53 protein-coding genes and 4 pseudogenes (1 of these 57 cut by a window edge) are annotated in these 56047 nt (G+C 61.3%); 21 read left to right on the forward strand and 36 right to left on the reverse strand.

What is annotated here, in order from left to right:
• Window positions 1-1298: the 3' portion of an exopolyphosphatase gene (gene ppx, locus PCOSP_RS27935; protein ID WP_139641038.1), read on the forward strand. 205 nt of this gene lie to the left of the window's left edge; 1298 of the gene's 1503 nt are visible here — the last part of the coding sequence; the start codon falls outside the window, past its left edge; its stop codon occupies window positions 1296-1298.
• A 73-nt stretch (window positions 1299-1371) separates the two neighbouring features.
• Here the strand turns inward: ppx and ppk1 are convergent, their stop codons facing one another.
• Complete coding sequence (gene ppk1, locus PCOSP_RS27940; RefSeq protein WP_175362787.1) at window positions 1372-3591, reverse strand: polyphosphate kinase 1; 2220 nt, start codon at window positions 3589-3591, stop codon at window positions 1372-1374.
• 17 nt (window positions 3592-3608) lie between these two features.
• The gene (gene hemB / locus PCOSP_RS27945; RefSeq protein WP_139641042.1) at window positions 3609-4622 is read right to left on the reverse strand and encodes a porphobilinogen synthase; all 1014 of its coding nucleotides are present in this window, start codon (window positions 4620-4622) and stop codon (window positions 3609-3611) included.
• 203 nt (window positions 4623-4825) lie between these two features.
• Between hemB and PCOSP_RS27950 the strand changes: the two genes are divergently transcribed.
• Entirely contained in the window at window positions 4826-5479 is a 654-nt protein-coding gene (locus tag PCOSP_RS27950) for a DedA family protein (RefSeq protein ID WP_139641045.1), read from the forward strand.
• On the opposite strand, the gene PCOSP_RS27955 is transcribed toward PCOSP_RS27950, so the two are convergent.
• On the reverse strand, window positions 5430-6665 hold the full coding sequence (locus PCOSP_RS27955; RefSeq protein ID WP_464709935.1) for a sterol desaturase family protein: 1236 nt from the start codon (window positions 6663-6665) through the stop codon (window positions 5430-5432). The genes PCOSP_RS27950 and PCOSP_RS27955 overlap by 50 nt on opposite strands.
• Window positions 6666-6778: 113 nt before the next feature.
• On the opposite strand from PCOSP_RS27955, the gene elbB reads away from it, so the two are divergent.
• Window positions 6779-7447, forward strand: coding sequence for an isoprenoid biosynthesis glyoxalase ElbB (gene elbB, locus PCOSP_RS27960; RefSeq protein WP_139641049.1), 669 nt, complete (start codon window positions 6779-6781; stop codon window positions 7445-7447).
• Between the two features lie 116 nt (window positions 7448-7563).
• Here elbB and PCOSP_RS27965 read toward each other — a convergent pair whose 3' ends face one another.
• Together PCOSP_RS27965 and PCOSP_RS27970 are read right to left on the reverse strand one after the other, a co-directional pair.
• Window positions 7564-8025 carry a YaiI/YqxD family protein gene (locus PCOSP_RS27965; protein ID WP_464709936.1) on the reverse strand — a complete coding sequence of 154 codons (462 nt, stop codon included), beginning with the start codon at window positions 8023-8025 and terminating at the stop codon, window positions 7564-7566.
• A complete protein-coding gene (locus PCOSP_RS27970; protein ID WP_139641053.1) occupies window positions 8025-9923 on the reverse strand; it encodes an FTR1 family protein in 1899 nt (632 codons plus the stop codon). The genes PCOSP_RS27965 and PCOSP_RS27970 overlap by 1 nt, the downstream gene beginning before the upstream one ends.
• Before the next feature lie 312 nt (window positions 9924-10235).
• Between PCOSP_RS27970 and PCOSP_RS27975 the strand changes: the two genes are divergently transcribed.
• The 4 genes and pseudogenes from PCOSP_RS27975 to PCOSP_RS27990 all read left to right on the forward strand — a co-directional run bounded on the left by PCOSP_RS27975 (window position 10236) and on the right by PCOSP_RS27990 (window position 13411).
• Window positions 10236-11633, forward strand: a complete 1398-nt coding sequence (locus PCOSP_RS27975) for a COG3014 family protein (protein WP_464709937.1) — start codon at window positions 10236-10238, stop codon at window positions 11631-11633.
• Window positions 11634-11651: 18 nt separating this feature from the next.
• Window positions 11652-12022, forward strand: a pseudogene (locus tag PCOSP_RS27980) (YcfL family putative periplasmic lipoprotein).
• A 54-nt stretch (window positions 12023-12076) separates the two neighbouring features.
• Entirely contained in the window at window positions 12077-12664 is a 588-nt protein-coding gene (gene lpoB, locus PCOSP_RS27985) for a penicillin-binding protein activator LpoB (RefSeq protein ID WP_139641058.1), read from the forward strand.
• A gap of 3 nt (window positions 12665-12667) precedes the next feature.
• Window positions 12668-13411, forward strand: a complete 744-nt coding sequence (locus PCOSP_RS27990; RefSeq protein ID WP_041021879.1) for a hypothetical protein — start codon at window positions 12668-12670, stop codon at window positions 13409-13411.
• Here PCOSP_RS27990 and PCOSP_RS27995 read toward each other — a convergent pair.
• From PCOSP_RS27995 to PCOSP_RS28040, 10 genes are all read right to left on the reverse strand, one after another.
• Window positions 13408-15888 carry a T6SS phospholipase effector Tle1-like catalytic domain-containing protein gene (locus PCOSP_RS27995; protein ID WP_464709939.1) on the reverse strand — a complete coding sequence of 827 codons (2481 nt, stop codon included), beginning with the start codon at window positions 15886-15888 and terminating at the stop codon, window positions 13408-13410. The two genes, PCOSP_RS27990 and PCOSP_RS27995, sit on opposite strands and share 4 nt — an antisense overlap.
• Window positions 15873-16340, reverse strand: a complete 468-nt coding sequence (locus PCOSP_RS28000) for a DUF3304 domain-containing protein (RefSeq protein ID WP_257225555.1) — start codon at window positions 16338-16340, stop codon at window positions 15873-15875. Before PCOSP_RS28000 ends, PCOSP_RS27995 begins: the two co-directional genes overlap by 16 nt.
• Window positions 16341-16390: 50 nt before the next feature.
• Window positions 16391-17203, reverse strand: a complete 813-nt coding sequence (locus tag PCOSP_RS28005) for a DUF4123 domain-containing protein (RefSeq protein WP_176562969.1) — start codon at window positions 17201-17203, stop codon at window positions 16391-16393.
• Window positions 17204-17227: 24 nt separating this feature from the next.
• Window positions 17228-19324, reverse strand: a complete 2097-nt coding sequence (tssI, locus tag PCOSP_RS28010; protein WP_464709940.1) for a type VI secretion system tip protein TssI/VgrG — start codon at window positions 19322-19324, stop codon at window positions 17228-17230.
• A 220-nt stretch (window positions 19325-19544) separates the two neighbouring features.
• Window positions 19545-20177, reverse strand: a complete 633-nt coding sequence (gene rhtB / locus PCOSP_RS28015; RefSeq protein ID WP_139641065.1) for a homoserine/homoserine lactone efflux protein — start codon at window positions 20175-20177, stop codon at window positions 19545-19547.
• A 70-nt stretch (window positions 20178-20247) separates the two neighbouring features.
• Window positions 20248-20739 (reverse strand): DUF4276 family protein, encoded by a 492-nt coding sequence (locus tag PCOSP_RS28020; protein ID WP_464709941.1) that lies wholly within the window; start codon window positions 20737-20739, stop codon window positions 20248-20250.
• Window positions 20736-20906 carry a DUF4276 family protein gene (locus PCOSP_RS28025; protein WP_464709942.1) on the reverse strand — a complete coding sequence of 57 codons (171 nt, stop codon included), beginning with the start codon at window positions 20904-20906 and terminating at the stop codon, window positions 20736-20738. The genes PCOSP_RS28020 and PCOSP_RS28025 overlap by 4 nt, the downstream gene beginning before the upstream one ends.
• Window positions 20903-22003, reverse strand: coding sequence for an AAA family ATPase (locus tag PCOSP_RS28030; protein WP_464709943.1), 1101 nt, complete (start codon window positions 22001-22003; stop codon window positions 20903-20905). The genes PCOSP_RS28025 and PCOSP_RS28030 overlap by 4 nt, the downstream gene beginning before the upstream one ends.
• Before the next feature lie 135 nt (window positions 22004-22138).
• Window positions 22139-22720, reverse strand: a complete 582-nt coding sequence (locus tag PCOSP_RS28035; protein ID WP_024780536.1) for a mechanosensitive ion channel family protein — start codon at window positions 22718-22720, stop codon at window positions 22139-22141.
• Window positions 22720-24630, reverse strand: a complete 1911-nt coding sequence (locus tag PCOSP_RS28040) for an ATP-binding cassette domain-containing protein (RefSeq protein WP_139641067.1) — start codon at window positions 24628-24630, stop codon at window positions 22720-22722. The genes PCOSP_RS28035 and PCOSP_RS28040 overlap by 1 nt, the downstream gene beginning before the upstream one ends.
• Window positions 24631-24680: 50 nt before the next feature.
• On the opposite strand from PCOSP_RS28040, the gene PCOSP_RS28045 reads away from it, so the two are divergent.
• Complete coding sequence (locus PCOSP_RS28045; protein WP_139641070.1) at window positions 24681-25145, forward strand: TIGR02444 family protein; 465 nt, start codon at window positions 24681-24683, stop codon at window positions 25143-25145.
• Here the strand turns inward: PCOSP_RS28045 and PCOSP_RS28050 are convergent.
• Entirely contained in the window at window positions 25142-26338 is a 1197-nt protein-coding gene (locus PCOSP_RS28050; RefSeq protein WP_139641072.1) for an AlgP family protein, read from the reverse strand. The two genes, PCOSP_RS28045 and PCOSP_RS28050, sit on opposite strands and share 4 nt — an antisense overlap.
• A gap of 191 nt (window positions 26339-26529) precedes the next feature.
• Between PCOSP_RS28050 and PCOSP_RS28055 the strand changes: the two genes are divergently transcribed.
• On the forward strand, window positions 26530-27195 hold the full coding sequence (locus PCOSP_RS28055; protein ID WP_139641074.1) for an FKBP-type peptidyl-prolyl cis-trans isomerase: 666 nt from the start codon (window positions 26530-26532) through the stop codon (window positions 27193-27195).
• 57 nt (window positions 27196-27252) lie between these two features.
• On the opposite strand, the gene PCOSP_RS28060 is transcribed toward PCOSP_RS28055, so the two are convergent.
• The 8 genes and pseudogenes from PCOSP_RS28060 to PCOSP_RS28095 form a co-directional block, all read right to left on the reverse strand.
• Window positions 27253-27711 carry an Rsd/AlgQ family anti-sigma factor gene (locus tag PCOSP_RS28060; RefSeq protein WP_041022643.1) on the reverse strand — a complete coding sequence of 153 codons (459 nt, stop codon included), beginning with the start codon at window positions 27709-27711 and terminating at the stop codon, window positions 27253-27255.
• Between the two features lie 175 nt (window positions 27712-27886).
• Window positions 27887-28429: a disulfide bond formation protein B gene (locus tag PCOSP_RS28065; protein WP_139641076.1), complete on the reverse strand. Its 543-nt coding sequence runs from the start codon at window positions 28427-28429 to the stop codon at window positions 27887-27889.
• A 241-nt stretch (window positions 28430-28670) separates the two neighbouring features.
• A complete protein-coding gene (locus tag PCOSP_RS28070) occupies window positions 28671-29918 on the reverse strand; it encodes a heme biosynthesis HemY N-terminal domain-containing protein (RefSeq protein WP_139641078.1) in 1248 nt (415 codons plus the stop codon).
• A complete protein-coding gene (locus PCOSP_RS28075) occupies window positions 29915-31045 on the reverse strand; it encodes a uroporphyrinogen-III C-methyltransferase (protein ID WP_257225577.1) in 1131 nt (376 codons plus the stop codon). The genes PCOSP_RS28070 and PCOSP_RS28075 overlap by 4 nt, the downstream gene beginning before the upstream one ends.
• A 36-nt stretch (window positions 31046-31081) precedes the next feature.
• Window positions 31082-31825 (reverse strand): annotated as a pseudogene (locus PCOSP_RS28080) (uroporphyrinogen-III synthase); the annotation flags it as partial.
• The gene (hemC, locus tag PCOSP_RS28085; RefSeq protein ID WP_464709944.1) at window positions 31825-32766 is read right to left on the reverse strand and encodes a hydroxymethylbilane synthase; all 942 of its coding nucleotides are present in this window, start codon (window positions 32764-32766) and stop codon (window positions 31825-31827) included. The gene hemC and the pseudogene PCOSP_RS28080, both read right to left, overlap by 1 nt.
• Before the next feature lie 138 nt (window positions 32767-32904).
• Window positions 32905-33651, reverse strand: a complete 747-nt coding sequence (locus PCOSP_RS28090) for a LytR/AlgR family response regulator transcription factor (protein ID WP_139641084.1) — start codon at window positions 33649-33651, stop codon at window positions 32905-32907.
• A pseudogene (locus PCOSP_RS28095) lies at window positions 33648-33797 on the reverse strand (sensor histidine kinase); the annotation flags it as partial. The pseudogene PCOSP_RS28095 and the gene PCOSP_RS28090, both read right to left, overlap by 4 nt.
• A gap of 315 nt (window positions 33798-34112) precedes the next feature.
• On the opposite strand from PCOSP_RS28095, the gene argH reads away from it, so the two are divergent.
• Complete coding sequence (gene argH / locus PCOSP_RS28100; protein ID WP_139641086.1) at window positions 34113-35507, forward strand: argininosuccinate lyase; 1395 nt, start codon at window positions 34113-34115, stop codon at window positions 35505-35507.
• A gap of 128 nt (window positions 35508-35635) precedes the next feature.
• Here the strand turns inward: argH and PCOSP_RS28105 are convergent, their stop codons facing one another.
• A complete protein-coding gene (locus tag PCOSP_RS28105) occupies window positions 35636-36295 on the reverse strand; it encodes a glutathione S-transferase family protein (RefSeq protein WP_139641087.1) in 660 nt (219 codons plus the stop codon).
• 124 nt (window positions 36296-36419) lie between these two features.
• On the opposite strand from PCOSP_RS28105, the gene PCOSP_RS28110 reads away from it, so the two are divergent.
• The 3 genes from PCOSP_RS28110 (at window position 36420) to PCOSP_RS28120 (ending at window position 40202) form a co-directional block, all read left to right on the forward strand.
• Window positions 36420-36704 (forward strand): hypothetical protein, encoded by a 285-nt coding sequence (locus PCOSP_RS28110; protein WP_175385229.1) that lies wholly within the window; start codon window positions 36420-36422, stop codon window positions 36702-36704.
• Window positions 36705-36936: 232 nt separating this feature from the next.
• Window positions 36937-37182, forward strand: a complete 246-nt coding sequence (locus PCOSP_RS28115; RefSeq protein WP_024780550.1) for a TIGR02647 family protein — start codon at window positions 36937-36939, stop codon at window positions 37180-37182.
• Between the two features lie 176 nt (window positions 37183-37358).
• Window positions 37359-40202 carry a class I adenylate cyclase gene (locus PCOSP_RS28120; protein ID WP_464709945.1) on the forward strand — a complete coding sequence of 948 codons (2844 nt, stop codon included), beginning with the start codon at window positions 37359-37361 and terminating at the stop codon, window positions 40200-40202.
• Between the two features lie 4 nt (window positions 40203-40206).
• Here PCOSP_RS28120 and rnk read toward each other — a convergent pair whose 3' ends face one another.
• The 3 genes from rnk to cyaY form a co-directional block, all read right to left on the reverse strand.
• Window positions 40207-40617: a nucleoside diphosphate kinase regulator gene (gene rnk, locus PCOSP_RS28125; RefSeq protein ID WP_139641094.1), complete on the reverse strand. Its 411-nt coding sequence runs from the start codon at window positions 40615-40617 to the stop codon at window positions 40207-40209.
• A gap of 267 nt (window positions 40618-40884) precedes the next feature.
• The gene (locus tag PCOSP_RS28130) at window positions 40885-41103 is read right to left on the reverse strand and encodes a DUF1289 domain-containing protein (RefSeq protein ID WP_139641095.1); all 219 of its coding nucleotides are present in this window, start codon (window positions 41101-41103) and stop codon (window positions 40885-40887) included.
• Between the two features lie 4 nt (window positions 41104-41107).
• Window positions 41108-41440, reverse strand: coding sequence for an iron donor protein CyaY (cyaY, locus tag PCOSP_RS28135; RefSeq protein ID WP_139641097.1), 333 nt, complete (start codon window positions 41438-41440; stop codon window positions 41108-41110).
• A 226-nt stretch (window positions 41441-41666) separates the two neighbouring features.
• Between cyaY and lptM the strand changes: the two genes are divergently transcribed.
• From lptM to PCOSP_RS28165, 6 genes are read left to right on the forward strand one after another with little or no spacing between them, the layout of a single operon-like run.
• Window positions 41667-41837 (forward strand): LPS translocon maturation chaperone LptM, encoded by a 171-nt coding sequence (lptM, locus tag PCOSP_RS28140; RefSeq protein ID WP_139641099.1) that lies wholly within the window; start codon window positions 41667-41669, stop codon window positions 41835-41837.
• Window positions 41838-41846: 9 nt separating this feature from the next.
• Window positions 41847-43094, forward strand: a complete 1248-nt coding sequence (gene lysA / locus PCOSP_RS28145; RefSeq protein WP_139641100.1) for a diaminopimelate decarboxylase — start codon at window positions 41847-41849, stop codon at window positions 43092-43094.
• Between the two features lie 4 nt (window positions 43095-43098).
• On the forward strand, window positions 43099-43929 hold the full coding sequence (gene dapF / locus PCOSP_RS28150; protein WP_139641102.1) for a diaminopimelate epimerase: 831 nt from the start codon (window positions 43099-43101) through the stop codon (window positions 43927-43929).
• A 13-nt stretch (window positions 43930-43942) separates the two neighbouring features.
• Entirely contained in the window at window positions 43943-44668 is a 726-nt protein-coding gene (locus PCOSP_RS28155) for a DUF484 family protein (protein WP_041024542.1), read from the forward strand.
• Window positions 44669-44670: 2 nt separating this feature from the next.
• On the forward strand, window positions 44671-45570 hold the full coding sequence (gene xerC, locus PCOSP_RS28160) for a tyrosine recombinase XerC (protein ID WP_055127496.1): 900 nt from the start codon (window positions 44671-44673) through the stop codon (window positions 45568-45570).
• The gene (locus PCOSP_RS28165; RefSeq protein ID WP_464709946.1) at window positions 45567-46271 is read left to right on the forward strand and encodes an HAD family hydrolase; all 705 of its coding nucleotides are present in this window, start codon (window positions 45567-45569) and stop codon (window positions 46269-46271) included. Before xerC ends, PCOSP_RS28165 begins: the two co-directional genes overlap by 4 nt.
• A gap of 195 nt (window positions 46272-46466) precedes the next feature.
• On the opposite strand, the gene sutA is transcribed toward PCOSP_RS28165, so the two are convergent.
• The 4 genes from sutA to glnK all read right to left on the reverse strand — a co-directional run bounded on the left by sutA (window position 46467) and on the right by glnK (window position 49236).
• Entirely contained in the window at window positions 46467-46790 is a 324-nt protein-coding gene (gene sutA / locus PCOSP_RS28170; RefSeq protein WP_024780560.1) for a transcriptional regulator SutA, read from the reverse strand.
• Between the two features lie 101 nt (window positions 46791-46891).
• Window positions 46892-47317 carry a secondary thiamine-phosphate synthase enzyme YjbQ gene (locus tag PCOSP_RS28175; protein WP_024780561.1) on the reverse strand — a complete coding sequence of 142 codons (426 nt, stop codon included), beginning with the start codon at window positions 47315-47317 and terminating at the stop codon, window positions 46892-46894.
• A gap of 212 nt (window positions 47318-47529) precedes the next feature.
• Window positions 47530-48864: an ammonium transporter gene (locus PCOSP_RS28180; RefSeq protein WP_139641108.1), complete on the reverse strand. Its 1335-nt coding sequence runs from the start codon at window positions 48862-48864 to the stop codon at window positions 47530-47532.
• A gap of 33 nt (window positions 48865-48897) precedes the next feature.
• Window positions 48898-49236 carry a P-II family nitrogen regulator gene (gene glnK / locus PCOSP_RS28185; RefSeq protein ID WP_002555808.1) on the reverse strand — a complete coding sequence of 113 codons (339 nt, stop codon included), beginning with the start codon at window positions 49234-49236 and terminating at the stop codon, window positions 48898-48900.
• A 413-nt stretch (window positions 49237-49649) separates the two neighbouring features.
• On the opposite strand from glnK, the gene PCOSP_RS28190 reads away from it, so the two are divergent.
• The gene (locus PCOSP_RS28190; RefSeq protein ID WP_053148583.1) at window positions 49650-49910 is read left to right on the forward strand and encodes an accessory factor UbiK family protein; all 261 of its coding nucleotides are present in this window, start codon (window positions 49650-49652) and stop codon (window positions 49908-49910) included.
• Between the two features lie 51 nt (window positions 49911-49961).
• Here the strand turns inward: PCOSP_RS28190 and PCOSP_RS28195 are convergent, their stop codons facing one another.
• The 3 genes and pseudogenes from PCOSP_RS28195 to PCOSP_RS28205 form a co-directional block, all read right to left on the reverse strand.
• Window positions 49962-50825 carry a methyl-accepting chemotaxis protein gene (locus tag PCOSP_RS28195; RefSeq protein WP_464712009.1) on the reverse strand — a complete coding sequence of 288 codons (864 nt, stop codon included), beginning with the start codon at window positions 50823-50825 and terminating at the stop codon, window positions 49962-49964.
• Window positions 50820-51602: pseudogene (locus PCOSP_RS28200) on the reverse strand (MCP four helix bundle domain-containing protein); the annotation flags it as partial. The gene PCOSP_RS28195 and the pseudogene PCOSP_RS28200, both read right to left, overlap by 6 nt.
• 136 nt (window positions 51603-51738) lie before the next feature.
• Window positions 51739-53016, reverse strand: coding sequence for a sensor histidine kinase (locus PCOSP_RS28205; protein ID WP_175385226.1), 1278 nt, complete (start codon window positions 53014-53016; stop codon window positions 51739-51741).
• A gap of 200 nt (window positions 53017-53216) precedes the next feature.
• Between PCOSP_RS28205 and PCOSP_RS28210 the strand changes: the two genes are divergently transcribed.
• Window positions 53217-54710 (forward strand): YifB family Mg chelatase-like AAA ATPase, encoded by a 1494-nt coding sequence (locus tag PCOSP_RS28210; protein WP_139641115.1) that lies wholly within the window; start codon window positions 53217-53219, stop codon window positions 54708-54710.
• Between the two features lie 6 nt (window positions 54711-54716).
• Here PCOSP_RS28210 and PCOSP_RS28215 read toward each other — a convergent pair whose 3' ends face one another.
• Window positions 54717-55931 carry an aldose 1-epimerase family protein gene (locus PCOSP_RS28215; RefSeq protein WP_175362810.1) on the reverse strand — a complete coding sequence of 405 codons (1215 nt, stop codon included), beginning with the start codon at window positions 55929-55931 and terminating at the stop codon, window positions 54717-54719.
• Window positions 55932-56047 lie beyond the last annotated feature (116 nt).

Here is a 56047-nt window from a genome sequence, read left to right on the forward strand (position 1 = left end):
AGCGATTCGCCCAACTGATCAACGGCATGCCTCTGGGCGCCGTACGGATTGTCGGCACCAACGCCCTGCGCGAGGCGCGCAACCGTGGCGAGTTCATCCGCCGCGCCGAAGAGATCCTCGGCCATCCGGTGGAAGTCATCTCCGGCCGGGAAGAGGCCCGCCTGATCTATCTCGGCGTCTCCCACACCCTGGCCGATACACCCGGCAAGCGGCTGGTGGCGGACATCGGCGGCGGCAGTACCGAATTCATCATCGGCCAGCGCTTCGAGCCGCTGTTGCGCGAAAGCCTGCAGATGGGCTGCGTCAGCTACACCCAGCGCTATTTCCGCGACGGCAAGATCACGCCGGCCCGCTACGCCCAGGCCTATACCGCGGCGCGGCTGGAAATCATGAGCATCGAGCATGCCTTGCACCGCCTGACCTGGGATGAAGCCATCGGCTCCTCAGGCACCATTCGCGCCATCGGCCTGGCCCTCAAGGCCGGCGGCTATGGCAGTGGCGAGGTCAACGCCGAGGGCCTGGCCTGGCTCAAGCGCAAGGTGTTCAAACTCGGCGAATCGGACAAGATCGATTTCGAAGGCATCAAACCTGACCGTCGGGCGATTTTCCCGGCGGGCCTGGCGATTCTCGAAGCCATTTTCGACGCCCTCGAGCTGCAACGCATGGATCACTGCGAAGGCGCCCTGCGCGAAGGTGTGCTGTACGACCTGCTGGGGCGCCATCATCACGAAGACGTTCGCGAACGCACCCTGGGCTCGCTCATGGAGCGCTATCACGTCGATCAGGAACAGGCCGTGCGGGTCGAGCGCAAGGCGCTGCATGCCTTCGACCAGGTGGCCGACGACTGGGACCTCAACGACGGGGTCTGGCGCGAGTTGCTCGGCTGGGCCGCCAAGGTCCATGAAGTGGGCCTGGACATCGCCCACTATCACTACCACAAGCACGGCGCCTACCTGATCGAGCATTCGGACCTGGCGGGCTTCTCCCGGGAAGACCAGCAGATGCTCGCGCTGTTGGTGCGCGGCCACCGACGCAACATCCCCAAGGATAAGTTTGCCGAATTCGGCGACGAAGGCATCAAGCTGATTCGCCTGTGCGTGCTGCTACGGTTCGCGATCCTGTTCCACCACATCCGCGGCACCCAGCAAATGCCCCAGGTGGCCTTGCACGCCGACGGCGATCAACTTGACGTGATATTTCCCGACGGCTGGCTGGAAGAAAACCAACTGACCCAGGCCGACTTTGCCCAGGAAGCGGAATGGCTGACCCGAGTCGGGATTGTGCTGAACATCCACTGATCGGACAGCAACAGAGATCTTTTGTGGTGAGGGGATTTATCCCCTCGCCACAAAAAGCTGAGCTCGCCGTTCCTTAATTGACCGCCAACACCGGGCTGCTCAGGCGATCCAGCAACGTCGCCTGGGCGCTGCGCGGGTTCTGGTTGCCGGTCGGCGTGTTGCGGATGTAACGGCCGTCCGACTGCAAGCTCCAGCTGTGAGTGTTGTCGGTCAGATAGCTTTCCAACTCCTTCTTCACCCGCAGGATCAGCTTCTTGCCCTCCACCGGGAAGCAGGTCTCGACGCGCTTGTCGAGGTTGCGCTCCATCCAGTCGGCGCTGGACAGGAACATCTGCTCTTCGCCGCCGTTGAGGAAGTAGAACACCCGAGTGTGCTCCAGGAAGCGTCCGATGATCGAACGCACGTGGATGTTATGGGAAACCCCCGGGATACCTGGCCGCAGGCAGCACATGCCCCGGACCACCAGGTCGATGCGCACGCCTGATTGGCTGGCCTTGTACAGCGCGCGGATGATCTTCGGATCGGTCAGCGAGTTGAATTTGGCAATGATGTGCGCCGGTTTGCCATCCAGGGCGAACTGGGTCTCCCGGGTGATCATGTCGAGCATGCCCTTTTTCAGGGTGAACGGCGCATGCAACAGTTTCTTCATGCGCAGCGTCTTGCCCATGCCGATCAACTGGCTGAACAGCTTGCCGACGTCTTCGCACAAGGCATCGTCGGAAGTCAGGAGACTGTAGTCGGTATACAGGCGGGCGTTGGCAGCGTGGTAGTTGCCCGTGCCCAGGTGAGCATAACGTACGATCTCGCCTGCCTCACGCCGCAGGATGAGCATCATCTTGGCGTGGGTCTTGAAGCCGACCACACCATAGATCACCACCGCACCGGCCGCTTGCAGACGGCTTGCCAGTTGCAGGTTGGACTCCTCATCGAAACGCGCGCGCAACTCGATCACCGCCGTGACTTCCTTGCCGTTTCGCGCCGCATCCACCAGGGCGTCGACGATTTCCGAGTTGGCGCCGCTGCGGTACAGGGTCTGGCGCACCGCCAGGACGTGAGGGTCCTTGGCGGCCTGGCGCAGCAGGTCGACCACCGGCGTGAACGACTCGAACGGGTGCAGCAACAGGATGTCCTGCTTGCTGATTACGTTGAAAATGTTCTCGCTGTTCTGGAGCAGCTTCGGGATCTGCGGCGTGAACGGCGAATATTGCAGCTCCGGATGACTGTCCAGGCCGGTAATGCTGAAGAGCCGGGTCAGGTTGACCGGACCATTGACCTGATACAGCTCGGTCTCATGCAGGTTGAACTGCTTGAGCAGGTAATCGGACAGGTGTTTCGGGCAAGTGTCGGCCACTTCCAGGCGCACCGCGTCGCCGTAGCGACGGGAGAACAGCTCGCCGCGAAGGGCGCGGGCCAGGTCTTCAACGTCCTCGGTGTCCACCGACAAATCGGCGTTACGCGTCAGGCGGAACTGGTAGCACCCCTTCACCTTCATGCCCTGGAACAGGTCATCGGCGTGAGCGTGGATCATCGACGACAGGAACACATAGTTGTCGCCAGGGCCGCCAACGTCTTCCGGCACACGGATGATGCGCGGCAACAGGCGTGGCGCGGGGATGATCGCCAGGCCGGAATCGCGGCCGAAGGCGTCGATGCCTTCCAGCTCGACGATGAAGTTCAGGCTCTTGTTGACCAGCAGCGGGAACGGGTGCGTCGGGTCGAGGCCGATCGGCGTGATGATCGGCGCGATCTCGTCGCGGAAATAGCGGCGCACCCAGGTCTTGAGTTTGGTGGTCCAGTAGCGGCGACGGATGAAGCGGACCTGATGCTTTTCCAGTTCCGGCAACAGGATGTCGTTGAGGATCGCGTATTGGCGGTCGACGTGACCGTGGACCAGCTCGCTGATGCGCGCCAGGGCCTGGTGGGGTTGCAGGCCATCGGCACCGGCTTGTTCACGGGCGAAGGTGATCTGTTTCTTCAGGCCGGCGACGCGAATTTCGAAGAACTCATCCAGGTTGCTGGAGAAGATCAGCAGGAACTTCAACCGCTCCAACAAAGGGTAGGACTCATCCAGCGCCTGCTCCAGCACGCGGATATTGAACTGCAGTTGCGACAACTCGCGATGGATGTACAGGCTGCTGTCATCCAGGTTGGGAATCGCAATCGCCGGGGCCGGGGCGGGCTCGGCGGCAGCCACCGGGGGAGCGGGCTCCAGCTCCGGTGGTGTTTCAGCGATTTGCTCGACCACGGGTTGAGCGTCTTTTACGGCAACTTCAGAGAGTCCTTCGGTATTCATCGCAAGTTCCTGGGAGGCTATTTCTGCTCTCGTAACAATTGGGCGGCGCGCACGGCAAAGTAAGTCAGGATCCCATCAGCGCCCGCGCGCTTGAAAGCGGTGAGGGACTCGAGAATGACCCCTTCGCTCAACCAGCCGTTCTGGATCGCCGCCATGTGCATGGCGTACTCGCCGCTGACCTGATAAACAAAGGTCGGCACTTTGAATTCGTCTTTGACCCGGCAAAGGATGTCGAGATAAGGCATGCCCGGCTTGACCATGACCATATCTGCCCCTTCTGACAAGTCGGCCGCCACTTCGTGCAAGGCTTCCTGACTGTTGGCAGGGTCCATCTGATAAGAGGCCTTGTTGGCCTTGCCCAGGTTCAGGGCCGAGCCGACCGCATCGCGGAACGGGCCGTAATAGGCACTGGCGTATTTTGCCGAGTAGGCCATGATCCGTACGTTGACGTGTCCGGCCACCTCGAGGGCTTCGCGGATCGCCTGGATACGACCGTCCATCATGTCCGACGGCGCCACTACCTGGGCACCGGCCTCGGCATGGGACAGCGCTTGCTTGACCAAGGCGTCGACGGTGATGTCGTTCTGCACATAGCCGTCTTCGTCGAGGATGCCATCCTGCCCGTGGGTGGTGAACGGATCCAGCGCCACGTCGGTGATCACCCCCAAATCCGGGAAGCGTGCCCGCAGGGCGCGGGTCGCGCGCTGGGCAATGCCATCCGGGTTCCAGGCTTCGGCAGCGTCCAGGGACTTGAGCCCCGGCGGCGTCACCGGGAACAGCGCCAGCGCCGGAATGCCCAGTTCCACCCATTGGGCGGCTTCTTCGAGCAGCAGGTCGATGGTCAGGCGTTCCACCCCGGGCATCGATGCCACCGCTTCGCGCCGGTTCTCACCGTCGAGCACGAACACCGGCAGGATCAGGTCGTCGGTGGTCAACACGTTCTCACGCACTAGCCGACGAGAGAACTCATCACGGCGATTGCGACGCAGACGGGTAGCAGGGAACAGACGATTGGCGGGGGTAAAGCTCACGGCAGACTCCTGAGCCCACTAACGGGCGAGCGTGACAGTTATAAGCGGCCATTATGACCAACATATGACAGTTATGTGCACCTGTGACCTGTCGTCGCAGTTATTGTGGTTGTAGGAAATGTTCACGTCGAGACACATTTCGACACTTTCCTGAATGTGCCCGAAGGGTTAGGCTGCGCGTTCATTTCGCCAGCACCCAGACAATGCTCCAGCAATTTCTACATGACTTCGGCTATCTGGCCCTTTTTATCGGCACGTTCTTCGAAGGCGAAACCATCCTCGTGCTCGCAGGTTTCCTGGCGTTCCGTGGCTACATGGACATCAATCTCGTAGTGGTCGTGGCATTCTGCGGCAGCTACGCAGGTGATCAGCTGTGGTATTTCCTGGGACGCAAGCACGGGCGCAAGCTGCTGGCGCGCAAGCCTCGCTGGCAACTGATGGGCGATCGCGCGCTGGAGCACATCCGCAAGCATCCGGACATCTGGGTCCTGAGCTTTCGCTTCGTCTATGGCTTGCGTACGGTGATGCCGGTGGCGATCGGCCTGTCAGGCTATCCGCCGGGGCGTTACCTGCTGCTCAACGGCATTGGCGCGGCGATCTGGGCGACCGCACTGGCCGCCGCCGCCTATCACTTCGGCGCCGTGCTCGAAGGCATGCTGGGCAGTATCAAGAAATATGAATTGTGGGTACTCGGCGCGTTGCTGTTGCTGGGCTTGTGCCTGTGGTTGCGTCGACGCATCAAGAATGCGCGACTGGCGAAAAAAGTCCTCGAAGCCGAACGGCTTGAGCGCGCCACCGCTGGCAAACCTACGACACCAACCGAGCAAACCGGTTGCGACAGTAATAGAGTCCCATGAGGCTGAGCAGGCTGTAGCTGAGCAAGCCGACCCAGGCCACGGGGCCGTCCGGCCACAATCCGGCCAGCGGCGCCAGCCATACCAGCGGCAGGTTCGAGGCCAGCCGCAACAGCTCCAGCCTCCGCGCCCACGGGCGATTCTCCAGGGCCACGCCCAATACGAACAGACCGAACGCCACCGCGCCCCATCCCAGCAACAAGGCGGCGATGGGCAGGCTGTTCTCCAGGTTCATCAAATAACTGCCCAACGCGATGTAGAAGCAGAACTGCAGCGCCACGTAGCCCTGCTGGCGTCCGTCCAGCGGCACTTCGAATTTGCGGAAACGGCTCAGGTCCGGTTTGTTCAGTGGGTATCTCACCGCCACGTCTGCCGGTCGCCACCCCGTGGGCATGAACCAGATCCGCACCTTGTCCCACCAGTGTCCGGCCCGTCGGGCATCCGTCCACAACTGCACATAGAACTGCACGTTGGCCCACAACGGATTCCAACTCGCCAGCGGCGTGGTGACGCCAAAAATCACCGGCTCGCGGTCGTCTTCCTCCTGGAAGGTGCCGAACAGACGGTCCCAAATAATGAACACCCCGCCATAGTTGCGATCCATGTAGAGAGGGTTCTGCGCATGGTGAGCACGATGATTGGACGGCGTGACGAAGCACCACTCCAGCCAGCCCAGCTTGGGAATGTGCTGGGTGTGTACCCAGAACTGGTACAGCAGGTTCAGCGCCGCAATGCTGACGAACACCGTCAGCGGCACGCCCAGCACCGCCAGCGGCAGGTAGAACACCCAACTCAACAGGAACCCGGTACTGGTCTGGCGCAGCGCCGTGGAGAGGTTGTAGTCCTCGCTCTGGTGATGCACCGAATGAGCCGCCCAGAGGATGTTGCGCTCATGGCCCATGCGATGCAGCCAGTAGTAGCAGAAGTCATAGAACACGAAGGCAAACGCCCAGACCCAGGCCTGGTCGGCAGGCAACCGGACAAGAGCAAGGTGTTCCAAGGCAAAGGCGTAACTCACCAGCCCCACACCCTTGGTCAGCAGGCCCGTGGTGGTCGACAACACACCAGTGCTCAGGCTGTTGATCGCATCGGCCAGGCGGTAATGACTCTCACCGCGCCGGCGATCGGCCAGCAGCTCGACAGCGATCAGCACGAAGAAGAACGGCACGGCATACAAAATGAAATTCATGCTGCGATCCGGGCAGGAGATAGTCGGCAGATTAGGTTTAGCCGCCGGATAACCCTATGGCAACGAGTGACAAATTAGTGGACATTTAACGCCATGAATCTGGAGAAAAACCCATGAGCAAAAAAGTTGCAGTGATCCTTTCCGGCTGTGGCGTGTACGACGGCGCCGAGATCCACGAAAGCGTGATCACCCTGCTGCGCCTGGACCAACGCGGCGCGCAGGTCCAGTGCTTCGCCCCCAACATTGCCCAACTGCATGTGATCAATCACCTGACCGGTGAAGAAATGCCCGAAAGCCGCAACGTGCTGGTGGAGTCGGCGCGGATCGCCCGCGGTAACGTGAAGGACTTGCGCGACGCCAGGGTCGAGGATTTCGACGCCCTGATCGTACCTGGCGGTTTCGGTTCGGCGAAGAACCTCTCCAACTTCGCCGTCGAAGGCGCGGATTGCACCGTCCAACCCGAACTCCTGGCGCTGACCGAAGCCTTCGCCGAGGCCGGCAAGCCGGTGGGCCTGATCTGTATTTCCCCGGCCCTGGCGGCGAAAATCTATGGCCCTGGCGTGACCTGCACCATCGGCACGGATGTCGATACCGCTGCCGCCGTGACCAAAATGGGCGGCACTCACGAAGATTGCGCCGTCACCGACATCGTTGAAGACCGCGCGCGCAGGTTGGTCAGCACCCCGGCCTACATGCTGGCGCAGAACATCAGCGAAGCGGCCTCGGGGATCAACAAACTGGTGGATCGGATACTCGAGCTCACCCACGAAAACGATGCCTGAGCAACACCCAGCCAATGTGGGAGCGAGCCTGCTCGCGATAGCGTCGGTTCAGTTGATACTTTGGTTAGCTGACACACCGCCATCGCGAGCAGGCTCGCTCCCACAAATGAACAGTGTCAGGCTCCAGACATCCGGCTCAAGCGCGTGAGGATCCGATCCAACGCATTGGCGAACCCTTGCTTGTCCCGCTCGCTATAGGCCGCAGGACCGCCACCCATCTGGCCCTGCTCACGCAAATCGGTGAACAGGTTGCGCACCGCCAGCCGGTCCCCCATGTTCTGCGCGTTGAACTCCTTGCCGCGCGGGTCCAGGGCGACGACCCCCTTCTTCACCAACCGGTCGGCCAGGGGGACGTCGCTGCAGATCACCAGCTCACCCGGGCCCGCGTGCTCCACCAGATAGTCGTCCGCCGCGTCAGGGCCGCTGGGGACCACGATCAACTTGACGCAGGCCAGGCTTGGCTTGATCTGCGGTTGCCCGGCTACCAGCACCACCTCGAACTGGCGCTTCAAGGCGAACTTGACCACCAGCTCCTTCGCTGCCTTGGGACAGGCGTCGGCGTCGATCCAGACACGCATCAGGACACCTGCACCCTGCGCTTCTCCGCCACCCAACTGCGACCATACAGCACGACAATCGCCAGGATCGCGATCACTTGAGCGGTCAGCGAATAAGCATCGGCGTGAATACCCAGCCAATCGAAATCGAAGAACGCCACCGGACGGGTGCCAAAGATCCCGGCTTCCTGCAGGGCCTTCACGCCATGTCCGGCGAAGACCACCGACAGCGCGCACAACAACGCGGCGTTGATGCTGAAGAACAGCGCCAATGGCAGTCGTGCCGAACCGCGCAGAATCACCCAGGCCAGTCCTACCAGCAGCACCAGCGCTGTAGCGCCACCGGCCAGCACGGCGTTATGCCCGGCGGGACCGGCTTGCAGCCACAGGGTTTCGTAGAACAGGATCACTTCGAACAGTTCGCGATAGACCGAGAAGAACGCCAGGACGGCGAAGCCGAAACGGCCACCACCACCGACCAAGCTGCTCTTGATGTAATCCTGCCAGGCCGCCGCGTGACGGCGGTCGTGCATCCACACCCCCAACCACAACACCATCACACTGGCGAACAACGCTGTCGCACCTTCAAGCAATTCTCGCTGGGAACCGCTCACGTCGATCACATAGGCAGCCAGACCCCAGGTCGCCAGACCGGCCAGCAGCGCCAGGCCCCAACCCGCGTTGACGCTGCGAACCGCCGACTCCTGGCCGGTGTTGCGCAGGAAGGCCAGGATCGCCGCCAGCACCAGGATCGCTTCCAGTCCTTCGCGCAACAGGATCAGTAACCCCGAGATGTAACTCAGCGACCAGCTCAGACCATCCCCGCCCAGCAGCCCCGCCGACGCCTTCAGCTTGGCCTTGGCCGCATTCAGACGCTGTTCGGCCTGCTCCACCGGCAAGCCGTCCTGCAGGGACTGACGGTAAGCCATCAGGGCCTTTTCAGTGTCCTTGCGCACAACGGCATCGACGTTATCCAACGAGCTTTCCACCAGCTCGAAGCCTTCCAGGTAAGCCGCTACCGACAAGTCATAGGCCTGGTCGTGATCACCGGCACGATAGGCCGCGATGCTCTTGTCCAGGGTGGCGGCGGTGTAGTCGAGCAACTGCGCCGGGCCACGCTGTACCTGCGGCGGCTGGGCACGCTGGGCGCGGAACGTTGCGGCCGTAGCGGGGCCTTGGGCCGCCAGTACTTCAGCCGGGGTCTGGCGGGCCAGATCGGCAAGGTTGAAGGTCTGTTCGCTTTTGGCCGCTGCCGGGTCGACACTGAAACCGGCGATGTAGGTGGCCAGGTCCCACCGCTGACGCTCATCGAGCTGATCGGCGAAGGCCGGCATGTCGGTCCCTTCGATGCCCATGCCGAGGGTGTTGTAGATCGCGTAGAGGCTCAGGTGATCGAGACGTTGACCGTCGCGCAGATTGGAAGGCGCCGGCACCAGACCGACACCGGCAGGACCGTCGCCGGCGCCGCTGTCACCGTGGCACACCGAACAGTTCTGGGCATACAGCGGCGCACCGCGGGTCGGGTCCGGAGTAATGACCGGCGCCTGGCTGACTTCATAGGCCACCGCCAGCTTCGCCCCCAATTGGCGCGCCAGGCGGGCGACATCACCGCCGTCCTGATGCTGGGTGATCGCTTGGCGCAAGGCAGCGATGCCCTGTGTGAGCTCAGCCTTTTCCGGCTTGGCCGGCAGCGCAACGATCAGCCCTTCCAGCACCTGGGTGAATTCCAACTGCTCGCGATACTCGGACTCGTCGATGACCTTGCCCGCTTCGACGGTCTCCGGGTAATCCGCCCCGATGTAATCCAGCAAGTGCAGCGCCTGGGGAGCGCCTTCAACGGTGTTGGCCAGCAATGGATTGCTGCACAGGGCAAGCAGCGGCAGTGCAAGCCAGGCCAGAAAACGAAGCGAGGCAATCATGAATGACTCTCAATTGGAAATAAGAAGTAACACATTGTTCACTTACACGGACTTTGGCTCAAGAGCGAATGTGCTGTGGTCGCGCATTTTCATCGGATTTTCATGCTTTGGAAGTGATGTCACAAAAACAGCGCTTCGAGATTAAAAAGCCATTACATAGCGAACGGCCATGTCTATAATCGCGCCGCCTTCTTATAAGAACTTGGCATAAAAGCTCCTCCGGTTATGAGGAACCGATAGCGTCCCGACGCCGTCCGTGGATCGACCCAGCCCGACCCGCTCACCTGGCTGTTACTCAGGGAAGAAATGTTCATGGCCTCCCGTGCCGTTTTTTCGATCGCCCTCGGTGCGATCACCTTGCTGTCCGGCTGCTCGGTTTTTCGCAACTACGACAGTGAACTGACCCAGACCAATCAACAGCTGGCGTCCGGCAACGTCGACGCTGCATTGACCCTGCTGGACAAGAACAACACCAGTCAAGACCGGGATCTGCTGTATTACTTTGAAAAAGGTGAGCTGCTACGGGCCAAAGGCGATCTGTCCGGCAGCCAGGCGGCCTGGACCAGCGCCGACCGGCAAGTCGGCCAGTGGGAAGATGCGGTCAAGCTCGATACCGCCAAGTACGTGGCGCAGTTCGGCAGTTTCCTGGTCAACGATAAGGTCCGGCGCTACGAGGGCTACGATTACGAAAAGGTCATGCTGACCACGCAGATGGCCCTGAATCTGCTGGCCGTAAATGACTTCGACGGTGCCCGGACCCAGATCAAGAAGACCCACGAGCGCGAAGCGGTGATTGCCGATCTGCGGGACAAGGAATACCTCAAGCGCGAGGAAGAGGCTGAGCAGCAAGGGGTCAAGACCGAGTACAAAGACCTCCAGGGTTACCCGGTGGCCAGCCTCGACGCTCCGGAAGTGGTGGGTCTGAAAAACAGCTACCAGAGCGCGTTCAGCCACTATCTGGCCGGTTTCGTCTACGAAGCCCTGGGGGAAAAAGACCTGGCCGCACCGGGTTATCGCAAGGCTGCCGAGCTGCGTCCCAACACCCCCTTGTTGGAACAGGCACTGCTCAACCTGGACAAGCCTGCCGCCAAGGGCGATGACAGCGACATCCTGATCGTGGTGCAAAGCGGCCTGGCGCCATCCCGTGACTCGATCCGCATCCCCCTGCCCTTGCCTATCAGCGGCCACCTCGTGATCACGCCGCTGTCGTTCCCGGTGATCAAGCCCGACACCTCCACCGCCACCTTCGCCCAGATCGGCGTCGATGGCCGCCAGATGGATCTGACTCAGCTCAACAGCATCACTGCCATGTCCCGCCGCGCCCTTCGCGACGACATGCCCGGCATCATCCTGCGCACCACCGTGCGAGCCGTCACCCGTGGCGTGGCGCAAAAGCAGATCAACGATACCAATCCGTTGGCCGGCCTGGCCGTGGGCCTCACCTCGGCCGTGCTCGAAGGCGCCGATACCCGGACCTGGCGCACCCTGCCGGATTACACCCAGGTGGTGCGCCTGCGCCTGAAGAAAGGTGAGCACCAGGTCACCCTGCCCAACGCGGTAGGCGGCTCGGTGGTCAAGGTGGTCGTCGACCAGCGCTACCAGGTGGTGACTCTGCGGGCAGTGGGCAATCAGGTCTTTACCGGTGGCCTGGCCGCCCGAGTGACGCCGAATGCCAATCCGACCGCCGTCGCCAGCCTCAAACAACCTTAAGAACGGAGTCTTGTTCACATGCGTTTAAAACTGATCGCCGTCGGCGCCCTGGCCTTGCTGGCCGGCTGCGCCACCCCGCCCCCCCTGCGCCGGGCAGCGCCGCGAGCAAGGTTGTGGCGATGGGCAAGACAAAGAATATCGTGGTCGGTGCCATGCGCGTGGCCCGGGAAAACGGCTACATGACCGTCAATGTGCAGTTGAGCAACACCAGCTACAACAACAAGACGATGTACTACCGCTTTGCCTGGCTGGGGCCTGAAGGCTTTCCGATTGCCGAAGAGGAAACCTGGAAAAGCCTGACACTGTATGGCGAACAAACCAGCTTCCTGCCGGCCATCGCGCCGACACCCAAGGCCGTGGACTTCCGGTTGGAAATCAATACGCCTTGAGCCTGATGACCGACATCTCGCGTTAACCCTTTTTCAGCTTTAGAGAGCGCTTCCATGTTCACACGCGTTGCATTCATCACCCTCGCCGTCCTGCTGGTCAGCGGCTGCGCCAACAACTCCCCGGTACTGGGCAACAAGAACATTACCTACGGCGACACCAAGGCCGTGGAAACCGTGACCAACGAGTTCGGCTCAACCGACCTGCAGATGATCGCCGAGTCCATGACCCGCTCCCTGGCCCAGTCCGGCATCCTGCACGGTCGCCCGGTGGTTCAGGTCTACGACGTGAAGAACAAGACCAGCGAGTACATCGACACCCGCGAAATCACCACCAGCATCAAGACCCAACTGATGAAAACCGGCGCGGCACGTTTTGCCAGCGACAACAATGCCATGGACAGCCAGGTCGACCAGCTCAAGCTGCAGAACCAGAGCGGCCTGTACAAGAAGAGCACCGTGGCCAAGACCGGCAACATGATCGCCGCCAAATACCGCCTCGAGGGCTCTATCAGCTCGATCGTCAAGCGCAGCAGCGACTATAAGGACGTCTTCTACAAATTCAGCTTGCAATTGATCGACGTCGAAAGCGGTCTGGCCGAGTGGATGGACGAAAAAGAAATCCGCAAGACCACGGAGCGCTAAGCCATGCGCACATGGATAGGCATCATGGCCCTGGCCTGCGCGTTCGGTGCGCAGGCGGCCCCGAAAGTCGCCGTTACCGACCTGGCTTACCAGCAACGGGTGGAGGAATACATCCACACCGTTTCGGCCCAGAGCAACTTCCAGGCAAACACCTACAGCGCCAGCGCGTCGTCGAGCTACGACGAGATGGAAGCCACCAGCAGCTACATCGAGCAGGGCGAACTGCGCAAGTTCACCGGAGACATCAAGGGTGAAATCCTGCGCAGCGGCATGTTCCAGCTGGTACAGGGCACGCCTCACACCGAGTCCTCCACCGGCGACGTCTACGATGTGATCAAGCGCATCAAGGCCGGACGTTTCAAGGGCGCCGACTACGTGTTGTTCGGTACGGTATCGGACATCGACTTCACCCGCGACATCAATGAGCTGGCCAACACCGACAGCTACTCGGCAGTGCTTGGGCTGACCCTGGTGGCCGACTTCAGCCTGATCAATACCCGCACCTTCGAAATCACTTCGGCGTTCACCGCCATGGGTGAAGGCCAGGACACCAAATTGCTGAACCACCGAGACGCGCGCATCAGCCTCAACCGCCCCCGTGTGGTACGCGACGTGTCCAAGGCGCTGGGTGAAGACGTGGCTCGACAACTGAGCGAACAGCTCGGCGGTCCAAGCCATGAGTTACCCGGCGAGCCCGTACCGCGCAATAACCTGCCACGGGACACCGCGCCGGTGATCCTGCGCTAAGCATCAGGGCCCCTGTTCTCCAGATCGGGAACAGGGGCCCTGATGGCGTCATCAAGCGTTTGCCTGAGCCGCCCCAACCAGCCACTCTCAGGCTTTCTCGCCGATTGTTCGTGCAACGATGCTGACGACGACCAGGCCTGTGCCAGCTTCAAGACATTTGCGACTTGCCGCGTGTAGGCACGAACCTCATCGAGCCCTTCGACCAACGGCAGGGCGATGCCGGTGGCGCTATCAAAGGCCTCGATCGTCGGAGCGACGCCGAGCTTGCCACGGAACAACGGGATACCGAGCCCCGGCATCAACAGGCCCACCAACAGCCGTGGATCGCGGCGGCTGACACTCAGGCCAACACTGGCGAGCGCCACGGCCACGCCAATGACCTGGCCGGCCGTTGCCAACAGCGACAGGCGTTTATTGGACTCGTCATCGAAAAAAATCGCCCGATATCGAAAGTAATCACTGAACACTTCCCGCTCGTCCAGCGCCGCATTCATGAACCAGGCGCGAGAGTCGTGGACATGTTCATCGAACAACCGCACCAGCTCCCTCGCGTCTTCATCGCGAGGCGCCAGATCTTCACCGAACCAGCGCATGACCTCCCGATTGCCGGCCCGGCGCAGGTCACGGTATTCCTCGGCCTCATCCTGCTCGTTGAGCAGGTATACCAAGCCGCCTACCGAGGCATTGATGAGGTGACCTTGGCTCAGGCCCGAACCGAAGGGACTCAGGCTCCACTCAGGTATGTAGTCGCGGCGAAAATCCAGCATGGCGTCGTGTAGCTGTCGCTGATCCAGGCTCGGCTCGAACGTCTTTGCCGGATTGAGCGCGATCTCGTGCGCACCAGTCCGTTGTTCATAAGCACGCTTCAGGGCCAAGTGTCTTTCATGCTCAACGGAGGCAGCGGGCGGCTCCTTACCGGCACGCAGGGCAGTATCTTCCTCCCGTTGTCGCAGGTGCAGCGCGGTGAAGGCCGAACGTTCCTCTTCGCTCATGTCCTTGCCCTGCACATGGGCCCAGGCCGAAGTCGTGCGAAAGAGAAAATTGGCATAGCGACTGATGCGCCAACCAGTGATCAATCCGGCTTCCCGGGCCATCACCTCTTCGAGCGGCCCATTGTCCTGGGCATCGAGCCAGATGTTGAAGCGACGGGTCAGTGTTGGGGAGATGTCGAAAGCCTCGTACGTCGCGCCATCCATGACCAACCACGGCCAGCGCTCTTTCTGCTCATCGCTGAGGGCATCGGCAGGGGCCTGCAAGGGGGCACCGACCTGATAGGCCTCATGAAACATGTGTTGCAGGGGCAATTGGGACAGCAGCTCGTGATTCCCTGCCAACGCCTTGCCCTGATCTCCCGGCGGATACCCCCCGCCAACATCCGAATGTACACCCGGATAGAGGTATTCAAACGTACCCGCGCGATAGGTGGAGGGACAATCGGGATCGTCGGGGTTGGCTTTTCGACGGATCGAATCCAGGGGAAAACTACCCCGCTGCTCATGGGCTGCGACCAGGTGCACACAACGCTCCAGAAATACCGGCGACTCGGGCAAGCGTAGCGAACCGTCCGCCCAGCCCATGTGACCGCTGACAAAGGGCGCCAGATACGCCATGCCCACCGATGCCACCGTGTCGAACAGACCGAGGAAACCGACGCTGATGGGCACACCGGCGAACAGGTAGCAGGTTTCGCCGTTCGCCTCGACTTCGGTCAGTTGTTGTAACCACTGGGTAAACGTCCGGGCCTGGGCGGCGCCACGGGAGAAGCCATAGACATACAGGCGCAGAGCCTTGATCCGGGGGATCGAGCGACTGGCGTGCAAGCGCTCGACAGTCTCGCCCAAGACGGTCAATGGCTCTTGCAGCACGGCCCGCCGGCGCTGTTGTCCGCGGTCGAGTACATCGCCGAAGCCACTGCTCATCTGCCGGACCCAGGCAACGGCTTGCATCGGTTCCAGGTGTGACTCGCCACAGTGTCGACGCAAAGCATCGATCAGCCGCGTCAGGCCCCAGTTGATACGATTTTCTCCACCGCGAGCCGCCACCAGCCCCATGGCGTCAGGTTCAGACTCGCCGATTTCCGGGAACTCGGTGCCGACACCCTGCATGTAGTAGGCATAGAAACCAGCCTCATTGGCCCGGCTTTGCCCCGGACCGCCCCCCCTACCCAGGCTGGCGTGATACAGCCGCGCCACGTTGCTGGTGGTCGGCGGGTGGTTCCGTTTGTCTGTGGGTTCGTGGTTATTGGTGCCGTCAAAACACACCGTGATATGCAACACGTCCATGCAGGGTGGGCCGGAATAGGGAACATTCGCCTCTCTGCAAGCCGCCCTGGAAATGTCTGCAGCTTCAATCAGGGTTCTCTGCTGTTCGACCTGATTGCGCGCCACGTCTTCAGGCGTTCGCGGCAACATGCCCTCACTCGTGAAGAATGGCGTGGCGGCCAGGGCCTGCGCCCCGCTTTTCAATGTACCGGGCATGGCGACGGCGCCTCCATTCTGGAGGGGAAACCGAAGGGATAACCGGGCTTGCCCGGCAACATCACCCCCGCGGACACGGCGACTTGATCGCAAGGCAGGAAGTGCACATCGACCACACCGAGCCGCTCGTAGGACGCCACTTCTGCCCAGACCCTGTGCCGGCTGTAGCCGGCCCGATGTGCGTTCATCCGTGCCCGCCATTCATCGGTGTGCCGTTGCTCCGGCCAACGGCCATAAGCGTGGGGCGCCGGATCCTTCTCCCACTCCACCAACACCTTCAGCCCCGGACGCCATTGGGCAGGCATTGCGACGCAACAGTTCTGCTTGCCTCCGCCGCCATAAGGCCCGATGTCCGGCCCACCGTTGCGGTTGACGCTGAAGTGATGGATGGCCGCCGCCGTGTGGTTATAGCCTTCGATGGGTGTACCGATCAGGGTAGTTTGCGCAGGCATGCAACCGCAAAGAACACCGAAGACCGACAGCCCCCATGTCCTCATGCACGTCATGGGTCGATACCTCGCTCACCCTTCGCTTGCGCGGCGCATTTCGCGAGCCAGCCCTGGAGAAACTGCTCACGCGCCATGCCTATCAGTTGCTGGCGGTCTGCATCGACATGAACGCGAAAGGCCTGGTAGGTGAACATCTCGAACGAATCGAAACCGTATGTACTCGGAAGGATTTCCTGACGAATACACCATTGTTGCGTATCGCTGAGGGCGCCCACCTCAGTGACTTGCGCATCGCTCAATCGCAACGCCAACGCGCCCCGCCCTGCCGCCCTCTGCCGGACATCGAACCCCGCCATCTGGCAGGCCTTGCCATCGCGGTCGATCCATTGCCAATTGATAACACCCTCATGGAGCATCTTGAGCTGGTCGGGATCGAGCAGTTCACACACGAGCCTGAACAAGCGGGTGTCGTAGTAGCGCAGCACACCGCTTTTGTGGCCCTGCTCCCATTCGGCCTGGGTGCACCACCCCAGACGTTCGCCAAGGGCATCGAACGACCAGCGGCTGAACAGCGCCAGCACCCGCGAACGGCGGTAGCACACCTGGAGAAAGCCCGACAGCCAGTCCCGCTGCGCGGTATTGAACAGCAGAACCCGCACCAGCACGGGCCCCTGGTCGGCGAAGGCACGCTCGGGGGAGTCCTGAAACAGAAGCCGGTAGCGCGGCGACGGTGCGAGTTGGTTCAACCGTCGCAACAGCGGATAGTCGAACAGCGCGCAGTCGATCAGCAGATCCACATGAGCGAGGCCGCAGGCCTTGGCCTGGGCGCATAGATGTTGCAGCCATTGCAGGGCAGTTGGAGACATGATCATCCTTGAAAGTTGAACCGCTCAGAGGCGGGGGGCCAGGCCTTTGGCCTGAGCTTGGGCCTGTTGAAAGCAGCGCTTGCACAGCACGCCGATCGACAAGGGCGAGCGACCTGCCGGCGGCCCGGTCGCGGCTTCGCTTATCGCGACGACACCCGTCGAAGCGCCTGCGTGTCCAGCCTCAGGCTCGTCGGTTTCGCCCGGTCGGCGGGCCGGTTTGTACCGCAGAGCCGCTCCAGGACCCGGACCACCTCCCTGCTCGACGGCAATGCTGCTGAAAATGCCGTCAGCACCAATGCGCAGGAAATGCCCACCGCCCTCCAGGGTCAGCTGCGATCCGGACTTGACTGTCAGGGCACCTGCGCATTCGAGCTGCAGGACCTGCCCGGCGCGGATTACCAGGGTCTCGCCAGCCTGTGCATGGAAGCTGCCGTTGATGTTGAGAAAGTCGTCGGCATCCAGTTGCGTCACGCGATGCCCTCCGACGGTGTGGTGCTCCTCGCCCCGCACTTCGCTGTAACGCTGACCGGCCAGGGTAATGCGCTGGTCACGGCCGATCTCCAGCGTGTGGTCATTGCGCACGTTGGCGAACAGGTCGCGTTCGGCCCGCAAATAGATCCGTTCAGTTCCCTTTCGGTCTTCGATGTGCAATTCGTTGCTGCCACCCCCTCCCGGTGAACTCCGGCTCTTGAAGACACTGCGGGTGTCGTTGAGGGGTAACCCATGGGGAACCGGGTTGGCCTGGTTCGGCACGCAACCGGTGATCAGCGGTTGATCGGGGTCGCCTGCAAGGAAGGTGACCACGACTTCCATGCCGACCCGGGGGATCAACTGGGTGCCGAAGCCATCCCCTGCCCACCCCGTGGCAACCCGCACCCAACAACTGCTCCGTTCCGGGTTACCTTCGGCGCGATCCCAATGGAATCGGACCTTGACCCGGCCATACTCGTCGCAATGAATCTCGCTGCCTTGCGGGCCGCTGACCGTGGCCGTCTCACTGACCAGCAGCGGTCGCCGATGCCTCACGGACGGGCGATAGAACACGTCCCACGGAATCGCCTTGAACCGGTTGCCATAGCCCTGCTCCGGATTCCCCTCCCCCACATCGCCAATGGCATCTTCAAGGACTTGGGGTTGCGAACCTTCATGCCTGAGCCAGGTGAGCAACCAACGCTGGTTCCAGCAAGCCCGGCCGTGGTTCTCCAGCCTCATGAAATGCCCGCTCACCAGGGCTGGCTGGTTGCTGCCACCTTCGGCAACGCAGGTGTCTCTTTGCCGGCGTTGCAGGGCCCGCAGGGCCGCCTGTCGGCCTTGGGCCAATGTCAGGAAACGCCCTGGCGCGTAGGCATAGTCCTCGCGATCCGGCTGCGCGCCCTCTTCGCCAAACGGCTTGTGTCGAGAGGCACCTTCCAGGGTCAGGCGAGGCTTTTCGAAATCATGGTCACGCCGGGTGACCCGGCTGGTGGCGCCTCGTACCCGAACGGAGAAGGTCCTGATCGTGGGTTCGTCGGCGACCATCGCGCTGTCAGGCACGAACGGTGTAGGTGGAAGACTCCTGAACCGGGACTGGTCATCACCAAATACCAGGATATGCCGCTGCGGCCCATGCTCGAAGTGGTAATGCCAACCTTCTTCTTCGCACAGACGCTGGATAAAGGCCAGGTCGCTTTCTTCGTACTGGGTGCAATAGTCCCGGGGCGGATATTCCGTGGGGCCCAGTTGAAAACGAAAGGCATCTTCCAGCAGACCCTGCAGCTTGAGCACCTCGGTGATGATCTGGCGAACGGTCTGCCGCTGGAAGATTCGCCGATTGAAAGCCAGGTCGAGACTGCTCAGGCGCGGCACCAGCGTCGCGTGATAATGGGTCAGCCGCTGCCCGGACTCACCCACGGCGAAATCCGCGATTTGCCCATGGATGCCATTGCCCAGGGTATCGAAAGCCAGGAAGGCGGGACGATGCAGAAACCGCTCAAGCGCCAGGCCGGCGAGCTCGCTGACGAGCCTGATCCTGAATTGAAAAGGTCGACTGATGGCCTCCGTGCCCTCGAAGGCGAGCACACCGAACTCATGGGGCACGCTGTCGATCGTGAACCTGAACTGCGCTGTGGAGGGAGCGGGCATTGGCGGTCACCGGATGAACGAGAGAGCCCCCATGATCGAAAAATCGACGCGGGCCGTATGCCGCCTCAATCCGAACACCGCATAAGTAAATTCCCCGCTTACCCCCAGTTCGGTCTGTCAGAAAAGGTGGATTTGTAGGCTGATACCTACCCGCAAGACAAAAAAAATGTGGGAGCGAGTCTGCTCGCTCCCACAGGTTTCAAGCCGTAGCAAAAAAGCTTTACACGGCGGCTTTGCGAATCGTCGCCAGTAGACCCGCCGCGCCAATGAACAACCCGGCGAAGGTCCGGTTCATCCGCCTTTGCTGCGTGGGAGTGCGCAACAGGCGCAGGACTTTGGAGGCCAGCCCGGTGTAGCCGGCCATGACGATGAGGTCGACGCCAATCATGGTCACGCCCAGGATCAGGTACTGTTTGAGCAGAGGGGCATGGGGATCGATGAACTGCGGCAGTACCGCCAGCATGAACACCAATGCCTTGGGGTTGCTGATGTTCACCAGAAAGCCACGGAACATCAGCGCCAAGGGCTTGCCGATGGGCCGTGGAGTGGCGTCATCGCTGATCTCGCCGGGGATGGCTCGCCACTGCTTGATGCCCAGGAACACCAGGTAGGCAACCCCGAACCATTTGATTGCATAGAACGCCGTGGCTGAGGTGGAGAGGATCGCGCCGACGCCCGCTGCGACAATCACGATCTGCAATGCCAGGCCCAATTGCAGGCCCAGGGCATTCCAGTAGCCACGCCAGAAACCGTACTGCAGACCGCTGGACATCGATGCGATGGCACCCGCGCCCGGCGAAAGACTGATCACCCAACAAGCGGCGAAAAACGCCAGCCATGTTTCCAGCACCATTGCACACCTCGGCTCGGACTCGTCGAATTAACTACGCTAATGCGACTATCGGATAAACGCCATGAATTTTTTACGTCGCCGCCAAAGCGTCAAGCTTGAACAACCACTCATGGAAATGCGGGCAGTTCAGACGCATGGCATCTAACCCGATCTCACAAGCGATCAAGGGGCCATGAAATGTTTTTTGGTATTCAGGCATCGCCTTGGATATACGCTTGGAGGGTGCAGTCTGCGGGCTGTTGTTGATATCTTCCGGTGTCTGATAGCCACTGGCGATCGTTTTAAGGGCAGGTACAACCGTTGAGTCATCCGTCCATTCTGCAAACTTATCAGTGTCTGCGAAGAGAAGTGCTTCGAACTCATGCACCATCAAGTTGGGAATGAAGTTCTTTTCCCCAATATCGATCGCCAGTTGGGCTTCCAGAAAACAAGCCTTTTGGCGCCCTGTACCCGCAATCGGGAAATCGGCAGACGCCAAGCCGGGGAAATCACCGGGCAATGCATAGAGATCAAACATTGTGGTGACCTGCGCAGCATGATGCTCCCGACATAGGCGAGTCACTTGATGTTTGACTTTTCCATAGCTGACAACGCCCCCTTATTGCCGGGGCTTGTGCTGATGATGATCGGCGTAAGAAAAACACCAAATGCCCAATAATGAGGAGCCAGCAACTCGTTGACGAAGGCCTCTTCCGTCTGCCCTTCTACAAGAAGAACGACTCGACTCATCGGCTCGGCCTCCCACCCAATATGTTCTTCTTCCAAAGCTCACCAAGACTGAACTCTTCCAACCAGGCACTCAGAGCGACCGTATCCAATCGCTTGAACGTCGAGGCACCACCAACCTTGTCTACCACGATTAAATCTTCAGCGTCGAACTGATCAACGAGCTCTACTGACTGCGTCGAAATAATGAGTTGGTGTTTCTGAGAGACCGACTTCATCAGGCCACCCAGCGCAACGATGGCAAAGGGATGCAGCCCCAGCTCCGGCTCATCAATCAGAATGGCTGAGGGCATGAACTCCTCAGGCTGCAGCAACACGCTTGCCAGGCAGATAAAGCGTAACGTGCCGTCCGACAAAGCAGCTGCGGTAAAAGGGATGTCCTGGCCGACTTCTGTCCATTCAAGTTGTATCTTTTCCTTGTTATCAACCGTTGGGCGCAGATGAAAATCACCGAAGAACGGAGCCACCATCTGAATGGCCTTCACGATGCGCTTGTAGTGCGTTTCGTTATGGTTCTTCAATCGATATAAAAACGCAGCCAGATTTCGCGCATCATCGCGCAAATGCTCATTATCGTTGATGCCATGGATTTGCTTTACAAGGGCGCTGGAGCCCGTGTCATGGAAGTGATAGATGCGCCAGCTTCTGATAGCAGGAACGACATGTCTGTAGATCTGCGTCTTGGATTTTTGCTCAGCTGCGTACGACTCAAAGTGGCCGGATCTGGCACGCCAGTCACCACTAACATTCCACCACAGTGCCTCATGGCTGAACATCATGCGGTTATCTTGAGTGGGCTTGAGCTTGAATTTATAACCGTTATTGCCGAAGTACAGCTCTGCACAAAGCTCTTCGGTCTTTTTTCGACCGAAATGAAGCAAGGCATCAGGACCTCCGGCAGACCCCACCGAGAGCTGTAACTGTTCATCCAGGATGCGACTAATCAAGCGAAAGAAACCAATGAAATTGGATTTCCCTGCACCATTCGCACCGATAAGCACGTTGAGCTTGCCTAATTCGATATCGCATTCGGCGATGGACTTGTAACCCTTGAGGGTCAGCCTCGATAGCTGATCCGAATCGTAAACTTTCTTAACCATCCTAGCCTCCCGATACGGTGCATTCGACGAGAAAATCCATCAGTGCCTGCCTGAACAGTACCGGTATCGAACACCGGCTCAGCTTGAAAGTTTGTTTCAAACACTGACAAAAGAGGGTAGCGGTATCTAGGCAGTCTACTCGACCAACCCACCCACCGGAAAAGCCTCGCTGCCGCGCCAACGCCGCACCGAACGCTGGAAGAACAAGCTGTTGGGCACTTGCACCATGGAGCTGCCGGTGCCGAGCTCCTCGGGTTCGATCAAGGTGGTGTAAAGCAGGTTGATCGCCACCACTCGCCCTTTGATGCCGGGCTTGTCGGTCGCTTCCACCAGCTCGACCACATCGCCCAGGCGAAAGGGTCCGACGGTGTAGATCAGGACGGCGCACAGCAGGTTCGACAACACGCTCCAGATGGCGAAAAACGCCACCGCCGCCACCGCGACGAAGCCGGAAATCGCGGTCCACAATACCGTGGCCGATACCCCCAGGCGCTCGAGCACCACCAGCACCGCACTGCCCATGATCAGCCAGCGCAGCACGCCCCGCAGAACGATCAATAGGTGAGGTGGAAACGGGTAGCGCTCACCGAGTCCCGTCAGCGCACGCGCCACGACACGCTGCATCACGTAACCGACCAGCAGGATCAGCAGGACTTGCACGCCGAGCCAGAGCGGCTCGATCCACATGACCGGGATGGGCAAGGTCAACGCTTCCATCAGGACAGCGCCTCCAGCTCCGCTTGCAGGGTTTCCAGCAATTCCAGGGCTTGCATCCACGCCTCCTCCAGCTCCGCTTCCCGCACCTTCAACCGGGCCTGTTCGGCCAGCAGATCGCGCAGTTCATCCTTGCGCGCCGCCTCGTAGAGACCACTGTCCCCGAGGCGGGTTTCGATTTCATGCAGTTTTTCGTGCAGCTTGCCCAGCTCGGATTCGAGCTTGTCGGCCTCGCGCTTGTGCGGTGCCAGCTGCTGTCGCAGGGCAGCGGCGGCCTGGCGCTGGGCTTTCTTGTCGGTCTTGTCCGGGTTCGCCGACGTCGTGCTGACCGGCGCATTGCGCTGGCGGTAGTCCACCAGCCAACGGGCATAGTCTTCGAGGTCGCCGTCGAACTCCTCGACCTTGCCGTCGGCAACCAGGAAGAAATTGTCCGTGGTGCTCTTGAGCAGATGCCGATCGTGAGACACCACCAGCACCGCCCCGCTGAACTCCTGCAAGGCCATGGTGAGGGCCAGACGCATTTCCAGGTCCAGGTGGTTGGTCGGTTCGTCGAGCAAGAGCAGGTTCGGCCTCTCCCACGCGATCAGGGCCAGCGCCAGACGTGCCTTCTCGCCACCGGAGAAATTCAGCACCGGCTCGTCGATGCGCGCGCCGCGGAAGTCAAAGCCGCCGAGGAAGTCACGCAGGGTCTGTTCGCGTTCGGTCGGCGCCAGGCGCTGCAAGTGCAACAACGGGCTGGCCTTGGCATCGAGTGAATCCAGCTGGTGCTGAGCGAAATAGCCGACCACGGTGTTCTCGCCACGGGTCAGGCGCCCGGCCAGGGGCTGGAGTTCACCGGAGAGGTTCTTGATCAGGGTCGATTTACCGGCACCGTTGGGGCCCAGCAGGCCAATCCGGGCACCGGGCGTCAGCTGCAGCTTGACCTTCTCCAGTACAGTCTTGTCGCCATAGCCCAGTCGCGCATCGGACAGGTCGATCAATGGGCTGGAGATCTTGGTCGACTCGCGGAAGACAAAATCGAACGGCGAATCGACGTGGGCCGCCGACAGCTCCTCCATCCGTTCCAGTGCCTTGATCCGGCTCTGGGCCTGACGGGCCTTGGTGGCCTGGGCCTTGAAGCGGGCGATGTAGCTTTCCATGTGCGCACGCTGCGCCTGCTGCTTTTCGTAGGCCTGCTGTTGCTGGGCCAGGCGCTCGGCACGGGCGCGCTCGAAAGCCGTATAGCCACCGCGATACAGGACGAGCTTGCGCTGATCGACGTGGGCGACGTGGTCCACCACTGCGTCGAGAAAATCACGGTCGTGGGAAATCAGCAGCAGAGTGCCCGGGTAACTCTTGAGCCAGTCCTCGAGCCAGATGATGGCGTCGAGGTCCAAGTGGTTGGTCGGCTCGTCGAGCAGCAGCAGATCCGAGGGGCACATCAAGGCCTGGGCCAGGTTCAGGCGCATCCGCCAGCCGCCGGAAAAATCCCCGACCTGGCGGTCCATCTGTTCGTTGGTAAACCCCAGGCCGGCGAGCAATTTGCGGGCGCGGGCATCGGCGGTATAGCCGTCGGCGCTGTCGAGCTCCGAATGCAACCGGGCCAGGGCGGCGCCGTCGTGAGCCGCTTCGGCGACAGCCAGCTCGCGTTGAACCTGACGCAGGCGTATATCGCCGTCGAGCACATAGTCCACCGCCAGGCGTTCGAGGGTATCCACCTCCTGGCGCATGTGGGCAATACGCCAGTCAGCGGGCAGCGAGCAATCACCGGAGTCCGGGTGAAGCTCGCCTCGCAACAAGGCGAACAGGCTCGATTTGCCGGCGCCGTTGGCACCGATGAGGCCAGCTTTGTGGCCGGCGTGCAGGGTCAGCTCGGCGTCTTCTAGCAGACGTTGCGGGCCACGCTGTAAAGTCAGGTTCTGAAGTCGGATCATAATGGCGGCGGAGTCTACCAGCTTCGCTCGCAACTGGCGCGAGTAGCACGATGTCCTCTGACCTGTGGAGTTTCTCTCTCGACCTCTATGCCCGGCCCGGCGTGGAGCAGAGCTGCCTGGCCTTGCAGGAGGCTGGCGCGAGTGTCTGCCTGCTGCTTTGCGGCCTGTGGCTGGAACAGCGCGGCGTGGCCTGCGATGCACAAAGACTGCAACAGCTTCGGATGTTGGCAGAGCCTTGGGACAAAGAAGTGGTACAGCCATTACGGACGCTTCGCACCCAATGGAAAGCGGAGGCCGTTCAAGACACGGACCTCACTCACCTGCGCGAGCAGGTCAAGAAACTGGAGCTGCAAGCCGAGCGGTGTCTGTTGGAGCGATTGGAGGCCGTGGCTGCACATTGGCCTGAGGGCCAACAGGAAGATTCAGGTCGATGGCTGCAAGGGCTGGCGGCGAATGCCGGGCCAGCGAACCACGACGCGCTGCATCAGCTGCGCGTCGCGGTCTCCAGCACTTAGGAAGCGCTGGTTGGGGTGCTGGTGCTCGGCGCAACGGAAGCGGATGGGCTGACCGTCGAAGCCGGAGTGCTGGCGGCTGGAGCAGGGGTCGCTGTCGGGGCCGGCGACGCAGGCTTGGCGGCTGGCGCAGTCGCGGGCTTGGTAGCGGCCGGCTTTTTCACAGCGGGTTTTGCAGCTGGCTTGGCAGCAGCAGGTTTCGCTGCTGGTTTTACAGCCGCAGGTTTGGCAGCGGCCGGCTTGGCGGCAGCTGGCTTGGCGGCGGGTTTGGCCGCAGCCGGTTTGGTCGCAGCCTTGGCTGGTGCCTTGGCAGCGGCTGGCTTGGCAGCGGCGACAGGTTTGGCAGCAGCAGGTTTGGCGGCAGGCGTTTTCGTCGCGGCTGGTTTAGCAGCAGCTGTTTTCGTCGCTGCTGGTTTGGCAGCGGCCGCTTTGGTCGCCGCGGGTTTGGCAGCTGGCTTCGCCGCGACAGCTTTTACAGGCGCTTTGGCAACCGGTTTAGCCGCAGCGGTTTTCGTCGCGGCTGGTTTGGCGGCGGTTGTTTTAGCAGCAGGTTTGACAGCCGCTTTTGCAGCAGGCTTGGCGGCCGCTGTTTTTGCAACAGGCTTGGCGGTGGCTTTGACAGCGGTTTTTTTGGCCGTCGGTTTAGCAGCGCTGGCAGCGACCGGTTTAGCCGCAGGCTTGCTTGCCGCTTTGGCCGATGCTTTCGCGGCAGGCTTGGCAGCTGCCTTGGCCGGTGTTTTTGCCGCGACAGGTTTAGCAACCGGTTTCTTGGCCGATACAGCGGCAGGCTTGGCCGCACGAAGCGTCAGCGCCTTGCCGGCAGCTTCTTGCACGCGACCAACACCCTGGGCCAGCTTCAGGCTTTCCTGGGCATCACGCTTGAGTTGCAGAATGTAGCCGCGGGTTTCGGACTGACGATCCTTCAGGGCATCGAGCAGGTCTTCGAGTTCTTTCACGACGTCCTTGGCCTTGGCTTGTGCCTTGGCCTTGCCGGCGGTGGCTGCGTCTTGCAGTTTGGTGCGCGACTTGTGCAGTTTTTCCTGCGCCTTGCCGCGTTGTTTTTCCAGTTTGGCGAGCAATTTTTCAGCATCAGCCAGGGCTTGGGAGCAGGCATTTTCCAAATGATCGAGCAAGGCGCCCGAGAGTTGTTGGAGCAAGTGCAACGGAGTGTTTACAGGCTTCTTGGGGGCCGACATGGTTTACCTCCTGACTGACGTGAGTGCGGCTCATACTAGACCTCTGCTGCAACCGCCGCTAGGGCATGTTGACAGTACACAGGACGTTGCGTTGCAAGAGACAAAAAATCTTCTGCGCCATTGCCGGAGCAATCTCACTTCGCAGCGATCGGCGCTGGCATAATTCCTCCATTCGAGCTCGGAGAGCACACATGTCGCGTCACCTGTTTTTCCTCCTGTGCATGGTTTGCTCCATGGTCCAGGCGGTTGAAAAAACCAGCGCAAACGATGCCCATGACCTGGCCTACAGCCTGGGTGCGAGCCTGGGTGAGCGCCTGCGCCAGGATGTGCCCGACCTGCAGATACAGGCATTGCTGGAGGGCCTGCAACAGGCCTACCTGGGCAAGCCGCTGGCGCTCAAGGATGAACGCATCGAACAGATCCTGGCCAAGCATCAGGCACAGCTGACAGCGCAATCGACGACCCCACAGATTGAAGTGGCGCTGAAGACAGAGCAGAAATTTCTCAACGAGGAAAGAAACCGGCCAGGTGTAAAACAGTTGGAGGACGGCATCCTGCTGACTGAACTCAAGCCTGGCAACGGGGTGAAAGCCGGTCCCCACGGCAAGGTCCAGGTGCTGTATACCGGTCGATTGCCCGACGGCACCGTGTTCGACTCCAACCACCAGGCGCAGTGGTTCAGTCTCGACAGCGTGATCGATGGCTGGCGCAGCGCGTTGCCGCAGATGCCCGTAGGCGCGAAATGGCGACTGGTGATTCCTTCGACCCAGGCCTATGGCGCCGAAGGCGCCGGGGATGTGATTCCACCGTTCACGCCACTGGTGTTCGAGATCGAGTTGCTGGGTGCGACGAGCTGACATTGCCCAAACGAAAAACGGTGCGCAATGCGCACCGTTTTTTTTGCAGCAGAACCGTCAAGCCTGGACCGCCGCCTCTTCCTTATGGGCGTTATGCAGCACTTCGATCAGACAGTCTTCCAGCTCGAAGCGCTCGTGCAGCAGGCCACCCAGCTCCTTGAATTTTTCCGCTACGCATTTGCCTTCATCGCACAGGTCATTGAACGCCAGCAGCTTTTCGGTGATGACGTCGATGCGCGGGTAGATCTGTTCGGCGAGTTCCAGACCACGCTTGTCGTTGAAGGCCTTGGCCTCGCCGGTGAGCTGCTCGTAGATCTCGAAATGCCCGGCAGAGACATAGTCCACCAACACACCGCAGAACTCCTGCAACGGTTTACGGCTTTCACCCAACGCTTCAGGTTTATCACCGAGAGCATCATAGGCCCGAACCAGTTCGTGACGCTCCTGCAACCAGCGGTCGATCAGCAGATGCACCCCACCCCAGCGTTCCTGAGCATTCTGACAACTTTCGAGCATGGCGATTTCTTCCCTTGTGAGTCATGCCCCTCGCAGCCTGCATACACCTTGATGATTCATGGCAAGCCGGACACAACATGATCGAGCGGCATAATTCCAATGATACGTGCGGGCCAGATTATGCCCGCACGACAGCCGCTTCAAGGTACGCAGGCGACAAAGTTCATACAAGTGTTTAATCCGCGACTCGGATGAATTGCGACGTCTTGTCGCCCAGCGGTCGGATCAGAGCGTTCCAGACCAGGCGAAGCAGCAGGTAGGTCATTGCAATGGAGACGGCGAGGAAAAACAGCAGGCTCCATTCCGGGATGCTCAGATCGAACAGTGTCCAAGTGACGCCCGCACAGTCGACCGCGCCGTCGAGGGCTCGCTCCATGGCACTCCACCATGAACCCACGCCCTTCATTTGGGCCAGGCAATCGGGCATTGGCTCGAGCGAATGGCTTTGCAACAGAACCTGACGCCATGCCAGGGCCATTCCTCCCGACACGAAAACCAGTCCCGTCACCCCATAGAGAATGCTGCCCCTTCGACCCGGGCCATGCATGCAGGCCGCGAGACCGTTCACCAGAAACAGCACCAGGCACAAGCGCTGCAAGACACACAGGCTGCAAGGCGTCAGACCGACTGCATACTCCAGATAACTGGCGATGCCCAAAGCCAGGGCCGCGGCGGTGGAAGCCATGAAAAACAAGAAGCGAGAGCAAGCCAAAGACATGGCGGTTCCGTAACAGAAGAGACAAGCAGTTACGGTAGAGGAAAGCCCTCGGGCCTTTCAAGGCAGGCTCACGCAGACACTTCACCAAGGGTGTAGGGAATTCCCGACAGAGACGAGGGGATTCAGCGCAATCCCCTGTAGGACTTTCCCGAATACGTCATTTGAGCCTTGAGTCAGGCAGCGATCGGCGACCATCCTCCTGGCAAAACCCACTCGAACCGCCAAACGCGATCAGTGTTTCTTAACTGGACAGCGCCTGGGCCGGAACCGGCAACGGCGCAGCAAGCAAGCGCTCATCCAGCAGTCCCAGGCCCTCCTGGAACAGCTGGTTGCTGCGCTCGGCATCGCCCAGTTGTGCCAGTAATCTCGCCAGTTCGGCACACGCTTCGGGATTGCGCTGGATCTTCAGGCTGCCTTCCAGATAATCCCGCGCCTTGCCCCACAGGCTGTTCTGCAGACACAGGCGACCCAGCGTCAACAGCAGGCTGGAATCGGCCGGATGATCCTTGAGCCAACCTTCGGCCGCTTGCAGCTGTCGCGCTGGATCATTGCCGCGGACCAACCCGTACAGCCGTGCCAGGTGGCTGTCATAGTGACGCTTGAGCGCGGTGCGCAATACTTCCTCGGCGTCGCCCTGTGCCCCCAGTTGCCGCAGTTGTTCGGCATAGGCCAACACCAACGCCGACTCCTGGCGCTGCGCGGAAGTCAGCTGTTGCCAGGCGCGGTTGAGCGACTGCAAGCCGACGCTGCCGTCCTCTTCGCGATGGGCCGCCAGGGAGAGATTTTCACCCCAGGCCCGACGCTCCAGTTCAGCCAGTTCCATCGCCGGCAAGACCTTGTCCTTGCGCAGTTCCGGCAACAGGCGAATCACCGCCGACCAATCACCACGCTGCTGATGCAGTCGTTGCAATTGACGCAGGACCTGAACGTTATGGGGATGACGATCATGCATGGCTTGCAACGTGACCAAGGCGCCGTCGGTGTCGCCCCGGTCCACCTGCAACTGTGCGTGGTTCAATGCAATGGCCAGCTCTGCCTGGGGCTGGCGTTCCAGGGCGCGCTCCAGCAGGTTGTCGCTCTGTTCGTAAAGACCTTGCTCATTAGCCGCACGCGCCGCCCCGAGGTAATACAGCAACGGCTGGCGTTCGGCTTCCGCGGCACGATGCAAATGCCGTTGGGCACTGGCCCAGCGACCTTCGGCCAGGTCCAACTGACCGTGTTCGATCGCTACTTGTATGCGCCGGCTACGATTGCGCCGCGACCACGGGTTGACCACACCGCTGGACGTAGTCACCAGGCCGATCAAGGCGCGCACGCCCCGCCACAACAACCAGAGTACCGCCACCAGCGCCAGGGTGACCCACAGGCCGGCTTCGTAGCGAAAGCTCTTGTACGCCACCAGCACGTAACCCGAATGCTCGGAAATCGCCACGCCCAACAGGGCAGCGGCAGCGATGACCACGAACAGAATCACGTAGAGACGCTTCATGGCGTGGTCTCCTGCCCAGCAGGCTTGGCCAGCGGCTTGACCGACTCCTCGGCATTCAGATTGCGACGCTCCAGATAGGCCTGGACGCTGCTCAGGGTCACGGTCAGGTCCGGCGTGACCACCGTCACCGGCTGCTTGGCCAGTTCAGCCACTCGCTCGAGCATGACCTTGCTCTGCGGGTTGTCCTGGTTGAAGTTGTTCTGCAGTACATCGCGGGCCTCGAGCAACGCCTGGGTATACACCGGCGCTTGCCCGTTGAGGGCCGCCCATTGCGCCTGCTCCAATGCCAGGCTCAGGGCCAGGCGCACCTGCATCAGGCTCTGCCCGGCCAGCAGCGGACGGACGTTCTCGTCGGCATTGAAGTCGATGCGGATATAGCGCGAGATCTGATCCCACCACTGCGCCCAGCGGCTGGCCCCGTCGCCATCGGCCGTCAGGCCCAGCAGGGATTCGCCTCGATCCTTGTACTCGGGCGCCAGCTCCGAGAGTTGCAGCACTTGCTCACGCAGGGCCCCCAGTTGCAGGAACAGCCCGGTGCGATCCGGCTGCTCGGTGCTGCGCAGCGCCGCAAGCGTCTTGGCCAACTGCTCGCGGGCAGCGAACGAGCCCGGGTCGTTCTGTTCCCGCAGGATTTCGTCGGCGCCCTGGACCAGGGCCTGGGCACTGGTGATGTCTTGCAGGGCGGAAAGACGCAGGCTGGCAAGGCGCAACAGATGCTCGGCCTCGGCCAGGCGCCAATCCTTGCGGCTGGCACCCAGTACGGTTTCCAGCCGTTGGCTCAGGTGTTGCTGGTCGCCTTGTAGCTGGGCGACCTGACGCCGTCGCTCCTCCAGCTCTTCGGCCGCCGGCATCTGCGCGAGGCGCTCGCTGAGGCGTTGCTCATTGAGCTTGAGAGTCTGGGCCTGGTCATTCAGTGCCTGGACCTGGGTGGACTGTTGCTGGTTGTTGGCCTGCAGGTGACGCACCTGCCAGACGCCCCAGCCGCCAACGGCCACGCCAGCGGCCCCCAGCAGCAATGCGACAATGGCCAACCCGTTACCGCGACGCGGCGCCACCGGTGCCGGCGTTTCCACCGGAGCATCGATCACGGGTCGGTCTTGATCTTTTGGCAAGGCTGTTTCGCTCACGTATCCATCCTTTGCATTAGAAAACGGCACGGATTGTTCCCGTAAAGCCGCCAGCAAAGCCGCGGCACTGGCGCCACGACAATCCACAACTGATCGGGCCCCGGCGGCCCGCGCTATCTCGGCAACCCTGGGGCTTGGGACAAACAACGGCAACCGCGCCAGATCGGGCCAGGCGGCACCCGCCAGGCGGTGAAGATGCTCGAAGCTCTGCCCACTGCTGACCATCAGTGCGTTCAAGCGTTCCGCTTCGACCTTCGCCAGCAGTTCGCCTTCGCGATACTCAGGCAGGCCTCGCCGGTACAATTCCAGATAATCGACGCTAGCACCTTGCTCGCGCAAGCGCTCTGCCAGCAAACCGCGGCCGCCCTCACCACGCACGATCAGAACCTGGGGATTGCTCCGGGTGAGAGCCTGACGCAACACCGGGAGTTCCAGCAAGGCTTCGCTGTCGTCGCCATCGTCCGGATAAAACACCGTGAGGCCCGCATCGGCCAGGATCTGCCCGGTGGCTGCGCCCACGCTGAACCAGGGTTGCTCCGGCGGCTCCGGCCAATATTCACGCAGTTGCTCCAGGCACAACCGGGCGGCCGGCTTGCTGACGACGATCACGGCGCAGTACTGGTCGAGTCGCTGCAGCATCGCTCGGCCGGAATCGGAGAGGGGAATCGGTTCGATAGCCAGCAACGGCAGGCTGCTGCTGAATACGCCAGCCTCGGCCAAGACAGCAGCCAGGGCCGACGACTCGTCCTCCGGCCGGGTCAGCAGCAACCGCCAGCCCATCACGCGTGGCCAGCCTCGCCGTAGACCTTCTTGAGGATCGCGCCAGCGCCCTGGCTCAGCAGGTCTTCAGCGACCCGCACCCCCAGCGCTTCGGCATCGCCCCGGGGCGCCCGGGCTTCGGAGCTGAGCAGCGTGCCGCCGTCCGGATCGCCCACCAGGCCACGTAACCAGACCTGTTCGCCTTCCAGCACGGCGTAGCAGGCAATCGGTACCTGGCAGCCGCCGTTGAGGTGTTTGTTGAGGGCGCGCTCGGCGAAAACCCGGGTCGCCGTGTCTTCGTGATGCAGAGGAGCCAGCAGCGCGTGGATCCCGCTGTCGGCGCTGCGGCATTCGATGCCTACCGCTCCTTGCCCGCCGGCCGGCAGGCTGTCGTCGACGCTGATGGCCGAGGTGATGCGGTCCTCGAAGCCCAGCCGGATCAGGCCAGCGGCGGCAAGGATGATGGCGTCGTACTCGCCAGCGTCGAGCTTGGCCAGGCGAGTGTTGACGTTGCCTCGCAGAAAACGGATTTGCAGGTCGGGACGACGGGTCAGCAGCTGCGCCTGGCGACGCAGGCTGGACGTGCCGACGACGCTCCCGGCAGGCAACGCGTCAAGGCTGGCAAAGGCGTTGGAAACGAACGCATCGCGCGGGTCTTCGCGCTCGCAGATGCAAAACAGGCCCAGGCCTTCGGGGAAGTCCATGGGCACGTCTTTCATCGAATGCACGGCAATGTCGGCTTCGTTGTCCAGCAGCGCGGTTTCCAGTTCCTTGACGAACAAACCCTTGCCACCGATTTTCGACAGTGGCGAATCCAGCAGTTTGTCACCGCGACTGACCATGGGTACCAGCGTCACGACCAGGCCGGGATGGGCGGCCTCCAGACGGGCTTTGACGTACTCGGCCTGCCAGAGGGCCAGGGCGCTTTTACGGGTGGCGATGCGGATCTCGCGAGGGGACATGGATCAATCCGTACTTAAAAGATACGACGGATAATAACAGCTCAGCCAAATCCGCTTTGACTTGAATCACGACCCCAAGGCCTCCCTGGCCGTCAATGTCCTGAAAAATGAATGTCTCGAACGCCCCGCAATCGCGGGCTAAAGCTGCTGCATCATCTTGCGCACGCCCGCCACATGTCGTCGACTGACAATCAGCGCGTCGCCATTGAGGCCTTTGAGAAACAGCTGAAAATGCCCGAGGGGCGTGCGTTGCAGACGCTCGATGCGCTCGCGGGCCACCAGGGCGTTGCGGTGGATACGCACGAACCGCTCGCCGAACTCGTCCTCGAGCGCCTTGAGGGGCTCGTCCAGGAGCACCTCGCCACTCTCATGGCGCAAGGTCACGTATTTATGGTCGGCAATGAAGTAGACCACCTGGTTCAACGGGATCAGTTCGATGCCCTTGCGGGTTCGCGCACTGATGTGGCTGCGCGGGCCGCTGCCACTTTCCGCTGCCGGACGGGTCAGCGCCGCCAGTTGCACGCGGTTGGGCCGTTCGGCCTTGCGCAAGGCGTCAAGCAACGCCTCGGATGCCACCGGCTTGACCAGATAGCCCACGGCACCGGCCTGCAATATCTCGGGCGGGAAGTCGTCCCGGGTGGTACAGAACACCACGGCGGGGGGCGACTCTCGTTCGCACAGCTTCGCCGCCACCTGCAGACCATCCAGGCCAGGCATGCGAATGTCGAGCAGCACGATATCCGGCTTGTGGCTGTCGATAAGGGCCAACGCCTCGTCGCCATTGGTGGCGCTCGGCTCCAGGACACTGTAACCCTCGAGCTCGCCAACCATTCGGCTCAGGCGCTCGCGGGCCAGTGGTTCGTCATCAACGATCAGGACATTCATATTGCGCTGGATTCCTGCGTGAGTCTCGCACAAGGATAGCGTAGACAGGGGAAGTGACATCCGTCACCGCGATCCACGCTAAGACTCGCTCGAGGGCCAAAAAGTGCCGCGAGGCGGTTGCCTATCTTTACCAGCGCTTGCCGACCGATGCTCGAGGCCCGTTGTCGCACGGCGTCGCCGCGGGGATTGTTGATTTTCGATCTGATCAATATTGAGCCCCCCTGGTTGGTTCGCCCCATGCGCCATGATGGAAAAAGCAAAACTCCTATCGTCCACTGTAGACGGTTGCCACGACGATATTGCTCAATTGGAAAATATCGTTGTGCAGAAAACCTGCTTGCACGCCCGGCTCGTGCGTAAAAAACCTGCCGACCAGTGCCAGCGCCAGCCCCGGCAACCCTGCTATCATCCGCCGCAGCCTTTAACCGCTACTTTTTCCACAGCCGATCACGAGCGAATTCATGAGCACTGACAAGACCAATCAGTCCTGGGGCGGCCGCTTCAGTGAACCCGTCGACGCCTTCGTCGCCCGCTTCACCGCCTCCGTCAATTTTGACCAGCGCCTGTATCGCCACGACATCATGGGTTCGATCGCCCACGCCACCATGCTGGCCAAGGTCGGCGTGCTGACCGATGCCGAGCGCGACAGCATCATCGATGGCCTGAAGACTATCCAGGGTGAAATCGAGGCCGGTCAATTCGACTGGCGTGTCGACCTTGAAGACGTGCACATGAACATCGAAGCGCGCCTGACCGATCGCATCGGCGTGACCGGCAAGAAACTGCACACCGGCCGCAGTCGCAACGACCAGGTCGCCACCGACATCCGCCTGTGGCTGCGTGATGAAATCGACCTGATCCTGGCCGAGATCACCCGCCTGCAGAAAGGCCTGCTGGAACAGGCTGAACGTGAAGCCGAGAGCATCATGCCCGGCTTCACCCATCTGCAGACCGCTCAACCCGTGACCTTCGGGCATCACATGCTGGCCTGGTTCGAAATGCTCAGCCGCGACTACGAGCGCCTGGTCGATTGCCGCAAGCGCACCAACCGCATGCCCCTGGGCAGCGCCGCGCTGGCCGGTACCACCTACCCGATCGATCGCGAATACACCGCCCAACTGCTGGGCTTCGACGCTGTGGGCGGCAACTCGCTGGATAACGTCTCGGACCGCGATTTCGCCATCGAATTCTGCGCCGCCGCGAGCATCGCGATGATGCACCTGTCGCGCTTCTCCGAAGAATTGGTGCTGTGGACCAGCGCGCAATTCCAGTTCATTGACCTGCCGGATCGCTTCTGCACCGGCAGCTCGATCATGCCGCAAAAGAAAAACCCCGATGTACCGGAGCTGGTACGGGGCAAGAGCGGCCGGGTGTTCGGCGCACTGATGGGCCTGTTGACCCTGATGAAAGGCCAACCGCTGGCCTACAACAAGGACAACCAGGAAGACAAGGAACCGCTGTTCGACGCCGCCGATACCCTGCGCGACTCGCTGCGCGCCTTTGCCGACATGATCCCGGCCATCAAGCCCAAGCACGCGGTGATGCGTGAAGCGGCCCTGCGCGGCTTCTCCACCGCGACGGACCTGGCCGACTATCTGGTGCGCCGTGGCCTGCCATTCCGCGACTGCCATGAAATCGTCGGTCATGCCGTGAAATATGGCGTGGACAACGGCAAGGATCTGGCGGAGATGAGCCTGGACGAACTGCGCCAGTTCAGCGACCAGATCGAGCAGGACGTGTTTGCGGTGCTGACACTGGAAGGCTCGGTCAACGCCCGTGACCACATCGGCGGCACGGCACCGGCGCAGGTCAAGGCTGCCGTGGTGCGCGGCCAGGCGTTGCTTGCCGGTCGCTAGAACCTAACAGCATCGCGAGCAGGCTCGCTCCCGCATGGATCTTCAGTGAACACAAAGTTGTGAACATACAGAGATCCCCTGTGGGAGCGAGCCTGCTCGCGAAAGCAATCGCTAGAGCAGTATAAAATTCACTTCTTGGCAGCGATCATCGCCAAAAACTCTGGCATCCCCGCTTCCCTGTCCGCCGCGATCCGTTGTACGTGCGGATTCGTCCCCAACCGTTCCATCAGCGCCTTGGCCGCCGGCATGTCTGCGAACAGGTCGATATCGAACAATTTTTTGCCCACCTGTAAGGCTGGCGAAACACCATAGAGAAAGTACAAGTCGGCAATGCTCAAGCTGTCACCCGCGACATAAGGTGAGAACTTTCCGTGCCTGCCCAGCGAGGCGAACCCCAGCAGCAGTTCAGCCTTGCTCTTTTCCTTGATGGCATCGGGTACTGTCATGCCGAAGAATGCCTCGGCGTAGCAGGCGCGCCCTGGCAGCTCGATGTACAGCTCGATCTCCCGGCACAGGGCCAGGACCTGGGCACGCTCGAACGGATCGGCGGGCAACAGGGCTTTGCCGGACTGGGTTTGCTCGATGTACTCGAGGATCACGCTGGTTTCGCTGATGAAGCCCTGCTCGGTTTTCAGCACAGGCACTTTGCCCCGTGGGCTGATGGCGAGTATTTCCGGGGTCTGCTTGCCATAGAACGACACTTCTTCGAAGGGCACGCCCTTCTCCAGCAATGCCAGTTTGACCATGTTGTAATAGTTACTGGCGCAGAAACCATAAAGCTTGAGCATTGCAGATACCTCCAGTCCGTGTGGGGTGGGCAGCCTTGCGTTATAGACTGTCGGGAGGTTTCGCGCTAGGCGCATCACGCCGCTGAATGCAGGTAAACTGGCGCCTTTCTCACAGGAGCCTGCCATGAGCGAGCCAAACGACATCGACAATGACGAAGAAGAATTCGTCGAGTCGACCCTGATCGAAGCCATTGAAAACCAGATCGAAAGCGGCAACCCGCCAGCGGCCAAGGCCACCTTCAACAAACTGACTCTGGTCAATTACGAGCGCGAAGACATCCTGAACCTCATGGCCCATGTGCTGGCCTTCGAGATCGACGCCATGCTCGATGAAGACCGCCCGTTCAATACCCAATGGTATGAAGACGCGTTGCGCAAACTGCCCGAGCTGCCACCGGAAAAGAACTGAACCCGCTGCGGTGGGAGGGACTGCCTCAAACACTGTGGGAGCAAGGCTTGCCCGCGATGAAACCGATGTGATCGCTCATGAATCGAGGCGCCTGCATCGCGAGCAAGCTTTGCTCCCACACACGCTCCATCGCCCAAAACAAAAAAAGCCTGCCTCTACACTGGACAGCTCGGCTGAGTGCGCTCACCTTAGTGACGCTATCGACCATATTCCTAGAAAGTCTGGAGTCCTTATGTCGCTTACCCCTGAGCTGGTTGCCGAACTGGAAATCCTTGCACTCTTCAACCTGGACAGTTCCCAGGAAGGCCTGAAAATCCATCAGACCGCTGCCCCTAAAGCCATTGCCGCTGCCCAACGCCTGTACGACAAAGAACTGATCACCCAACCCGACGGCGGTTATCTGACCAGCCTGGGTCGTGACGCCGCGCAAAACGTACAAACCGTCCTGACGATACTCAGCGTCCAAGAAGCTGCCTGACTCTCCCTGTCGCCCACGGAAATCTGCTTCGCCGGATTTCCGCAGGCGCGGGCGCCTTGCGTGAAAAATCTGACGTCCACACCCTACTTTCAGCTTAAGAATTCACCGTCCCGGACGCTAAACTGCCATCACCTCTGATTTCCCACGTTCGACGCCGCGAGCCGGTTTGAGCCGACATGACCCGCAATCACGAAATACGCCCCGATCTGGACGAGGGAATCGACCGCAAGGTCCTCAGCCAGCTGCGCGCACGTTTTCTCAAGCTCAACACCGTCCGGATGGATCGCGCCATGGACGGCCTGTCGCCTCGCCAGCAGGGCGTGCTGACGCTGCTTCCTTTGTTTTTCCACGTCAACCATCCGCTGCTGCCAGGCTACGTCTCCGGCAGCACACCGGCCGGGCTGTCGAACTACGAACCCGACGCCAGCGTCCTCGCCGACGCCCAGCGACTGACCCGATCGTTTTCCTACAAGCCACGCCATGGCAGCAATCCGCCGCGCCCCATCCTGGGTTTGTATCTGATGGGCAGCCTGGGCACCCTCGCCCAGGCGGACCAGAGCGACATGGATGTGTGGGTCTGCCATGGGCCGGACCTGAGCGACGACGAACTGGCCGAGCTGCGCAAGAAATGCCAACTGCTCGAAGCCTGGGCCGCGACCCAGGGCGCCGAAGCCCATTTTTTCCTGATCGACCCGGCCCGGTTCGTCCAGGGTGAACGGGACAATCAACTCAGCTCCGAAGATTGCGGCACGACTCAGCACTACCTGCTGCTGGACGAGTTCTACCGCACGGCTATCTGGCTGGCCGGGCGCACACCGATCTGGTGGCTGGTGCCGGTCTACGAGGAAGACAACTATGAGGCGTACACCCATACGTTGCTTTCCAAGCGCTTCATCCGCGCCGATGAAACCCTGGACCTCGGGCACCTGGCCTATATCCCGCCAGGGGAGTTCATCGGCGCGGGGCTCTGGCAATTGTTCAAGGGCATCGAGTCGCCCTACAAGTCCGTGCTCAAGCTGCTGCTGACGGAGGTCTACGCCAGCGAACACCCTAATGTCCGGTGCCTGAGCCTGCGCTTCAAGCAAGCCGTGTTCGCCAATCGCCTGGACCTGGAGGAGCTGGACCCGTACATGCTGGTCTACCGCCGTATCGAGGAATACCTCAACGCTCGTGGCGAACCCGAGCGCCTGGAATTGATCCGACGCGCGCTGTACCTGAAGGTCAATCGCAAGCTCACCGGCCAAGGGCGCAGCAGCGGCTGGCAGCGGAGGCTGCTCGAACGCCTGGCCGGGGAATGGGGCTGGGACCCGCGCCAACTGGCGCTGCTGGACAGCCGCAGCCAGTGGAAGGTGCGCCAGGTCAGCAACGAACGCCGCGCGCTGGTCAACGAACTGACCTACAGCTACCGCTTCCTGACCCAGTTCGCCCGCACCGAAAAAACCGTCAGCCTGATCAACAAGCGCGACCTCAACGTCCTTGGCCGCCGGCTGTATGCAGCCTTCGAACGCAAAGCCGACAAAGTCGAGTTCATCAATCCCGGCATCGCCCCGGACCTGGCCGAGGACACCCTGACGCTGGTCCAGTCACCCAACAAGAAAGAACCCGGGCAGAACCAGTGGGGGCTCTACAACGGCAGCCTCAACGCCCTGGAGTGGGAGAACTTCGCGCCGATCAAGCGCAGCCGCGAACTGCTGGAGCTGCTGACCTGGTGCCATCGCAACGGCGTGATCGACAGCAGCACACACCTGGCGCTGCACCCGGGCGACAGCGACTTGAGTGAGTTCGAGCTATTCAACCTGCTGGGCAGCCTGCAACAGGCCATCGCCCTGCCCCTGGTCACGGTCGAGGAAGAACAGCTGCTGCACGCCAGCGTCCCCAGTGAAGTGCTGATCCTGGTGAACGTCGGCATCGACCCACTCAAGCATCACCGCGACCTGAACATCCTGATGACCACCGAGCGCACCGACTCCCTGAGCTACTCCGGGGTCCGGGAAAACCTGGTACTGACCCTCGATCAGGTCACGCTCAATAGCTGGAATGAAGTACTGGTCAACCGTTTTGATGGCGAGCATGCGCTGCTCGATTGCCTGCGCGACTACCTCAACGACCTGCCCGCCACACAGCACCAGCCGCGCTTGCAGGTGCGCTGTTTCTGCCACAACCGGGCGCAGTTCATTGCGCGGCGGGTCGAAGAAGTCATCGAGACGGCCCAGACGCTGCTGCTGAGCAGACTCAATCACCGCTACTTGCTGCAGGTGCAGCAGTATTATCACGTACTGGAGCTGGTCCCCGGCCAGGTCAGGCACGTGGCGCTGGGCAGCCTGTCGGCGCTGCAGGACTACCTGGGCGAAGAGCTGAGCGCCTACAGCCCGCTGCACCTGGATCCAATGGCCTTGGAGGATCACGACCTGGCGCTGGTCCTGCCCATGGGCCAGCCGGAATGCATCCAGGTGTTCTACCGGGTCAATGAGGACGAGGCTGAGCTGTATGTGCTCGATGAGCTCAATGCCCTTTGGCAACAGCGCCTGCCTTATCACGACGAACACAGCCTGCTGGTGCCGTTGCAGCGCTTCCTGCAATCGGTGCTGTACCGTCGGGACGCCTTGCTGTCGATGGACACCGACCCGCCGTTGGGCCTGGAAACCCTGTACTACCAGCTTTTGCCCTCAGGCAGCGGACGCGCACGCCGGATCGAAATCCGTCCGGCGCCGCAGACACCCGAGAACAAGCCGTTCTATGACGTGCAGGCCATCATCGGCAAGGCGACCCATGGGCAGGTACACGTCACCCTGTATTGCAATCAACAGGAGTTTTCGGAACTGGAGCATGGCGACCAACTGTTCCGTGTGGTCGCCAGCGAGATCGTCGAGCAGCGCCGCGAGGCCGAGCGCTATCGCTGCTACATCACCGATCTGGACCTTTCGGGCCTGGTGGGTGATAGCGCCTGCTCAAGCAATCTGTATCTGCGCTACAAGGCCGATCTGGAGCGCGCCCTGAACGAAGCGCTGACCCTGGTCTGAAGCCTCAGAGGTGGAAATCGCCGCCCGCTTCGGGCTGGTATTCCACCGCCAGCAACGTCAGCTTCAACGTCTTACCGCCCGGTGCCGGCCAATCGATGTGCTGGCCGACCTTCAGCCCCAGCAAGGCGCTGCCCACCGGCGCCAGGATCGAGACCTTGCCTTCGTCGGCATTCGCGTCCTGTGGGTAAACCAGGGTCAGGTGATAGTCCTTGCCGCTGCCTTCCTCGCGGCAATGCACGCGCGCGTTCATGGTCACGACATCGGCGGGCACGTCTTCATGGCTCACCAGAGTCTCGGCGCGGTCCAGTTCGGTTTGCAACGCAATCACGCCCGGCAGCGTTTCGTCGAGACTGTCGATCAGGCGCTCCAGACGTTGGACGTCCAGGCGGGTAAGAGTGATGGAAGGTGCGGTCATGATCCAGGCAGACTCCTTTCTTCTGCACGAAAAAAGCAAAACCCCGCCACAGGAAGACGGGGTTTTTCACAGGCCTCGGTGAGTCGAGGCGTAGCCGGACACTATCACAGCTCAAAAAATATACAACCCGGGCCAGACAGATACACGATTGCCAGGTCCAGACAGTTCCTGTGGGAGCGAGCCTGCTCGCGATGGCGGCGTGCCAGTCACATCAATGCTGATTGATCGGACGCCATCGCGAGCAGGCTCGCTCCCACGTGTATGCATTCACTTTCGATTCTGGCGCTTGAGCGCCTCGGCACAGATCACCCGCCGGCGCGCATCATCAGCCGAGCGCCACTCACGGATATCCTCCACATGGCGGAAACAGCCGAGGCAAACCTTCTGCTCATCCAGCTTGCACACGCTGGTGCACGGCGACGGCACGGCAGGGCTGACGTTGCTGTAGAGCGGCTTGGATGGCCGCGCCGGGACGGTCTGGCTCACGTTGTCACAGGCCTTCAAACTCGAATTCCACACCGGCCTGCTGCTTGACGATGCGCTCCAGCATCTCGCCCAACTGCTCCTCGCTCTTGTCGCACATCCAGCGCTCGCTTTCCTCGTCGTAGTCGAAATGGTAACCACCGGACACCGCCGCCAGCCACAACTGCCGCAGCGGTTCCTGACGACTGAAGATCAACTGGCTGCCGTTTTCGAACTTGACAGTGAGCACGCCGGCGGAGCTTTCCAGATCAATGTCCAGTTCGCTCTCATCGAAGATATCCTCCAGCATTTGCTGGGTGGTATCGACCAGATCGTGAAAACGGGCTTCAGTCAAACTCATTGCGACAACCTCGAAAATGTCTGCTCATGCTCAAGCGCCGCAAGATACGGGCGCTTCCCGACGATTGCAAAGGATATACCGACAACCACGGTCGGGGGCCGTGAAATGTCCGCGGAACCAGGCATATAGGCCACCAGCCCCGCCGGACGGGAGCCCCGTTGCATAGGCAAGCCGCCGGGTGGCCGGTATACTCCGGCGCAATTAACGCATTTTCAAGGATTTCGCCATGAAGCGCCTGATCTCTTCCCTTGCTGCGCTCGTCGCGGTTGCCTGCCTAGTGACAGCCTGTGGTCAAAAAGGTCCGCTGTACCTGCCTGATGACAGCAAGTCCCCTGAAGAGCAGGCCAAGTCGTCGCAATCCAAGTCCCACTCGCACGACACCCACTCCACCTACTAAGGGAACGCCATGGACGCTTTTAACTACCGTGGCGGGGAGCTGTTCGCGGAAGGGGTTGCCCTGTCCGCCATTGCCGAACGTTTCGGCACGCCGACCTACGTCTACTCCCGTGCCCACATCGAAGCCCAGTACCGGACCTTCGCCGACGCCCTCGCCGGCATGCCGCACCTGGTGTGTTTCGCCGTGAAGGCCAACTCCAACCTGGGTGTGCTCAATATCCTGGCGCGCCTGGGTGCAGGTTTCGACATTGTCTCCGGCGGCGAACTCGAACGAGTGCTGGCGGCTGGCGGCAGCCCTGACAAGATCGTCTTCTCCGGTGTCGGCAAGACCCGCGAGGACATGCGCCGTGCCCTGGAAGTCGGCGTGCATTGCTTCAACATCGAATCCACCGACGAACTGGAACGTCTGCAGGTCGTCGCCGCCGAGCTGGGCGTACGCGCACCGGTTTCCCTGCGCGTGAACCCGGACGTCGATGCCGGCACCCACCCGTACATTTCCACCGGTCTCAAGGAAAACAAGTTCGGCATCGCCATCGCCGATGCCGAAGACGTCTATGTGCGTGCCGCCCAACTGCCTAACCTGGAAGTCCTGGGCGTCGATTGCCACATCGGCTCGCAACTGACCACCCTCGACCCCTTCATCGATGCTCTCGACCGCCTGCTGGCGCTGGTCGACCGTCTCGGCGATTGCGGCATCTACCTGCGTCATATCGACCTGGGTGGCGGTGTCGGCGTGCGTTACCGCGATGAGGAGCCGCCGCTGGTGGCCGACTACATCAAGACCGTTCGTGAGCGTCTCGAAGGTCGCGACCTGGCGTTGATGTTCGAGCCAGGCCGCTACATCGTGGCCAATGCCGGCGTGCTGCTGACCCAGGTCGAGTACCTCAAGCACACCGAGCACAAGGACTTCGCCATCGTCGACGCGGCCATGAACGACCTGATCCGCCCGGCGCTGTACCAGGCGTGGATGGATGTGACCGCCGTGCGCCCCCGCGATACCGCAGCCCGTAGCTACGACATCGTCGGCCCGATCTGCGAAACCGGTGACTTCCTGGCCAAGGGCCGGGAGCTGGCACTGGAGGAAGGCGACCTGCTGGCGGTGCATTCGGCCGGTGCCTATGGGTTTGTCATGAGTTCCAACTACAACACCCGCGGCCGCTGCGCCGAGGTGCTGGTGGACGGTGATCAAGCATTCGAAGTGCGTCGCCGCGAGACGGTAGCCGAGTTGTTTGCCGGCGAAAGCCTGCTACCGGAGTAAAACCATGCTGCTGCGTTTTACCAAGATGCACGGCCTGGGCAATGACTTCATGGTTCTCGACCTGGTCAGCCAGCACGCGCACATTCTGCCCAAGCATGCCAAGCAATGGGGCGATCGGCACACAGGTATCGGTTTCGACCAGTTGCTGATCGTCGAGGCGCCCAACAACCCGGACGTGGACTTTCGTTATCGGATCTTCAACGCCGACGGTTCGGAAGTGGAACAATGCGGCAACGGCGCACGCTGCTTCGCCCGCTTCGTGCTGGACAAGCGCCTGACGGCCAAACGCAGGATTCGCGTCGAGACCAAAAGCGGCATCATCGAGTTGGATGTGCGCAACGACGGTCAGATCGGCGTCAACATGGGCGCTCCCCGCCTGGTGCCGGCAGATATCCCGTTCGAAGCATCGGCCCAGGCCCTGAGCTATCAGCTGGACGTCGATGACACCACGGTGGAACTGGCGGCGGTGTCCATGGGCAATCCCCATGCCGTGCTGCGAGTGAGCGACATCAATAGCGCGCCGGTGCATGAACTGGGGCCGAAGATCGAGAACCATCCGCGCTTTCCAGCACGGGTGAACGTGGGTTTCCTGCAGGTCATCGACCGTCACCGCGCGCAACTGCGTGTCTGGGAACGCGGTGCCGGGGAAACCCAGGCCTGCGGCACCGGCGCCTGCGCCGCCGCCGTCGCTGCGATCAGCCAGGGGTGGATGGATTCGCCCCTGTTGATCGACCTGCCCGGCGGGCGCCTGTCCATCGAATGGGCAGGCCCCGGCCAACCGGTGATGATGACCGGCCCGGCAGTGCGCGTATACGAAGGACAAGTTCGTCTTTGAGTGAGCCAAACCCATGACCGACAAGCCACAGGTTCCAGCGCCACAGCCCGATGAATCCTCGAGCCCGCTTCCGGAGGCCGCGGCGGTGGCCGCTTACCTGGAGGCTCATCCGGATTTCTTCGTCGAACGTGAAGACTTGCTTTCAGTGATGCGCATTCCCCACCGGCGCGGCGACACCGTGTCGCTGGTGGAGCACCAGATGAAGATCCTGCGTGAGCGCAACATCGAGATGCGTCACCGCCTTTCTCACCTGATGGACGTCGCCCGGGACAACGACCGGCTCTTCGACAAGACCCGCCGCCTGATCCTGGCCCTGATGGACGCCAGCACCCTCGAAGACCTGGTCATGAGCGTCGAAGACAGCCTGCGCCAGGATTTCCAGGTGCCCTTTGTCAGCTTGATCCTGTTCGGCGACAACGCCATGCCGGTGGGCCGCTGGGTGACCCATGCCGAAGCGCAGACCGCCATTGGCGGCCTGCTCACCGAGAACAAAAGCGTCAGCGGCAGCTTGCGCGAACACGAGCTGGACTTCCTCTTCGGCGAGGAACAGCGCAAGCAGATCGGCTCCACCGCCGTCGTCGCCATCGCCCACCAAGGCGTCCATGGCGTGCTGGCCATCGCCAGCCGTGACCCGCAGCACTACAAAAGCTCGGTGGGCACGCTGTTCCTGAGCTACATCGCCGAAGTCACCGGCCGGGTACTGCCACGGGTTGCCGGCTCGCTGCGCTCGGTACGCTGATGATGGAACGACAGCTGGACGCCTACTGCGAACACCTGCGCAGTGAGCGCCAGGTGTCACCCCACACGCTGGCGGCCTATCGCCGCGACCTGGAAAAAGTGCTGGGCTGGTGCCAGAAACAGAACGTCGGCAGTTGGCAGGCCCTGGACATCCAGCGCCTGCGCAGCCTGGTGGCGCGCCTGCATCAACAGGGACAGTCGTCCCGCAGCCTGGCGCGCCTGCTCTCCGCGGTACGCGGGTTGTATCACTACCTCAACCGCGAAGGCCTGTGCGATCACGACCCGGCCACCGGCCTGGCTCCGCCCAAGGGCGAGCGTCGCCTGCCGAAAACCCTCGACACCGACCGCGCCCTGCAATTACTTGAAGGCGCAGTCGAGGATGATTTCCTGGCGCGACGGGACCAGGCGATTCTCGAACTGTTCTACTCCTCCGGCCTGCGGCTTTCCGAACTGACAGGGTTGAACCTGGATCAACTGGACCTGGCCGACGGCATGGTCCAGGTGCTCGGCAAGGGCAGCAAGACCCGCCTGCTGCCCATTGGCCGCAAGGCCCGGGAAGCACTGGAGCTGTGGCTGCCGTTGCGCGCCCTGAGCAATCCTGCCGATGACGCGGTATTCGTCAGCCAACAGGGACGGCGCCTCGGTCCACGGGCGATCCAGGTGCGGGTCAAGGCTGCCGGCGAACGCGAGCTGGGGCAGAACCTGCATCCGCACATGCTCAGGCACTCCTTCGCCAGCCATGTGCTGGAGTCCTCCCAGGACCTGCGAGCCGTGCAAGAGCTGCTGGGCCACTCGGACATCAAGACCACTCAGATCTATACCCATCTGGACTTCCAGCACCTGGCGACGGTCTATGACAGTGCCCATCCCCGGGCCAAACGCATCAAGGGCGACGAATCATGACCATCGAGCTCATCACTTTCGACCTCGACGACACCTTGTGGGACACCGCCCCGGTGATCGCCACGGCCGAAGCCGTTCTCCGCCAGTGGCTGACCGACAACGCACCGAACCTGGGCGGCGTGCCGGTGGAGCATCTGTTTTCGATTCGCGAGCAGGTATTGCGCGAAGAGCCCGGCCTGAAGCATCGCATCAGCGCATTGCGGCGGAGGGTGCTGTTCCGTGCGCTGCAAGAAGCCGGCTATGACCAGTGGCAAGCGTCCGAGCTGGCGGACCAAGGGTTCGAGACGTTCCTGTATGCCCGCCATCAATTGGAGGTGTTTCCCGAGGTGCAGCCCACCCTGGAAATCCTCGCCAACCACTTCGCCCTTGGCGTGGTCACCAATGGCAACGCCGATGTGCGTCGCCTCGGGCTGGCGGATTACTTCAAGTTCGCGTTGTGTGCCGAGGACATCGGCATCGCTAAGCCTGATGCGCGGCTGTTCCACGAGGCCCTGCAACGCGGCGGTGCCACGGCGCAGACCGCCGTGCACGTTGGCGATCATCCCGGTGACGATATTGCCGGCGCCCAACAGGCCGGCCTGCGGGCGGTGTGGTTCAACCCGGCAGGCAAGGCCTGGGATGCCGACCATGTACCGGATGCGGAGATTCGCAGCCTGACCGAGTTGCCGGGGTTGTTGGCGGGATGGCACAGCCAGGGCTGAATCCGAGAACACCACCAAACCCTGTGGCCTGTGGGAGCGAGCCTGCTCGCGATGAGGGCGTCCCAGTGACGCTCATGTAACAGACACACCGCCATCGCGAGCAGGCTCGCTCCCACAAGGGCCGGCGCAACAGTTTTATGCCCACGAAAAAGCCCGCGACGACGGCGGGCTTTTTCGGCAAGCAGGAAGCAGAACTCAGATAGGGCGGCTGCCGTACTTGTTGTCAGGCTTCTTGGGCGGATCGGCGACCACATTGGCCTCCACTTCCTGCACCTTTCCGCCCCTGGCCAGGAATTCTTCCATGGCCTTGGCGAGCGCATCACGCTCCTTGTTCTTGGCCTCAACGCTCGGCAACTCGTCGACCGACACCGCAGCCTTGGCCTTACCCTTGGCGGTCGGGGCCGGTATATCGGCGCCATCGTCGTCGGCAACGTCTTCGGCTGCCGCTTCCAGGCCGTCTTCGGCCTCGTCTTCTTCACCTACTTCGAGGTCGTCGTTTTCCAGATCATCGTCGCTCATGTTCTACCTCATGACTTGCGAAAAGCAGATTAGTTATAGCCCAGCTACGCCATCTGTCGAAGGCTGCCAGAAAAAATTCAACATCCACCGGCAATCGGCGGTCATGCCCCTTCACCGTACAAGGTGGCGAGGACTTTACGAGCACCGCCATGATCACGGTGCTCGCCCAGATAAACACCTTGCCAGGTACCCAGTGCCAGTCGCCCGTCCGTTACCGGAAGGCTGAGCTGACATCCCAGCACGCTGGCCTTGAAGTGCGCCGGGAGGTCGTCCAGGCCTTCGTCGTTGTGCTCATAATCGGCAGTTCCTTGTGGGATCAGCCGATTGAAAAATCGTTCGAAGTCTCGACGTACCGCCGGATCGGCGTTCTCGTTGATGGTCAACGAGGCCGAGGTATGCTGCAGCCACAGATGCAACAGACCGACGCGACACGCCCGTAGTTCAGGCAGGCCGGCGAGCAACTCGTCCGTCACCAGATGAAAGCCCCGGGGCCTTGCCCGCAGGGTAATCAGCGTCTGTTGCCACATACAGTTCTCCGCACGCTCGGCGCGCATTCTAGCGCGCTCAGGAAAAAAACAAAGAGCCTAATATTCCACCTTCGATGTAAGCCTTTGGCGCTGGAAAACCCCTGCCACCCGCCAGACAAAAAGGCCTCGGAAAAACTGGCTCTTCCTGTGAGCGTTGACAAATCGCAGGCAAAAAAATGCCCGGCGAACCGGGCATATTTTTTTGCGTGGATTTACAGGTTGTAGCCACGCTCGTTGTGCTGGGCCAGATCCAGGCCAACAGCCTCTTCTTCCTCGGAGACACGCAGACCCATAACGGCGTCCAGGACCTTGAGGATGATGAAGGTGACGATCGCGGTGTAGATCACCGTGAAGCCCACGCCTTTGACTTGAATCCACACTTGCGCACCGATATCGGTCACGGTGCCGAAGCCACCCAGGGCCGGCGCAGCGAAGACACCGGTGAGGATCGCGCCGAGGATACCGCCGATGCCGTGCACGCCGAAGGCATCCAGGGAGTCGTCATAGCCGAGTTTGCGTTTGAGAGTGGTTGCGCAGAAGAAGCACACCACGCCCGCCGCCAGGCCAATCACCAGGGCGCCCATCGGGCCCACGGTGCCAGCCGCCGGAGTGATCGCAACCAGACCCGCCACCACGCCCGAGGCGATGCCCAGTGCGCTTGGCTTGCCGTGGGTGATCCATTCGGCAAACATCCAGCCCAATGCTGCGGCAGCGGTAGCAATCTGAGTGACCAGCATGGCCATGCCGGCCGTGCCGTTGGCGGCGACGGCGGAACCGGCGTTGAAGCCGAACCAGCCGACCCACAGCATGGCGGCGCCCATCAGGGTGTAACCCAGGTTATGCGGTGCCATTGGCGTGGTCGGGAAGCCTTTGCGCTTGCCCAGTACCAGGCACGCCACCAGACCTGCGATACCGGCGTTGATGTGCACCACGGTGCCGCCGGCGAAGTCCAGCACGCCCCAGTCCCACAGCAGGCCACCGTTACCGGACCAGACCATGTGCGCAATCGGCGCATACACCAAGGTGAACCACACGCCCATGAAGATGAGCATGGCGGAGAACTTCATCCGCTCGGCAAAGGCGCCGACGATCAGGGCCGGGGTGATGATGGCGAAGGTCATCTGGAAAGTGACGAACACCGCTTCAGGGAACAGCGCTGTCGGACCGGTGATGCTCGCCGGAGTCACGCCCGCCAGGAACGCCTTGCCCAGGCCACCGACGAAGGAGTTGAAGTTGACGACGCCCTGCTCCATGCCGGTGGTGTCGAACGCAATGCTGTAGCCATAAATGACCCACAGGATGCTGATCAGACCGGTAATGGCGAAACACTGCATCATCACGGAAAGAAGGTTTTTCGAGCGAACCATGCCGCCGTAGAACAGCGCCAGGCCGGGAATGGTCATGAACAGTACAAGAATCGTGGCTGTCAGCATCCAGGCGGTGTCGCCAGAGTTGAGGACAGGGGCTGCCGCTTCTTCTGCCATGGCCAGGCCAGGCATTACGAAGGACAACAGGGCTCCTAGCCCTGCGAATTTACGCAGAGTCATATTGTTTTCTCCTGGGGCGTTGGGTTTGGCGGCTTAGATGGCGTCGGTATCGGTTTCGCCGGTACGGATGCGAATAGCCTGTTCCAGATTGACCACAAAGATCTTTCCGTCACCGATCTTGCCGGTGTTGGCGGCCTTGGTGATTGCCTCGATCACCCGGTCAAGATCCTTGTCGTCAATGGCGACGTCGATCTTCACCTTGGGCAGGAAATCGACCACGTATTCCGCGCCGCGATACAGCTCGGTGTGACCTTTCTGCCGGCCGAAGCCTTTGACCTCAGTGACGGTAATGCCCTGCACGCCGATCTCGGACAACGACTCGCGCACGTCGTCCAACTTGAACGGCTTGATGATGGCAGTGACTAGCTTCATGAAACTTTCTCCCGAATTGGTGGACTTGCCCCAGGAAAACAAACCCGACTCAAGTCTAAGCGCAGTGCCTGGCTTTGTAACGCATCGTCGGCCCAAGTTGCCCGACCAGCGCCAGTCAACCGTGCCAGCCGCAGCTCCCCGCTTCGCCTGGCTGCACTGCATCGTCACAACGACTGCATCAGTGCATGGGTCATGAGCCTCTAAGCAGAAACCTTGCCATCTGCACCAAAACCCCGTGATTTCAACTCTTTAACCGTCGAGCCCACCTCTCTCACGCCACCAACCGCCGCGATACGCACAACAACAGTGCGACAACCTCCAGCCCCGTGCGCGAAAAGCGTGCATCCGATGCATGCGAATTGACTATAGACACTGCGTGATACACTGCCGCCATCGTTTTCAGGATTGCTGCCATGCTCGCCCCCAAAGACCTGCTCGACGCCCTCAGTGGCCACGCCTCCCGCCTCTTGAGCGGCGACACTCCGCTGCCCAAAAGCGAAATCGAAAGCCAGTTCAAGGCACTGCTGCAAAGCGGCTTCAGCAAACTGGACTTGGTGAGCCGGGAAGAATTCGACAGTCAGATGGTCGTGCTGGCCCGCACCCGGGCGCGCCTCGAAAGCCTGGAGGCGAAGGTCGCGGAGTTGGAAGCGCGATTGGCTCCAACCCAGGAATAAGCAGGCTCGGGATACGCCTGGTACTGGCCCAGGCGTAATCACTCCCAGGCGTCAGAGGCGAAAGCGGCCGACCAGGGTATTGAAGGACAGCGCCAGGTTGGACAGTTCCTGGCTCGATGCGTTGGTCTGGTTCGCCCCCGCCGCGGTCTGGGTCGAGAGATCCTGGATATTCACCAGGTTGCGATCCACCTCACGGGCCACGTGGGCCTGCTCCTCGGACGCCGTGGCGATCACCAGGTTGCGGTCGTTGATCTGCGAAATGCCGTCAGCAATCTGCTCCAACGCCTCGCCGGTCGCCCGAGCCAAGCCCTGGGTCTCGGTAACCAGTGCCTGGCTCTTGCTCATCGCATCGACCGCGCTATCGGCACGATCCTGGACCGCGTGGATCATGCTTTCGATTTCGCCGGTAGACGACTGGGTACGCGCCGCCAGTGCGCGAACCTCATCGGCCACCACGGCAAAGCCGCGACCCTGCTCCCCTGCCCGCGCGGCCTCGATCGCTGCGTTGAGCGCCAGCAGGTTGGTTTGCTCGGCGATCCCGCGGATCACATCCACCACCTTACCGATATCCCGGACCTGCCCGGCAAGAACACTGACCAGTTCGGTGGATGAGGTGAGTTCCCGGGTCGCATTGTTGATCGCCTGCACTGCATTGCGAGCCTGATCGCGCCCATTGCTGGCTTGCGAGCTGGTCGCTTGGGACGCCTGCGAGGTGGAAACGGCATTGCGAGCCACCTCCTCCACGGCAGAGGTCATCTCGGTCACAGCCGTGGCCGCCTGTTGGATTTCGTCGTTCTGCCGGATCAGGGCACGACTGCCATCGTCAGTGACCGCGGTGAGCTCCTCGGCAGCGGAAGCCAACTGTTCCGAGGCGCAGGCAATCTGTTGGATGGTGGTTTTCAAGCTGGCTTGCATATCGCCCAGGGCCTTGAGCAGTTGACCGGCCTCGTCGCGACTGTTGCTGTTGATGTGCTGGGTCAGGTCACCCTGGGCAATGCGTTGCGCGCAGTCGACCGCCACGGCAATCGGTCGGCTGATCAGGCGGCTGATGAACATGCCCAGCAGCAGCGCCGCAATAAAGGCGATGGCAATGCCGCTGTACAACACCGTCTTGGCCGTCACTTCCTGAAGCGTGGCAGCCTTGGCGTCTTCGCTGATCTGGCGGTCGTTGGAGTCGATCATGATCGTCAACTGATCCATCACCTTGCGGTAGGCCTTCTGCAAATCTCCCAACAGCAGCGTGCGACCGTTCTCCAAGTCTCCCGCCGCCATCAGTGCCAAGTACTGCTGCACCATCGCCTGGTAGACGGGCCAGTCGCGCGCCATCTGGTCACCGGCCAGGCGCTCGTCCTCAGCCAGGTTTCCCTTGCGGTAATCGGCAAACGCCTTTTCGCTGGCCAACTGGTTGGCTTTCATCGAGGCGAGAAACTCATCCTTCACGCTCTGTGGGGCGTTGCCTGCGGTCGCCACGTACAGCCGGTACATATCGCGGGTCTGTCCGACGGCCTTGGTCTTGGTCTGCGAGGTATTGGCGACCGAGACCAGGTTGTTGTTGAACACTGCCTGCAGGCGGGCCGACAGCGCGGAAACGCCGCTGACGCCCAGCATGCCCACGGCGAGCGTAATCAGGGCGCAGAGGAAAAACGAAATGATCAGTTTGGTCGAAAGTTTTGCGTCATTGAGCCAGTTCATTAGCGGATCCCTACGGAGCAATGGCCCTTCGCCATATCAGCCGGGGAATGCTAGTCATGTGAAATATTGATCACAATGCAGGGAATCGCATGACCGTTTGGATTATTCAACGATGATGCGTCGCTATCGTCGCTGCTCAACCACCCGCGGCTTGCAGGGACTGCTCCTGATCGAGCGCAATCGGCAGCTCCAACGCAAACAATGCTCCCTGTCCCGGCCCGGCACTCTGTACGGTCAGCTCGCCGCCCATTTCATGAGCCGCCAGGATGCAGCTGTGCAGGCCGAAACCATGGCCGTCGGCCCGTGTCGTGAAACCGTGTTCGAACAACCGGGGGAGGTTGTCCATGGCGATACCCTCGCCGTTGTCCTCGACCTCGATCCGTACGCGCTTGTCGTCAATGGCCTTCAGGCGCAGGGTGATCCGGGACGGACGATCCGAGACCGGATCGAGCGCCTGCTTGGCGTTGTTGATCAGGTTGATCAATATCTGTAGCACTTTGTGCTTATCCAGCGCCATGATCGGGATATCGTTGAGCTCCTTGACCACCGTCACCTGATGGCGGGCCAGGGACACATGGCAGATGCGCACCACATCCTCGATCAACTCTCGCAACGAGCCCGGCTCCAGCACGCTGGAATTGCCGGCATAGGACTGCTGGGTAGCGACGATTTCCTTGATATGGTCAATGCTCTTGGTCAACTGCGCCAACTCGTTGATCATGCTCTGCTGCTCGATTGCCAGCGACTCGGCCAGCTTGCCGAGGTAGTCCGGCAATGCGCGACCTTTCGGATTGCTGCTGAAGAAGTCACCGAGATCATCGGAATGCTCCTTCATTAATTGAACAACCTTGGCGACCCCCTGCCCTTTGGACGTATGCACTTTGTCATACAGAACCTGGGCCGACACATTGACGCTATTAAGCACGTTGCCCACATTGTGCAGCACGTTAGTGGCAATTTCCGCCATGCCCGCCCGGCGCGCGGTGGTAACCAGTTCGGCCTGGGCCTCGCGCAATTCGTCGTTGACCCGGGCCAATTGCTGCGGGCTGGGAATCTTCAGGGCCGCGGGCACCAGCCGAACCAGCAGGATGGCGGTAATCACCGAAGCAATCGCGGTGATCACCTTAACCAGCGCCGATAGCCAGTAGTAAGGTTGCCAGATGGTCAGGATTTCCATCACATGGCTGGTCCCGCAGGCCAGGATGAAGACGCCGAAGGCCGCCAGCATCCAGTCGAAAGGCACGTCCTTGCGCTTGTGGATAAAGTAGATGAGCGTGAAGGGAATGGTGACGTAAGAGAACGTGATCAGCCCATCCGCAATCACGTTGGTCCAGAGCAGATCCGGGCGCCACAGATAGCAATGCCCGTGGGGCATGAAGCGGTTATCGGTCAACAGCGCCAGCAGATCGTTCACGACCGCGTCCTCCCTGTGCTATTGGATTGCCACAGATCGCAGTCTAGCAGAGGCCTAATCCCCCACCTCCCAGGCCGCCATTCCACCTGCAACATCCTGCCAAGATTTCGCTCATCATTTGCCACGCCGGTCCCCCTCCCCACGACTAACCTTCAGGCACCGCAGGATGCGGTCTTTATATCCCTTTCAAGGAACGATTCATGTCGCTCGCCATTGTCCATAGCCGCGCCCAGGTGGGGGTGGAGGCTCCCGCCGTTACCGTTGAGGTCCATCTTGCCAATGGCTTGCCGTCATTGACGATGGTCGGTTTGCCGGAGGCGGCGGTGAAGGAAAGCAAGGACCGGGTGCGCAGTGCGATTATCAATTCGGGGCTGAACTTCCCGGCGCGGCGTATTACCTTGAACCTGGCACCGGCGGACCTGCCGAAGGACGGCGGGCGGTTCGACCTGGCCATTGCCCTGGGCATCCTGGCGGCCAGCGTGCAGGTGCCGACCCTGACGCTGGACGACGTGGAATGCCTTGGTGAGCTGGCGTTATCCGGCGCCGTGCGACCGGTGCGCGGGGTATTGCCCGCTGCGCTGGCGGCGCGCAAGGCCGGACGCACGCTGGTGGTGCCGCGGGCGAACGCCGAGGAGGCCTGCCTGGCCTCGGGCCTGAGAGTGATCGCCGTGGATCATCTGCTTGAAGTGGTAGCGCATTTCAACGGCCACGCTCCGGTCGAGCCTTTCGTTTCGAACGGACTGCTTTCAGCCAGCAAGCCCTACCCCGACCTGAACGAAGTGCAAGGCCAGGTCGGGGCCAAGCGTGCCTTGCTGATCGCTGCCGCCGGAGCGCACAACCTGCTATTCAGCGGACCACCGGGTACCGGCAAGACATTGCTGGCGAGTCGTTTGCCGGGACTGCTACCGCCACTGGCCGAGAGCGAGGCCCTGGAGGTCGCGGCGATCCAGTCGGTCGCCAGTTGCGTGCCCTTGAGTCATTGGCCACAACGGCCTTTTCGCCAGCCCCATCACTCGGCTTCGGGTCCGGCGCTGGTGGGTGGAGGATCCAAACCGCAGCCAGGCGAGATCACTCTGGCCCACCATGGCGTGTTATTCCTGGATGAATTACCGGAGTTCGACCGCAAGGTACTGGAAGTCCTGCGGGAGCCGCTGGAATCGGGCCACATCGTCGTATCTCGTGCCCGCGACCGCGTGCGCTTTCCGGCGCGCTTCCAGCTAGTGGCGGCGATGAACCCCTGCCCCTGCGGATACCTGGGCGAGCCCAGCGGCCGTTGCTCCTGCACACCCGACATGGTGCAGCGCTACCGCAACAAGCTCTCAGGTCCCTTGTTGGACCGCATCGACCTGCACCTGACGGTCGCACGGGAAGCCACGGCACTGAATCCCCGGCGCGAACCGGGTGAGGACACCGCCACCGTGGCCGAACAAGTGGCCGAAGCCCGTGAACGCCAGCAGACGCGACAAGGCTGTGCCAACGCTTTCCTGGATCTGCCCGGTCTGCGTCGGCACTGCACGTTATCCACAGCCGATGAAACGTGGCTGGAAACGGCCTGCGAGCGACTGACCCTGTCACTGCGGGCCGCCCATCGCTTGCTCAAGGTTGCCCGGACGCTGGCAGACCTAGAGCAAGCTGGCCGTATCAGCCGGGAGCACCTGGCTGAAGCCTTGCAGTATCGCCCTGCGACGGCCTGAACCGGGTCACGGTTTGCTCAGGTCCACCAGCGGCGTATTCCGCACCTCGGTTTTTCGATCGCCCTGAATCTCATCGACCCGTTTGAGCGCTTTATCCACGGCGCCCTTGTCCGCCAGCAGGCTGTAACGGATCTGGAAGTGCTTCTGCTCTTTCGGCGCGATAGTGGGTACCAGGCCCAGTGGCCGCTGGTAATGGCGGTTATAGGAGAAACTGGTGCCAGGCTCCAGCCCGGTCACGTACCCCTGCCCTTGGGTATCGGTGTTTTTCCACAGGGAGAACACGGGAAGCGTTGCCGTGTTGAAGCCCACCGATACACCAAGGCTACCGGCCTTGTTGTGCAGCACGGTGAGCGTGTCACCCTTGGCGTCGGCGTAGGGCACGACGTTATAGACGGTTTCGTCGTAATCCTTGGTGGGAGCCCGGTAGGTTTGCCAATCGGCCAGGTCGCCCTTGGCCTTGTCATTGAATGGCGAGACCTGCTTGACCGGCGCGGCGAAACGGGCGCCCTGCTCCAGGAACGGCGTGCTGAAGTTGCTGTGGTAGAGCGCCTGGTATTCCTTCGGATAGTCGCCGTTGTTGGTCAACGTGTCGTTGAGGGCGAAAGTTACGCTGCCAGGTTCGGTGACCAGCTCGGTCTGCACCGAAAAATCGACCTTCTTGAAAGCCTGCTCTTTCAACTCGCCCCTCAGGGTAATGGCATAAGGGGCTTTTTCATCGATGTGCAGGGTGACCTTGTTGGCCGGGATATTGGCGGCGCGACCGTGCAGCGTCAGCAGTTCGCCATTGTCCATGCCAGGGTGCCCCACCCACTCGTAACCACAACGGGTGACCAGCTCGTTGAAACCTTCGAGCCATCCCAGCCCGCCGCGACCGTTGAGTTCGATGAAGGCCGGATTGACCACTTCCTTGACCGGCGAATCCCAACCCATCCGCGCATTTCCGACCGACGCCTGCAACACGTTCATGCCCCGGGTCGGAACGACCGACAGTTTCATGGTGCCGTTGTCGATGTCGACGATGCTGACGCCTTCCTGGCGACCGCCGTGCAGGGTGCGCATCGTCACGGAAAAGGGTTTGTCGGTCTTCACGCCGAGCTGCTGGCTGGTGATCTGCCAAGGCTGGGCGGCTTTATCGGTGTCGAGCAGGACATAGTCCCAGGCCATGGCATGGGAGGCAGCGCCCAGGGCGCCGAGGGTAACAAGGAGTTTGAGCGGAGTCATGGACTTGGCCTTTTATTGGAGTTGTGCGGTTTTTATAGACTTGAAGAAACGTTTCAGCAAGCTTAAAAACGGCAATAACTTTAAAAAAAGCAGACCGGAGAAATTAGCGACACAAA

Source organism: Pseudomonas sp. MAFF 730105 (assembly GCF_055380705.1).

Excerpts from the sequence above, each read along its gene's own strand:
- PCOSP_RS28055 (WP_139641074.1), top strand. The coding sequence starts at position 26,530 with ATGTCGCGTCACCTGTTTTTCCTCCTGTGCATGGTTTGCTCCATGGTC.
- PCOSP_RS28115 (WP_024780550.1), top strand. The coding sequence starts at position 36,937 with ATGTCGCTTACCCCTGAGCTGGTTGCCGAACTGGAAATCCTTGCACTC.
- sutA (WP_024780560.1), bottom strand. The coding sequence starts at position 46,790 with ATGAGCGACGATGATCTGGAAAACGACGACCTCGAAGTAGGTGAAGAA.
- PCOSP_RS28030 (WP_464709943.1), bottom strand. The coding sequence starts at position 22,003 with ATGGTTAAGAAAGTTTACGATTCGGATCAGCTATCGAGGCTGACCCTC.
- lpoB (WP_139641058.1), top strand. The coding sequence starts at position 12,077 with ATGTTCACACGCGTTGCATTCATCACCCTCGCCGTCCTGCTGGTCAGC.
- PCOSP_RS28215 (WP_175362810.1), bottom strand. The coding sequence starts at position 55,931 with ATGACTCCGCTCAAACTCCTTGTTACCCTCGGCGCCCTGGGCGCTGCC.
- PCOSP_RS27990 (WP_041021879.1), top strand. The coding sequence starts at position 12,668 with ATGCGCACATGGATAGGCATCATGGCCCTGGCCTGCGCGTTCGGTGCG.
- rhtB (WP_139641065.1), bottom strand. The coding sequence starts at position 20,177 with ATGGTGCTGGAAACATGGCTGGCGTTTTTCGCCGCTTGTTGGGTGATC.
- PCOSP_RS28035 (WP_024780536.1), bottom strand. The coding sequence starts at position 22,720 with ATGGAAGCGTTGACCTTGCCCATCCCGGTCATGTGGATCGAGCCGCTC.
- PCOSP_RS28155 (WP_041024542.1), top strand. The coding sequence starts at position 43,943 with ATGACCGACAAGCCACAGGTTCCAGCGCCACAGCCCGATGAATCCTCG.
- PCOSP_RS27950 (WP_139641045.1), top strand. The coding sequence starts at position 4,826 with ATGCTCCAGCAATTTCTACATGACTTCGGCTATCTGGCCCTTTTTATC.
- PCOSP_RS28045 (WP_139641070.1), top strand. The coding sequence starts at position 24,681 with ATGTCCTCTGACCTGTGGAGTTTCTCTCTCGACCTCTATGCCCGGCCC.
- xerC (WP_055127496.1), top strand. The coding sequence starts at position 44,671 with ATGGAACGACAGCTGGACGCCTACTGCGAACACCTGCGCAGTGAGCGC.
- PCOSP_RS28190 (WP_053148583.1), top strand. The coding sequence starts at position 49,650 with ATGCTCGCCCCCAAAGACCTGCTCGACGCCCTCAGTGGCCACGCCTCC.
- argH (WP_139641086.1), top strand. The coding sequence starts at position 34,113 with ATGAGCACTGACAAGACCAATCAGTCCTGGGGCGGCCGCTTCAGTGAA.
- lysA (WP_139641100.1), top strand. The coding sequence starts at position 41,847 with ATGGACGCTTTTAACTACCGTGGCGGGGAGCTGTTCGCGGAAGGGGTT.
- PCOSP_RS27975 (WP_464709937.1), top strand. The coding sequence starts at position 10,236 with ATGGCCTCCCGTGCCGTTTTTTCGATCGCCCTCGGTGCGATCACCTTG.
- PCOSP_RS28070 (WP_139641078.1), bottom strand. The coding sequence starts at position 29,918 with ATGAAGCGTCTCTACGTGATTCTGTTCGTGGTCATCGCTGCCGCTGCC.
- glnK (WP_002555808.1), bottom strand. The coding sequence starts at position 49,236 with ATGAAGCTAGTCACTGCCATCATCAAGCCGTTCAAGTTGGACGACGTG.
- PCOSP_RS28180 (WP_139641108.1), bottom strand. The coding sequence starts at position 48,864 with ATGACTCTGCGTAAATTCGCAGGGCTAGGAGCCCTGTTGTCCTTCGTA.
- dapF (WP_139641102.1), top strand. The coding sequence starts at position 43,099 with ATGCTGCTGCGTTTTACCAAGATGCACGGCCTGGGCAATGACTTCATG.
- PCOSP_RS28050 (WP_139641072.1), bottom strand. The coding sequence starts at position 26,338 with ATGTCGGCCCCCAAGAAGCCTGTAAACACTCCGTTGCACTTGCTCCAA.
- tssI (WP_464709940.1), bottom strand. The coding sequence starts at position 19,324 with ATGCCCGCTCCCTCCACAGCGCAGTTCAGGTTCACGATCGACAGCGTG.
- PCOSP_RS27995 (WP_464709939.1), bottom strand. The coding sequence starts at position 15,888 with ATGCCCGGTACATTGAAAAGCGGGGCGCAGGCCCTGGCCGCCACGCCA.
- PCOSP_RS28005 (WP_176562969.1), bottom strand. The coding sequence starts at position 17,203 with ATGTCTCCAACTGCCCTGCAATGGCTGCAACATCTATGCGCCCAGGCC.
- cyaY (WP_139641097.1), bottom strand. The coding sequence starts at position 41,440 with ATGAGTTTGACTGAAGCCCGTTTTCACGATCTGGTCGATACCACCCAG.
- PCOSP_RS28195 (WP_464712009.1), bottom strand. The coding sequence starts at position 50,825 with ATGCAAGCCAGCTTGAAAACCACCATCCAACAGATTGCCTGCGCCTCG.
- ppk1 (WP_175362787.1), bottom strand. The coding sequence starts at position 3,591 with ATGAATACCGAAGGACTCTCTGAAGTTGCCGTAAAAGACGCTCAACCC.
- elbB (WP_139641049.1), top strand. The coding sequence starts at position 6,779 with ATGAGCAAAAAAGTTGCAGTGATCCTTTCCGGCTGTGGCGTGTACGAC.
- PCOSP_RS28175 (WP_024780561.1), bottom strand. The coding sequence starts at position 47,317 with ATGTGGCAACAGACGCTGATTACCCTGCGGGCAAGGCCCCGGGGCTTT.
- lptM (WP_139641099.1), top strand. The coding sequence starts at position 41,667 with ATGAAGCGCCTGATCTCTTCCCTTGCTGCGCTCGTCGCGGTTGCCTGC.
- PCOSP_RS28210 (WP_139641115.1), top strand. The coding sequence starts at position 53,217 with ATGTCGCTCGCCATTGTCCATAGCCGCGCCCAGGTGGGGGTGGAGGCT.
- PCOSP_RS28000 (WP_257225555.1), bottom strand. The coding sequence starts at position 16,340 with ATGCCTGCGCAAACTACCCTGATCGGTACACCCATCGAAGGCTATAAC.
- PCOSP_RS28040 (WP_139641067.1), bottom strand. The coding sequence starts at position 24,630 with ATGATCCGACTTCAGAACCTGACTTTACAGCGTGGCCCGCAACGTCTG.
- PCOSP_RS28060 (WP_041022643.1), bottom strand. The coding sequence starts at position 27,711 with ATGCTCGAAAGTTGTCAGAATGCTCAGGAACGCTGGGGTGGGGTGCAT.
- PCOSP_RS28105 (WP_139641087.1), bottom strand. The coding sequence starts at position 36,295 with ATGCTCAAGCTTTATGGTTTCTGCGCCAGTAACTATTACAACATGGTC.
- PCOSP_RS27970 (WP_139641053.1), bottom strand. The coding sequence starts at position 9,923 with ATGATTGCCTCGCTTCGTTTTCTGGCCTGGCTTGCACTGCCGCTGCTT.
- PCOSP_RS28120 (WP_464709945.1), top strand. The coding sequence starts at position 37,359 with ATGACCCGCAATCACGAAATACGCCCCGATCTGGACGAGGGAATCGAC.
- PCOSP_RS28165 (WP_464709946.1), top strand. The coding sequence starts at position 45,567 with ATGACCATCGAGCTCATCACTTTCGACCTCGACGACACCTTGTGGGAC.
- rnk (WP_139641094.1), bottom strand. The coding sequence starts at position 40,617 with ATGACCGCACCTTCCATCACTCTTACCCGCCTGGACGTCCAACGTCTG.
- hemC (WP_464709944.1), bottom strand. The coding sequence starts at position 32,766 with ATGTCCCCTCGCGAGATCCGCATCGCCACCCGTAAAAGCGCCCTGGCC.
- PCOSP_RS28090 (WP_139641084.1), bottom strand. The coding sequence starts at position 33,651 with ATGAATGTCCTGATCGTTGATGACGAACCACTGGCCCGCGAGCGCCTG.
- PCOSP_RS27965 (WP_464709936.1), bottom strand. The coding sequence starts at position 8,025 with ATGCGTGTCTGGATCGACGCCGACGCCTGTCCCAAGGCAGCGAAGGAG.
- PCOSP_RS28065 (WP_139641076.1), bottom strand. The coding sequence starts at position 28,429 with ATGTCTTTGGCTTGCTCTCGCTTCTTGTTTTTCATGGCTTCCACCGCC.
- PCOSP_RS28025 (WP_464709942.1), bottom strand. The coding sequence starts at position 20,906 with ATGAGTCGAGTCGTTCTTCTTGTAGAAGGGCAGACGGAAGAGGCCTTC.
- PCOSP_RS28110 (WP_175385229.1), top strand. The coding sequence starts at position 36,420 with ATGAGCGAGCCAAACGACATCGACAATGACGAAGAAGAATTCGTCGAG.
- PCOSP_RS27955 (WP_464709935.1), bottom strand. The coding sequence starts at position 6,665 with ATGAATTTCATTTTGTATGCCGTGCCGTTCTTCTTCGTGCTGATCGCT.